The sequence below is a fragment of the Acinetobacter sp. SWBY1 genome, assembly GCF_002946595.1.
GTDB lineage: Bacteria > Pseudomonadota > Gammaproteobacteria > Pseudomonadales > Moraxellaceae > Acinetobacter > Acinetobacter towneri.
In genome coordinates, this window is record NZ_CP026616.1 from 2190245 (window position 1) to 2247915 (window position 57671).

A 57671-nucleotide genomic window follows, 5' to 3' on the forward strand; every position below is an offset into this window, starting at 1 on the left:
CAAGCGTGGCAGCAATTAGCCAAGCAAACCAAGGCTTGTGTATTAAATGCACGAAAATGATGCGTTTTTTAAGCAAAATTGAAATATGACAATTCCGAGACAAACATGCAAAAAAACACGACTAAGGTCGGGAAACGATTGCATGTTCAGGGGGCTAACTCTATAATGCCTGCGATAAAAAACGATCATCAGTTGAACTTGTCAAGCATTAATGCTGTGAGTGGATAAAAAAATGAGCCGAACTAGTCGCTTGATTGACCGACGATTAGCTAAAGCTTTGGTCTTCTTACAAGCATTCATGATTCCAGTTTCAGCCCTGATAGCGTGGGTCTTGAAAGACTCAACGGCTGCCTTAAGCGCTGCACTTGGTGCTAGTGTTTGTTGGTTGGCAAGTTGTTATTTTTCATGGCAGTCGTTTCGAGCAGCAGGTGCACGAGCGTCCAGACAGGTTCTTTCGAACATGTATAGAGGAATGCTCGGTAAGTTTGCAATCGTGATCGTAGGATTCATTTTAATTTTAAGCAATGTACAGCCGTTATCCCCGGTGGCATTGTTTTGTGGTTTTATGCTCGTTCAAAGCATGTCGTGGGTTGCGCCATTTTGGGTGTCACGATTACAAAAACGAGTCTAAACGCAGCAAAAATTGAAAAGTTTTTCAGGAATAGGCGAGATATCAAGCAGCACGCGATGTTCGTTTGTTCTATTAGTTTTTTTACATTGACCAGGTGTGATTTATGGCTGCTGAAGAACATGCCCTTACTTCGACCGAGTATATCAAGCATCACTTGACCAATATGACCTATGGCAAAATGCCAGACGGTTCATGGAAGTTGGCTGAGTCTGCTGAAGAAGCTCAACAGATGGGGTTCACTGCTATTCACTTGGATTCAATGGGTTGGTCTATCGGACTTGGTCTGATCTTCTGTTTATTGTTCTGGATTGTTGCGAAAGCTGCAAATTCAGGCGTGCCTGGTAAATTCCAGTCAGTAATTGAAGTGATTATCGAGTTTGTGGATTCAAGTGTACGTGATACCTTCCATGGGAAGTCTCGATTAATTGCACCCTTAGCATTAACCATTTTCGTGTGGATTTTCCTCATGAACTTGATGGATTTAATCCCTGTTGACTTTATTCCTTATGTAGCTCAACAGGCGATTGCATCTATGCTGGGTGTGGACCCTCATCAGGTTTACTTTAAAATTGTTCCGACTACAGATCCAAACATTACCTTAGGTATGTCTATTTCTGTATTCTTCTTAATTATTTTCTATAGTATTCGTGAGAAAGGTGTTGGCGGCTTCGTTGGTGAGTTGGCACTTAACCCATTCAACCCAAGTAATCCAGTTGCTAAAGTGCTTTTAATTCCATTCAACTTATTGTTGGAATTGACTACTTTCTTGGCGCGACCAGTTTCATTGGCTCTACGACTGTTCGGTAACATGTATGCGGGTGAGTTAATCTTCATTCTTATCGCGTTATTACCGTTCTGGATCCAGTGGGCATTGTCTGTGCCTTGGGCGATTTTCCACATTTTGATTATTACGCTACAAGCATTCATTTTCATGATGTTGACTATCGTGTACATGAGCATGGCAAGCGAAAAGCATTAATGGTATGGCCTAACTGTCATCGGGCGGTTGGGCACACAATTTTTTAACTTAATTTGGTATAAAACCTAACCTCTGAGGAATTATCATGGAACTCACTTTAGGTCTAGTTGCAATTGCATCTGCTATCTTGATCGCTTTCGGTGCTTTAGGTACTGCGATTGGTTTTGGTCTTTTAGGCGGTCGCTTCCTTGAAGCTGTTGCTCGTCAACCAGAATTGGCTCCACAACTTCAAACTCGTATGTTCTTAATCGCAGGTCTTCTTGATGCTGTGCCTATGATCGGTGTTGGTATTGGCTTGTTCTTCATCTTCGCTAATCCATTTGTAGGTTAATCAGCTTAATTCCGAAATTCACTATTTGAGGAATTTGCAATGAATATCAACCTCACATTGTTTGGCCAAGCGATTGCATTTGCGATTTTCGTCGCATTCTGCATGAAGTTTGTATGGCCACCACTAATCAATGCGATTAGTGAGCGTCAGCGTCGTATTGCTGACGGCTTAAATGCAGCTGAAAAAGCAAAAGCTGATCTTGCCGATGCGCAAGCTCAAGTGAAAGCTGAATTAGATGCAGCTAAAGCACAAGCGGCTCAATTGATCGAACAAGCGAATCGTCGTGCAGCACAATTGGTAGAAGAAGCGCGTACCCAAGCATCTGCTGAAGGTGAGCGTATTCGTCAACAAGCGAAAGAAGCTGTTGATACAGAAATCAATTCTGCTCGCGAAGAATTACGTCAACAAGTGGCTGCACTTGCAGTAACTGGTGCTGAGAAAATTCTTAGCCAGCAAGTTGACGCAGAAGCTCACAATGCCATGCTGACTCAGCTGGCTGCTAAACTTTAAGAGAGGCAGATTATGGCTGAACTCTTGACGTTGGCACGCCCATACGCTAAAGCAGCATTTGCTTACGCTTCTGAGCAAGGTGCAACTGACACTTGGTCAACAGCACTTAACTTGCTCAGTGCTGCGGTGCAAGACGAAGCATTTTCAGCTTACTTAAATCGCCCTGAGCTTACGCCTGCTGAGCAGGTGAGTATTTTTGCCAAAGTTTTAGGTGAAGACCAAACTGCAGCAGTGTCAAACTTTTTGACATTGCTTGCTGAAAACAACCGTTTGGCTTTGCTTCCTGAAATTCAAGCAGAATACGAACAGCTCAAATCACAGAATAACAATACTGTGGATGTTGTGATTGAATCAGCATTCCCATTGACTTCTGTACAAGAACAAATTCTTGCTCAAGCGTTAGAAAAACGTTTCGCTGCGGCAGTAAATGTTTCTGTAGAAGTGAACCCAGCGTTAATTGCGGGTGTGGTTATTCGTGCAGGCGACCAAGTGATAGATGATTCTGCGCTTAACAAGCTTGAAAAAATGCGGACACGTCTTTTAGCTTAATTGCGAAGACTGAACTAATAAAAGATTGAGGTATAGCGCAATGCAACAACTGAATCCATCCGAGATCAGTGCGCTCATTAAACAGCGTATCGGCGATCTGGACACCAGCGCGACCGCTAAAAACGAAGGTACCATTGTTATGGTATCCGACGGTATTGTGCGCATTCACGGCCTTGCTGATGCAATGTACGGTGAAATGATCGAATTCGACGGCGGCTTATTTGGTATGGCACTGAACCTAGAACAGGATTCAGTGGGCGTCGTTGTTTTAGGTAACTACTTAAGCCTTCAAGAAGGTCAAAAAGCACGTTGCACAGGTCGTGTATTAGAAGTTCCGGTTGGTCCAGAACTTTTAGGCCGTGTAGTAGATGCTTTGGGTAACCCAATTGATGGTAAAGGCCCTATTGATGCAAAATTAACTGATGCTGTAGAAAAAGTAGCACCAGGCGTAATTTGGCGTCAATCAGTGGATCAACCTGTTCAAACTGGTTATAAATCAGTTGATACCATGATCCCTGTAGGCCGTGGTCAACGTGAGTTGATCATTGGTGACCGTCAAACTGGTAAAACAGCAATGGCGATCGATGCGATCATCGCTCAGAAAAACTCTGGCATTAAGTGTGTATACGTAGCAATTGGTCAAAAACAATCGACTATCGCAAACGTAGTACGCAAGCTAGAAGAAACTGGCGCTATGGCGTATACAACTGTTGTTGCAGCAGCAGCGGCAGATCCAGCAGCAATGTTGTATCTTGCTCCGTACTCTGGCTGTACAATGGGTGAATACTTCCGTGACCGTGGTGAAGACGCGCTTATCATTTATGATGACTTGTCTAAGCAAGCTGTTGCGTATCGTCAAATTTCATTGCTTTTACGTCGTCCACCAGGTCGTGAAGCGTATCCAGGTGACGTGTTCTATCTACACTCGCGTCTACTTGAGCGTGCTTCTCGTGTATCTGCTGACTATGTTGAGAAATTCACTAACGGTGAAGTTAAAGGTCAAACTGGTTCTTTAACTGCATTGCCGATTATTGAAACTCAAGCAGGTGACGTATCTGCATTCGTACCAACCAACGTAATTTCGATTACAGATGGTCAGATCTTCTTAGAAACATCATTATTCAACGCGGGTATTCGTCCTGCTGTGAACGCGGGTATTTCTGTATCGCGTGTTGGTGGTTCTGCTCAAACTAAGATCATCAAAAAATTGTCTGGTGGTATCCGTACCGCTTTGGCGCAATACCGTGAATTGGCAGCGTTTGCTCAGTTCGCTTCTGACCTTGACGAAGCAACTCGTAAGCAACTTGAACATGGTCAACGTGTAACTGAGTTAATGAAGCAGAAACAATATGCACCATACTCAATTGCTGACCAAGCTGTTTCAGTTTATGCATCTAACGAAGGCTACATGGCTGACGTAGAAGTGAAGAAAATCGTAGACTTTGATGCTGCGTTAATTTCTTACTTCCGTTCAGAAAATGCTGCGTTAATGCAACAAATCGATGAAACTGGTGATTTCAACAAAGACATCGAAGCTGCAATCAAAGCAGGTATTGAAAGCTTTAAAGCGACTCAAACTTACTAATTTAGCATTGGCTAGTTAGGGGTTTGGTTCACGGAATCAACCTTCGGAAGCCTGAAAGGGCTTTCGAATACTAGGTTAAGCGTATGGCAAATTTAAAAGAAATTCGCGCCAAAGTTGCTAGTATCAAGAGCACGCAAAAGATTACTCGCGCGATGCAAATGGTTGCTGCTTCTAAGATGCGTCGTGCGCAAGAGCGCATGGCTCAAGGCCGTCCGTATGCCGAAAATATGCACCGTGTAATTGCTCATTTGGTACAGGCGAACCCTGAATACAAACACCGTTATATGATCGAACGCCCTGTAAAACGCGTGGGTTATATCATTGTTTCTTCAGATCGTGGTTTGGCAGGTGGCTTGAACATTAACTTGTTCAAGAAAGTTGTAAAGCATGTACAGCAACAACAAGAGCAGTCAATTGAAGTTCAGTTTGCTTTAATTGGTCAAAAAGCGGTTTCGTTTTTTAAAAACTACGGCGGTAAAGTGCTTGGTGCAACTACAAACGTAGGTGACGCGCCAAGTCTTGAACAGTTATCTGGCTCTGTGCAAGTGATGTTAGATGCGTACGATAAAGGCGAGTTAGATCGCATTTACCTCGTGTCAAACGGCTTTGTCAATGCCATGACTCAAGATCAGAAAATCGAACAACTTGTTCCTTTAGCATCTGCTGAAGAAAACAAGACTCTTAACCGTCAATACGGTTGGGATTATATCTATGAACCAGAAGCTGAAGAGCTGTTAAATGGTTTATTGGTTCGTTACATCGAGTCTATGGTTTATCAAGGTGTGATTGAAAACATCGCATGTGAACAGTCTGCGCGTATGGTTGCAATGAAAGCTGCAACAGATAACGCAGGTGAACTGATCAAGAGCCTACAACTTATTTATAACAAGCTGCGTCAAGCCGCGATTACTCAGGAAATTTCTGAAATCGTTGGTGGTGCCGCTGCCGTTTAACATTATTAGTTTGAATTGAGGAGACAGCAATGAGTGGCGGTCGTATCATTCAGATCATCGGCGCGGTTATCGACGTCGAGTTTGAACGCAACAGCGTTCCTAAGATCTATGACGCTCTCCAAGTTGACGGTACTGAAACTACATTAGAAGTTCAGCAACAACTTGGTGATGGCGTAGTTCGTACTATTGCAATGGGTTCTACTGAAGGCCTTAAGCGTGGTTTGAACGTAACTAACACTAACGCTCCAATCTCTGTACCTGTAGGTACAGCGACTCTTGGTCGTATCATGGACGTTCTTGGTCGCCCTATCGACGAAGCTGGTCCAGTTGCAACTGAAGAGCGTTTACCAATTCACCGTCAAGCGCCTTCTTATGCAGAACAAGCGGCTTCTACTGACCTTCTAGAAACAGGTATTAAAGTCATTGACTTACTTTGCCCGTTCGCAAAAGGTGGTAAAGTTGGTCTGTTCGGTGGTGCGGGTGTTGGTAAAACCGTAAACATGATGGAGTTGATCAACAACATCGCTAAAGCGCACTCAGGTTTATCTGTATTCGCTGGTGTTGGTGAGCGTACTCGTGAAGGTAACGACTTCTATCACGAAATGAAAGACTCTAACGTTCTTGACAAAGTAGCAATGGTCTACGGTCAGATGAACGAGCCGCCTGGTAACCGTTTACGCGTAGCGTTAACTGGTTTGACTATGGCTGAGTACTTCCGTGATCAAAAAGATGAGAACGGTAAAGGTCGTGACGTATTATTGTTCGTAGACAACATCTACCGTTATACACTAGCAGGTACTGAAGTATCAGCACTTCTAGGTCGTATGCCATCTGCAGTAGGTTATCAGCCTACACTTGCAGAAGAGATGGGTGTTCTTCAAGAACGTATTACTTCAACTAAGTCTGGTTCGATTACATCTATTCAAGCTGTATACGTACCTGCCGATGACTTGACTGACCCATCACCTGCTACAACGTTCGCGCACTTAGACGCAACTGTAGTATTGAGCCGTGATATTGCATCTCAAGGTATTTACCCTGCGATCGATCCACTAGACTCAACTTCACGTCAGTTAGATCCATTAGTTGTTGGTACTGAGCATTACGAAATTGCTCGTTCAGTTCAAAACGTTCTTCAACGTTATAAAGAATTGAAAGACATTATCGCAATTCTTGGTATGGACGAATTGTCAGAAGAAGACAAACTTACTGTATACCGTGCACGTAAGATCCAACGTTTCTTCTCTCAACCGTTCCACGTAGCTGAAGTATTTACTGGCGCGCCTGGTAAACTTGTACCGCTTAAAGATACAATTCGTGGCTTTAAAGGTCTTCTAGCTGGTGAATACGATCATATCCCAGAACAAGCGTTCTATATGGTTGGTGGTATTGACGAAGTGATTGCTAAAGCCGAGAAACTTTAATTAGCAGCTCTAATTTAGGAGATTCTCATGGCGACTATGCAATGTGATGTTGTAAGTGTAAAAGAGTCTTTGTACTCGGGCACTGTGACTATGCTAATTGCAAAAGGTGCTGGCGGTGAACTCGGTATTATGCCGGGTCACGCACCACTGGTAACTTTGCTTCAGCCGGGTGCAATCCGCGTTCTGCTGGAAAATGGTACAGAAGAATTAATCTATGTATCTGGTGGCGTTCTAGAAGTTCAACCGCATGTTGTTACGATTCTTGCAGATACTGCAGTTCGTGCAGAAAACTTAGATGAAGCGGCAATTATTGAAGCGCGTAAACACGCTGAACAATTGTTGGCAAATCAAAAGAGCGATTTGGACTCTGCTGCTGCTTTGGCTGCTTTGGCAGAAACTGCTGCACAGTTGGAAACCATCCGCAAAATCAAAAACCGCGCACTTTAATTGTCGGTTTAAGATTGAAAGAAGCCATTCGAAAGAGTGGCTTTTTTTATACTGTTTATAATTGAAGTCTTATCTTTGCTTAGGATGCCATATTGGTGGTATCAGTAGGTTGATTCGATTCGCCCTGTAAAATCATCCCCGCCAGCTTTAGCATTTCAGCTTGAATACTCCCCATTTGCTGTTCCAGTTTTTTAAAGTCCACTTTGCTTAAATCGATTTGTCCATTTAAAAATGGTGAAGCCAAAACTTGCTGATTGGCAGCCAATAAGTTTTGACGGATGGTATCAATTTCCTGTGTTTTTAAGTCTAGGCTGCTTAGTGTTTGATTGAAGCCTTGTAACTGCTGTTGTAATTGAGTCGCTGCAATTTGTAATTGTTGTGGATCTTGCGCATCTACAGCGGTTTGCAATTCAGACTTGGTTTGATTCAGTTGTTCGACATATTGACCTGCTTTGAGCTGTAGATCAGCCACATCGCGCACAATATAGAACATATTGCCACTGCTTAATGGAGCGTTGGTTGGGTTTGTATTGCTGTTGGATGATGCGCTGGAATCATCTTGATTAGTTGTTTGCGTTTGCGGCGTGTTCATTTGATCACAGGCGCTGAGTAGCAAGGCAGAACTCAATAGTGCAAACGGAAGTAGTGTCTTCGAAGATACATTTTTCATATTCATGTGATTTTTGGTACTCATTGAGAATGAATATAAAACGAAAATATGAATAAAAAACAGATTGTTGCAAAGCAATAACAAATCTTAATTTTTTTGTCTAAATCAAAAAAAATAGGAGTTTTAAAGAAACTCCTATGAATTACACTTCTTTCATAAAAGAAAAATGATCATAAGTAATGCGTCGAATTGATGTCGAATTGATATTGATAGTCCCTTCTCTTGCGCCATATATGGCTCAGGATGAGGAATATATTCCGCAAGAGGATGGGGGAGCTGAATTATTGATTTAAAGAGAATTTATGAAAGAACTCTTTAACTTGCTGAATAAAAAATTATTTAGCCAATTCAGCCTCAATCGCTTCTACAATGCGCGGGTCATCTGCGGTTAAATCTGGGGCAAAACGCGCCACCACTTCACCTTGTTTATTCACCAAAAACTTTTCAAAGTTCCACAATACTTCAGGTGGTTCATTTGGGGTTAAGCCGTAATCAACCAAATCTTTCCACCATGGGCCTTCACCAATACGTTCAGGAATTGCTTGCGTTAAAGCCGTGTAGAGAGGATGTTTTTCTGCACCCACGACTGGAATTTTAGCAAACAATGGAAAACTCACCTGATAATTCAGTGAGCAAAATTCCTGAATTTCTGTATCGCTGCCCGGTTCTTGTGCCAAGAAATCATTCGATGGAAAGGCTAAAATTTCTAAGCCTTGTGCCTGTTTTGCTGCGTAGAGTTGCTGTAAGCCTTCGTATTGCGGGGTTAAGCCACATTTTGATGCCACGTTCACGATCAACAACACTTTTCCTGCATATTGATTTAATGTGGTTTCCGTACCCTGATTGGTTTTTACTGCAATGTCATAAACTGAAGTGCGCATAGTTGCTTCCTAGAATCTGTATTTTACCGCTACTGTTGTAACTGTAATTTTTGGGTACAGCAAGTTTTATAGCAAAGAAATTTACGACACTGATGGAATCCCGCATAGCCGTGATATTGCGCAGAAAAATGTAATTCGTATCTGCATTTTATTTTATTGATGGATAAATCGAGCGAAAAGTGCCATAAATAGACACTGGGTTTTTAGCACTTTGCATCACAAGTCAGTTATAGAAAAGGGTTTCACAGCAGGTATGCTGTTTGGTACAACAAGGATGATGAATACATGATACGGTCAGATAAAGGCGTATTTTGGGCAATTTTATTGCCATTGATTGCGGTATTGATTTGGTCTTTAAATATTGCAGTAACGAGGTATGTGGCGGAGTATATTTCACCCGTCAGTATCAGTTTTTATCGTTGGTTGATTGCTTTTCTGATTTTGACACCATGGATATTGCCAAGAGTTTGGCAGCAGCGTGAGTTGATTCGCCCACATTTGAAACAGTTGGCAGTGCTCAGTGCATTTGGTTTGGTGCTGTATCAAGGTCTCAGCTATACCGCAGCCAATTACACCACTGCAACCAATATGGGCATTATTAATGCGTTTATTCCCATGTTTACGGTCTTGGTTTCGTTGCTGATCTTAAAAGAGATTCCCACACGATTTGCTGTTTTAGGCTGCATGATTTCATTTTTGGGCTTGTTGTATGTAATTGCACAAGGAGATTTACGTCAACTCAGTCAACTGACAGGGCATGCGGGTGATATGCTCATGGTTTTGGCGGTATTTTTTTACGCCTTTTATGGGGTGTTTTTAAAGAAATGGAATTTAAAATTGCCGCTCATGCTGAGTCTTTATGTGCAAATTATATTCGCCTTACTTTACCATCTGCCATTTATTTTGTGGTTCGGCTTGGATCATTTAAATAGCCAAAATGGTTTAAGTGTGCTGTATGCAGGTATATTTCCTTCAATTATTGCACCTTTGGTATGGATGTTGGCCGTTCAATATTTAGGGCCAAATCGCACCAGTATTTTTATGAATTTGATGCCTGTTTTCACGGCTATCATTGCATATTTTTGGTTGGCAGAAGTGTGGGGGAGTTATCACAGTATCGGTGGATTGATTATTTTAACGGGTATTGTGTTGGCACAAATGAAAGCACGCGTACACATTCAAGCAAAAAGTTGAGTTTAATTGGTGTTTTTTTGATCACATAAAGATGTATTTAAAATGCCTTTTATTCAAAATTTATACAGTATTGAGTGTTATGAATTATGACAGTTTTTTTAATTTTTCTAAAATAATTGTAAAAATAGTAAGATAATTTAAATTGTTAAGAAAAAAAGATGAATCTTTCATTGAATATTTGTCTTGGATTAATAGGAAAAATCTATTTGTATAGTCGACTAAATTACTCCATAATTCACGTACTGAAAATGATCCACAGTATTCAATAATCAGTGAAATATCATTTGCAGCAAAATTTTCAAACCCTCTGGATGTGCTTTTATACACATCCTTTTTATGCTCAACCATCCCTATATGGTTGAGCTTTTTTTTATCCACTGGAGCGTAAAACCTCGTGGTTCAGCATGAGGATATAAGCGACTGGAGTAAACCATATGAACGACACGAAATGTCGTTTTAAATACTTGTAATATAGTCACTATTAAGAAAAATACTGTTAAAATAATTGGATGAAGACACTCAAATTACGCATAAAAGACAAACATTGCAAGGTGCTAAATCAGTTAGCATCCGAAGTAAATTTTGTCTGGAATTATGTCAATGATTTGTGTTTTAAGCATCTGCAACGTAAACAACAATTCTTTTCAGCATACGACCTTGCAAAATACACGAAAGGCACATCGAAAGAATGCAACTTGCACAGTCAAACTATTCAGGCAGTGACAGAAGAATTGGTCACAAGACGCAAGCAGTTCAAAAAAGCAAAACTAAAATGGCGTGTCAGTAATAAAAAATCAGCTATACGTTCACTGGGTTGGATACCGTTTAAAAAGGTTGCAATCAAATATGCTGATGGCTATGTTGAATATGGCAAGCATCAATTTAAACTATGGGATAGTTACGGATTAAGTCAATACAATATCAAAACAGGCACATTCGTAGAAGATAGTCGTGGACGTTGGTATGTTTGTCTTGTAGTTGATGCAGTCAAAATAGAAAAAACAACGCTAAAACCTCAATTGGCATAGATTTAGGTTTAAAAGATTTAGCGACTTGTTCAGATGGCGTAAAACTTAAAGCACCTCAAATCTATCGGCAATATGAACAAAAACTTGGTATTGCTCAACGTGCAAAAAATAAGAAACGTGTCAAAGCCATCCATGCCAAGATTAAAAATGTAAGACAAAACATGCTGCATCAATTCAGCCGAAAACTGGTGAATGAACATGCAGCCATCTTCGTTGGCAATGTGAATGCCAAAGCATTAGCACAAACCAGATTGGCTAAATCAGTGCTAGATGCCAGTTGGACAACACTAAGAACCATGCTCAAGTATAAATGCGAGAACGCAGGGGTATGTTATGAAGAAGTCAATGAAGCCTATACCACCCAAATTTGTTCGTGCTGTGGCTCACGCTATAGTAGTCCGAAAGGTAGAGCAGGACTTGGAATAAGAGAGTGGCAGTGTGTGGAGTGCGGTACGCTCCATGATCGGGATGTAAATTCCGCACTGAATATTCTTGCGCTCGGACATGAGCGTCTAGCAGTAGGAATCTCCGTCCTTTAGGTCGGGGAGGATGTCAACTAAAATTTGTCTAAAGCTAGGCGCGAATCACTGCCCCACTCTCTGCATCTAAAATACGGCTAGGTTGCTGGCTTAAACCCAAATCACCATTTAAGTAGTGCAATTGTTGATGGAAATATTGCGTTGTCTCTTGCAAAGAGCGTGCAGGGGCAAGTCCCGCAGGATTGGCACTGGTCGATACAATAAAGCCATCAAAGGCATGGCATAACGCCATACATAAAGGATGATTGGTTACGCGCACCGCTACTTTGGGGTGTTGACCTGTAATCCACTCTGGAATTGCGGCTGTGCTGGGTAATAGCCAGGTGGTTGCTCGATCTGTGGGATAAGTATTCGTCCATGACGCAATTACGCGATCTCGCATTTCGGGGTTTAAATCCTGCAGCAAATGCTCTACTTGTGACAGATGTCCTGCCAGTAAAATCACACCTTTTTCAATCGGACGCTGTTTCAGACGCAAAATTTCCAAAAATGCCTGTTGATTATATGGATCACATCCCAATCCCCAAACCGCCTCTGTAGGATAGGCCAGTACCTGTCCTTGTTGTAGACATGCAGCGGCTTCGGTGACAGAAGTTGTAATCATGGGAGTTTTACCTAAACAGAAACGTGAAATAGGCGCTTATTGTGAACCTTATTTGAGTGGACGACAACGCAGATATAAACCTGATTGTTGTAAACAGAAGCCCATGAGTTCCAGTTCCATTAATGCGCTGGTGAGTGTGGCAATATCTAAATTCAGTTGCTGTGCCAAGTGATCGATGCTTTGTCCGACCCAATCCAGTTGTTGATACAGTGCCAATAAATGCTCGGGAATATGCGGTGTACTTGTATCTGCTGTTTTTGTTGTGGTGGTTTGAAGTATTGCTTCAGTCGGTGGTGTAGATAATTTTGCTTTTGTTGAAGCTGCTGTAGTCTGATTTTGGCTTGATGCTATTTGGTTTTGTTGATATTGCCATTGGGTGGGTAGGGCTAAATCTTCAATCACTTGTTCAGGATGATCCACTAAAATTGCACCTTCACGAATCAATTGGTGGCAACCTTGATGAAATTCACTGTAAATATGTCCTGGAATGGCAAAAATTAATTTGCCTTGCTCTGCTGCCAGTTTCGCGGTAATCAGCGAGCCACTATTTAAACTGGCTTCAGCAACAATCACGCCTAAACTTAGTCCACTGACAATACGGTTACGTCGTGGAAAATGTTGCTGTAAGGGCTTAGTCTGTGGTAAAAACTCCGTAATCACGGCACCACCACATTCCACAATCTGTTGGCGCAGGCTGTGATGTGCACTTGGATAAGTGCTGTCCAAACCTGTGCCCATGACTGCAATGGTACGTTGATGTTGCAAAGCACCTTGATGTGCGGCTTCATCAATACCTTGTGCCAAACCACTATTGATAAAGAACCCTTGTTCACTTAAATAATAAGCAAAATCATAAGCCACTTGCCGACCATGCGGGCTGGCTTTGCGACTGCCGACAATCGCAATTTGCGCTTGCAACAAAGCCTGTGCATTGCCTTGCCCAAATAAAATGGGTGGCTTGTTGGAATAGGGTCGTAACTGATTGGGATAGTCCGCATCGTCCAAAGTTAGAATAAAATCGCACTGCTGTTGCAGTTGATTCAGACATTGTTCAAAGGCGAGTTGCCCTGTTGGGCTGAGATATTCTTTGGCGCGTTGTAGATGGTTGGCATGAATGCGCACATCTGACCATGTGAGGAGGTGTTCGGGCTGCACTGCGGCAGCCACGGAACCATAATGTTGTACGAGTTTGGAAAAACTAGACAGTGAATGTTGAACCAAATACCACAACAAAATGTAGTTGATTTGCTGTGGGCTGAATGAATTCAACATCACCATCTTAAACCGTTTTAGTCGTCCATTCGTGGTGCTTGTAAGCTCGCACCGACTTTAATTGGTAATTCACTGTCTAAAACATAGGCATAGCTAATGTGGTCAAAGCTCTTGAAGACCATGATATTGCCAATACGTTCGCCCGGAAGCTGAACACGTTCTTTGGTTTTCGGGTCGGTGACCACTTCGCCTTTTTGCGCTACGCTAAACACATGACCAGATTGCACGCCATGTAATGTACCGCGATCAATTGCCACAACACTGTGTTTTGCTGCAGTACCAATCGAACCCATCACACGTAGCACCTGACCACCTGTGCTGACATTTTCAGCATGCGTTGGGTAGAACAAGGTTGGCAGCATTGGGTCATAAATTGGTAAGACGCGATCACCACGACGCACTTCGGCATTGTAGGTATCGGTCAATTCAAGTGTGGTGATGTCATTTTCACCACGTACTGCAATACCTGCAGCAACTTGAGTGAGTTCAATGCCTGCATTGAATTTTTGACCATTGGCATCGGTCAGCATGTACGGTTCGCCTTCACGATATACACCGTAGCGTTGACCTACTTCCAGACCTGCACCACGTGCATACACACTTTGACCTTTAGCAGCTAAAACACGTTGATCAGAAGTACCTAAAATATATGGTGTGCCTTGTAACGCATCTGCGGCAATAATGCTGCTGCGCTCTAACCAGTGTTTGATGTAGTCAAGTGGAATCACAGGAATGGTATTATTTAAAGACTCCACGCGAATTTGCGGCTGTAAATTGGTGCTCTTGCCTGCATAACGACGAATAATGCCTTCACAGCCATCGCCTTCATCTTTACCAATAATAGGGCGACCTTCGTAGGTACACATCAACAAACGGTCACCTGGGAAAATCCAGTGTGGATTTTTTACGTGACGGTTACTTGCCCAAATTTCAGGCCAACGTAATGGGTTGTTCAGGAATTTTTTGGAAATATCCCATAAGGTATCGCCTTTTTTTACCACATACACATTTGGTGCGCTGGCTTTTAAGGCAGGCGGATTGATGTTTCGTGCAGGTGCTGCTTCAGCCACACTGATCGCACCAAGTCCCACTGTGAGACATACCGCGAGTGCTAAAACTTGCTTTTTAAACCCCAAGACACGAAAAGAGGATGTGTCTGTCAAAACCTTTTTCATTATCATAATTCCTAAAATTATGTATGTAGTTGCGTTATAATAACGATCTTACACACATTTTTTTGATGAAGCATTCCTTCATTCGGTTTTTTGATCAATGGCATATCAGTGAGGACGTCCTATGGCCTTATTACCTATTTTAAGTTTCCCGGATCCCCGTTTGCGTACCATTGCCAAACCCGTCGAAGAAGTCACCGACGAAATTCGTCAGCTGGCTGCAGATATGTTTGAAACGATGTATGCCGCACCCGGAATTGGTCTGGCAGCCACACAGGTCGATCATCATATTCAGCTCATTGTCATGGATTTATCTGAAAATAAAGATCAACCCATGGTCTTCATTAACCCCAAAGTTACCGCATTGACTGAAGAGACCCAACCGTATGAAGAAGGGTGTTTGTCAGTGCCTCAAATATACGACAAAGTTGAGCGTCCGTCACGTGTAAAAATTGAAGCGATTAACCTTGAGGGCCAATCCTTTGCGCTAGAAGCGGATGAACTTCTCGCTGTTTGTATCCAACATGAAATGGATCACTTAAATGGCAAATTATTTGTCGATTATTTATCGCCGCTCAAGCGTCAGCGTGCCCGTGAAAAAGTCGAAAAAGTAGTGCGCCAGCGTCAGAAAGAAAAAGTCGCGGTCAAGCGTTAAGACGTAGAACAATCAAGAAGACTAGACGCGCAAGTTTAGACCAAAGCCTAAAAATCAGCCCAATTTCGATTGGGCTTTGTTATACTTGTGCCACACAAATTCAGGATAGATGTTTTTGTTGTTGCGTAGTGGTTTACTGCTTTCATTTATCGCAGTTTTTTTACAGATTGCTGTTTTTTTACAGCCTTTGCTGCCTGAGCAATATCAAGTTGCGCCAGTCTGTGAAACCATCACGCGTGCACTTTTATTGCCACACAAAACAATGACTGCTGTGGGGCATGATGTGCACAGCTCACATCTACATGCAGATCAACAACAAGTTACGACACAAAACGAACATCATCATCACGATGCTTCACATCAATGTCAGTACTGTACGGTATATGGCAATTTAGTCCTACCACCTGAATTAGAGCTGAAAGAAGTGCTTGATCGTATTCAAGTGCGCCTTTTGGCATTCCAAAAACGTTTCCAACACGTTTGGTTTGCACTTCAGCAACTCTTTTTACTTCCGCAAGGACGTGCTCCGCCTCACTTTGCATAAATTCAAGATTTTTTCGGGTCTATTTTGACCCTAACTGTATTTATGTTTTAAGTGAGAAATAAAATGGCTCAGCCTAAATTTTTATTACAGCCTGTTGCGGCTGCCGTTTGTGTTGCCTGCTATTCTGCAAGTGCGTTTGCTGATCAAACCGTTTTGACTGCCAATGCGCACAGTCTTGCCCCAATTGTTGCGACTGCACAGCAGGGTAATGATGCCAACGGTCTGGTGGTACGTGCCAATCCTAAACAACCTATTCAGCCTATTCCAGCTACAGATGGTGCAGATTATTTACAAAGTATTGTCGGTTTTAGTGCAGTGAACAGTGGCGCGGGTACCAATGGTGATGTGACCTTCCGTGGCATGTTTGGTTCGCGTATTAAAATTTTAACCGATGGTTCTGAAAACTTGGGCGCATGTCCGAGTCGTATGGATTCGCCAACTTCTTATATTTCACCAGAAAGTTTTGATGAAATTACCGTGATTAAAGGCCCGCAAACGGTGCAATATGCCAACACGGGTTCGGCAGCAACGGTGTTGTTTGAGCGTAAGCCTGAACAATTTGGTGAAGGTCAAAACTATCGTGGACAAGCCAGTGTTTTGATGGGTTCATTTGGTCGTTTGGATCATAATGTTGAAGCGGCTGCGGGTGATGAGCATAAATACATCCGTTTAAACGCCAACCGTTCTGTGGCAGACAGCTATAAAGATGGCAATGGTACAACTGTTCCTTCAGATTGGGAGCGTTGGAATGCCGATGTGGCTTTAGGTTGGACACCCGATGAAAATACTTGGCTTGAGCTGACAGGTGGTCGTGGTGATGCCGAAGTGGTTTATGCAGGCCGCATGATGGATGGTTCTGAATTTGACCGCGAAAGTTTGGGTTTACGTGTAGAAAAGAAAAATATCACCGATGTGATTAAGAAAATTGAAGCACAGGTGAACTATAGTTTTAATGATCATGTGATGGACAATTATAGTCTGCGTAAAGTGGGAATGGCAGAACACCACATGACTAAAGAACTTGTGGAAGCTAAATCTGCCATGAATGTGACTCGCCGTACTTTAAATGCGCGTATGGCGGTGACACATGAGTGGGATAAATTGCAGTTTATTACAGGTATTGATAGTCAACAGAATAAGCATGGTAAAGGCATGTATTCAGCCACAATGCCGAAAATGAATTTCCCTGTAACAACCGATATGGAATTTCAATCCTATGGTGGTTTTGGTGAGCTGAGTTATGAACTGAATGATCATAATAAGTTGGTTACAGGTATACGTGTTGATCAGATCGAAGTAGACGCAGTACAAACAGCTCAACAACGTAAAGAAACTTTGCCAAGTGGCTTTATCCGTTTGGAAAATCAGCATCCACACCATGATGCAAAAACGTATGTCGGTTTGGGTTATGTAGAGCGTATGCCTGATTATTGGGAATTATTTACACCAAAATCAGGAAATGGTAATCCAAATACATTTAAAAATATTGATACTGAAAAAACACTTCAACTGGATTTTGGCTATCAACATGAGCATGGTGCATTTAGTTCTTGGGCATCGGCTTATGCGGGTTTGATTAATGACTATATTCTAACTAAATATACGAGTATGACAGATGCGCATACGCGCAATGTGGATGCAACCATTGCTGGGGCAGAAGTTGGTATGGGTTATCAATTTACCGATGCTTTGCAAGCTGATGTGAGTGCCATGTATGCGTGGGGTGAAAACACCACAGACAATACGCCGTTGCCACAAATTTCACCTTTGGAAGGGCGTTTAAACCTGCGCTATGTTCAGGATAAATATATTTTAGGTGCATTATTACGTGTTGTTGATGGTCAAAGTCGTATAAGTAAAGATGAAGGTAATATCGTAGGTTACGACCTCAAAGAGAGCAGTGGCTTTGGCGTGTTGTCTTTAAATGGCAGCTATAACCTCAATAAAAGTGTTGATGTGTCTGTGGGTGTTGATAACGTTTTGGATAAAACGTATAGCGAACATTTAAATAAACTAGGTTTAAATGGGACTGGTAGTGCAGCAAAAGTTCAGTTTAACAATAGTGGTCGTAACTATTGGGCGCGTATCAGTATGAAGTTCTAATTTGAACTTTATTTAAACCAAAAGCAGGGTTTAGGCTCTGCTTTTTACTTTTTTATTAGAACAATTTCATATAAAACAATAGATTAAATCTTGTGATTGTATTTTGAAGAATTGCACAGATTTTTATTAAAATAAATTTATGAGATAAAACAGTATCTTATCTATTTTTGGGTTTATAAAATAAACACTCGAAATATTTCTTTTACAAAAAGCCTTGCATGGCAAAATATTTGGCCTATAATGCACATCCATCGGCGGCGATGTTGATAAAAACTTGTTGAAAAACAATAGCTTGGTTGATTGGTTTAAGATTAATTGAGTTTGTTTTGAGTAGATAGGTTTGAAAATAAAATCAACATTGCATGTTGACTTTCTGGAAATAGAGAGTAGTATAGCCGACCTAGCTTGATGCTGACGAAGCATCGAGAAGATCGTTAAGAGATTATGAAGAACAACTTGTGTGGATTTTTACTGATTGATTGATCGAAAATATTTCATTGATTGATTGGTTTAAATTACTCGAAGTTTATTTGAGCGAAATTTAAGTCAGAAAATTGATGAGCCAGATTTGGAAGTTTAGATTAAAACTTCAAAATGATTTTAACTGAAGAGTTTGATCATGGCTCAGATTGAACGCTGGCGGCAGGCTTAACACATGCAAGTCGAGCGGGCGAGGTTGCTTCGGTAACTGAGCTAGCGGCGGACGGGTGAGTAATGCTTAGGAATCTGCCTATTAGTGGGGGACAACATTCCGAAAGGGATGCTAATACCGCATACGTCCTACGGGAGAAAGCAGGGGCTCTTTATGACCTTGCGCTAATAGATGAGCCTAAGTCGGATTAGCTAGTTGGTGGGGTAAAGGCCTACCAAGGCGACGATCTGTAGCGGGTCTGAGAGGATGATCCGCCACACTGGGACTGAGACACGGCCCAGACTCCTACGGGAGGCAGCAGTGGGGAATATTGGACAATGGGGGGAACCCTGATCCAGCCATGCCGCGTGTGTGAAGAAGGCCTTTTGGTTGTAAAGCACTTTAAGTGGGGAGGAGGCTTACCTGGTTAATACCTGGGCTAAGTGGACGTTACCCACAGAATAAGCACCGGCTAACTCTGTGCCAGCAGCCGCGGTAATACAGAGGGTGCGAGCGTTAATCGGATTTACTGGGCGTAAAGCGCGCGTAGGTGGTTAATTAAGTCAAATGTGAAATCCCCGAGCTTAACTTGGGAATTGCATTCGATACTGGTTAGCTAGAGTATGGGAGAGGATGGTAGAATTCCAGGTGTAGCGGTGAAATGCGTAGAGATCTGGAGGAATACCGATGGCGAAGGCAGCCATCTGGCCTAATACTGACACTGAGGTGCGAAAGCATGGGGAGCAAACAGGATTAGATACCCTGGTAGTCCATGCCGTAAACGATGTCTACTAGCCGTTGGGGGATTTGATCCTTTAGTGGCGCAGCTAACGCGATAAGTAGACCGCCTGGGGAGTACGGTCGCAAGACTAAAACTCAAATGAATTGACGGGGGCCCGCACAAGCGGTGGAGCATGTGGTTTAATTCGATGCAACGCGAAGAACCTTACCTGGCCTTGACATAGTAGAAACTTTCCAGAGATGGAAAGGTGCCTTCGGGAATCTACATACAGGTGCTGCATGGCTGTCGTCAGCTCGTGTCGTGAGATGTTGGGTTAAGTCCCGCAACGAGCGCAACCCTTTTCCTTACTTGCCAGCATTTCGGATGGGAACTTTAAGGATACTGCCAGTGACAAACTGGAGGAAGGCGGGGACGACGTCAAGTCATCATGGCCCTTACGGCCAGGGCTACACACGTGCTACAATGGTCGGTACAAAGGGTTGCTACACAGCGATGTGATGCTAATCTCAAAAAGCCGATCGTAGTCCGGATCGCAGTCTGCAACTCGACTGCGTGAAGTCGGAATCGCTAGTAATCGCGGATCAGAATGCCGCGGTGAATACGTTCCCGGGCCTTGTACACACCGCCCGTCACACCATGGGAGTTTGTTGCACCAGAAGTAGGTAGTCTAACCGCAAGGAGGACGCTTACCACGGTGTGGCCGATGACTGGGGTGAAGTCGTAACAAGGTAGCCGTAGGGGAACCTGCGGCTGGATCACCTCCTTAACGAAAGATTGACGATTGGTAAGAATCCACAACAAGTTGTTCTTCATTGATGTATCTGAGGGTCTGTAGCTCAGTTGGTTAGAGCACACGCTTGATAAGCGTGGGGTCACAAGTTCAAGTCTTGTCAGACCCACCACTACTGACGACGCAAGAGATTGCAGAGTAAACGGAAATCAGAAACATTGACTTATTGATAAGCTGGGGACTTAGCTTAGTTGGTAGAGCGCCTGCTTTGCACGCAGGAGGTCAGGAGTTCGACTCTCCTAGTCTCCACCACGTACTTTTTAAGTACGGGATAAGCTAAAGATTACAGAATTTAGTAAATAGGTTAAATCGTAAAGATTTAATGATTTATTAAATTCTGTGATTTATCACAGTGAACTACTCGCTGACGAGGCGGTAGGAAATCATTAACAGATTGGCAAAATTGAGTCTGAAATAAATTGTTCAACTCATTTAATTCAAGATTGACAGTAATACTTCGGTGTTACATTTTAATTACGAATTGAAATGAGAACTAGCAAATTAACTGAATCAAGCGTTTTGGTATATGAATCTAATTGAAGCTGTACAGTGCTTAAGTGCACAAGACGTCAAACTGTGAATTAAATAAATATTTTATATTTATTTAATTGTCTTAACCCTACTTGTAGGGGTTAACGACTGTTTGGGGTTGTATAGTCAAGTAATTAAGTGCATGTGGTGGATGCCTTGGCAGTCAGAGGCGAAGAAAGACGTGATAGCCTGCGAAAAGCTCCGGGGAGGCGGCAAATATCCTTTGATCCGGAGATTTCTGAATGGGGAAACCCACCTACCTTAAGGTAGGTATCGTATGATGAATACATAGTCATACGAAGCGAACGCGGGGAAGTGAAACATCTCAGTACCCGTAGGAAAAGAAATCAATTGAGATTCCCTCAGTAGCGGCGAGCGAAAGGGGAAAAGCCCATTAAGTTATGTGTGTTTTAGTGGAATGCTCTGGGAAGTGCAACCATAGTGGGTGATAGTCCTGTACACGAAAGGGCACACATAATGATGACGAGTAGGGCGAGGCACGTGAAACCTTGTCTGAATATGGGGGGACCATCCTCCAAGGCTAAATACTCCTGACTGACCGATAGTGAACCAGTACCGTGAGGGAAAGGCGAAAAGAACCCCTGTGAGGGGAGTGAAATAGATCCTGAAACCGCATGCATACAAGCAGTGGGAGCCAACTTGTTTGGTGACTGCGTACCTTTTGTATAATGGGTCAGCGACTTATATTCAGTAGCGAGGTTAACCGAATAGGGGAGCCGTAGAGAAATCGAGTCTTAATAGGGCGTATAGTTGCTGGGTATAGACCCGAAACCGGGTGATCTATCCATGAGCAGGTTGAAGGTTGGGTAACACTAACTGGAGGACCGAACCCACTGTCGTTGAAAAGCCAGGGGATGACTTGTGGATAGGGGTGAAAGGCTAATCAAACTCGGTGATAGCTGGTTCTCCCCGAAAGCTATTTAGGTAGCGCCTCGGACGAATACCATTGGGGGTAGAGCACTGTTTCGGCTAGGGGGTCATCCCGACTTACCAAACCGATGCAAACTCCGAATACCAATGAGTACTATCCGGGAGACAGACTGCGGGTGCTAACGTCCGTAGTCAAGAGGAAAACAATCCAGACCGCCAGCTAAGGCCCCAAAATCATAGTTAAGTGGGAAACGATGTGGGAAGGCATAGACAGCTAGGAGGTTGGCTTAGAAGCAGCCACCCTTTAAAGAAAGCGTAATAGCTCACTAGTCGAGTCGGCCTGCGCGGAAGATGTAACGGGGCTAAAACTATGTGCCGAAGCTGCGGATGCATAATTTATTATGCGTGGTAGGGGAGCGTTCTGTAAGCCGAAGAAGGTGGATTGAGAAGTCTGCTGGAGGTATCAGAAGTGCGAATGCTGACGTGAGTAACGACAAAACGGGTGAAAAACCCGTTCGCTGAAAGACCAAGGGTTCCAGTCCAACGTTAATCGGGGCTGGGTGAGTCGACCCCTAAGGCGAGGCCGAGAGGCGTAGTCGATGGGAAATTGGTTAATATTCCAATACTTCAGTGTAATGCGATGAGAGGACGGAGAAGGTTAAGTCAGCCTGGCGTTGGTTGTCCAGGTGAAAGGAAGTAGGCATGCATCTTAGGCAAATCCGGGGTGCTCTATGCTGAGATCTGATAGCAAGCTGTACTTGTACAGTGAAGTGGCTGATACCCTGCTTCCAGGAAAAGTCTCTAAGCTTCAGTTACACTGGAATCGTACCCGAAACCGACACAGGTGGTCAGGTCGAGTAGACCAAAGCGCTTGAGAGAACTCTGCTGAAGGAACTAGGCAAAATGGTACCGTAACTTCGGGAGAAGGTACGCTGTTGATGGTGATAGGACTCGCTCCTTGAGCTGTCGACAGCCTCAGAAACCAGGCCGCTGCAACTGTTTATTAAAAACATAGCACTCTGCAAACACGAAAGTGGACGTATAGGGTGTGATGCCTGCCCGGTGCTGGAAGGTTAATTGATGGGGTTAGCGTAAGCGAAGCTCTTGATCGAAGCCCCAGTAAACGGCGGCCGTAACTATAACGGTCCTAAGGTAGCGAAATTCCTTGTCGGGTAAGTTCCGACCTGCACGAATGGCATAATGATGGCGGCGCTGTCTCCAGCAGAGGCTCAGTGAAATCGAATTCGCCGTGAAGATGCGGTGTACCCGCGGCTAGACGGAAAGACCCCGTGAACCTTTACTGCAGCTTGACATTGAACTTTGACCTTACTTGTGTAGGATAGGTGGGAGGCTTTGAAACTCGGACGCTAGTTCGAGTGGAGCCGTCCTTGAAATACCACCCTGGTAATGTTGAGGTTCTAACTCTGTCCCGTTATCCGGGACGAGGACCATGTCTGGTGGGTAGTTTGACTGGGGCGGTCTCCTCCTAAAGAGTAACGGAGGAGTACGAAGGTGCGCTCAGCGTGGTCGGAAATCACGCGTAGAGTATAAAGGCAAAAGCGCGCTTAACTGCGAGACCCACAAGTCGAGCAGGTACGAAAGTAGGTCTTAGTGATCCGGTGGTTCTGTATGGAAGGGCCATCGCTCAACGGATAAAAGGTACTCTGGGGATAACAGGCTGATACCGCCCAAGAGTTCATATCGACGGCGGTGTTTGGCACCTCGATGTCGGCTCATCTCATCCTGGGGCTGAAGCAGGTCCCAAGGGTATGGCTGTTCGCCATTTAAAGAGGTACGCGAGCTGGGTTTAGAACGTCGTGAGACAGTTCGGTCCCTATCTACCGTGGGCGCTGGAAATTTGAGAGGATCTGCTCCTAGTACGAGAGGACCAGAGTGGACGAACCTCTGGTGTACCGGTTGTGACGCCAGTCGCATCGCCGGGTAGCTATGTTCGGAAGGGATAACCGCTGAAAGCATCTAAGCGGGAAGCCTACCTCAAGATAAGATTTCCCCGAGGCTTTATGCCTCCTAAAGAGCCGTTGAAGACTACGACGTTGATAGGTTGGATGTGGAAGCATAGCGATATGTGAAGCTGACCAATACTAATTGCTCGTGAGGCTTGACTATACAACACCCAAACAGTTGGGGTTGTATGCTCAATCGATTCAAATCCAATCAGTCAATTCAGACTGATCTTGATTTAGTTAACGCTAAACAATAAAATTCAGACCCAATACAGCCCAATCTGTTACAGATTCGGAAAACGCAGTGCATCACCATCGTGAATAAGACCAATGCAAGTCTCCGTAAACAGTTGTGCTGGCGACCATAGCAAGAGTGAACCACCTGATCCCTTCCCGAACTCAGAAGTGAAACCTCTTCGCGCTGATGGTAGTGTGGGGTTACCCATGTGAGAGTAAGTCATCGCCAGCTCATTATTCTAAACACCCTCAACTAGCGTTGAGGGTGTTTTTTTATGGGAGAAAGAAAATATTAAGAAGAATAATCACATTTTATTGTGTTTAAAATAACAATAAACCCATAATTAATAAAATGTTTTAGACTAATGTTGAATTTTTATTTTTTGTGTTTTGTGTGAAAGTTACACAATCTACTTGAATAGCAAAAGTGGACATGGATGACTGATAAAAATGAAAGTCTTCACTGTAAAAATTGCTATTCAAGCTTACTGAAACACAAACTCACAGGAGGTGAGGAATGGCACATCAAGCAATTAACGTGAATGATGTCATCGATCACGCAAAATTCAAACCATTTCATTTCAATGTCGTGGCATGGTGTCTACTGATCATTTTATTTGATGGCTATGACTTGGCAATTAATGGGGTCGTTTTACCCTTATTGATGGATGAGTGGGGCTTGAGTGCTGTTCAGGCGGGGATGCTCGCGAGTACTGCATTGGCAGGTATGATGTTTGGCGCGATGATTTTTGGTTCTTTAGCCGATAAAATTGGTCGTAAGAAAGTCATCATGATCTGTATCGTTCTGTTTAGTGGTTTAACCTTTGCAGGTGGCTTCGCCTCTAATCCAACTGAGTTTGCGATTTTACGTTTCTTGGCGGGTTTAGGCATTGGTGGTGTAATGCCAAACCTTGTGGCCTTAACTTCTGAATATGCACCTAAAACCATGCGTAGCACCTTAGTGACTACTATGTTTAGTGGTTATGCTGTAGGTGGTGTAATGGCAGCCTTACTTGGCTCATGGTTTACCCCAAGTTTTGGCTGGGAAATCATGTTCTTTATTGCAGGTATCCCATTGTTTTTATTGCCTGTGATTTGGAAATTCTTGCCAGAATCTTTAACTTTTATTGTCAAAGAAAATAAGCAAGATCAAGCCCGTCCAATCGTAGCGCGTTTAGCACCAGATTTAAAAATTACCGAAGACACCACTTTTGAATTGTATCAGGTTGGTGTGCCTGAAGCTGCTAACGTGGTGAGCTTGTTCAAACGCGGTCGTGCAGTGAATACTTTATTGTTCTGGTTAGCGTTCTTTACTTGTCTATTAACCATGTATGCACTCAGCAGCTGGTTGCCAAAACTGATGATGGCGGCAGGCTATTCTATGGACAACAGCTTAATGTTCATGATGGTGATGAACGTAGGTGCAGTCGTTGGTATCGTGGGTGGTGGTATTTTAGCAGACCGTTTCCACTTAAAACCTGTATTGATGTTCTTGGGAATCATGGGTGCATTGGTGATGAGCCTCATGGGCTTCCAATCTAATCAATTCTTACTTTACATCTTAGTATTCTTGGCGGGTGCAGCATCTATTGGTTCACAAATGTTGTTGTATAGCTATGTGGCACAATATTACCCACTTGCGGTACGCTCAACAGGTATTGGCTGGTCATCTGCCATTGGTCGTATGGGTGCGATTGTGGGTCCAATTTTAATTGGCGGCTTATTGGGTATGAATTTACCTGCACACTTCAACTTTATGGCAGTAGGTTTGCCAGTGTTGATCACTGCAATTGCGGTTGCCTTGATTATGAGTGAAGATGAAGCTGAGCAAATTAAAGCAGGCAAAGCAGTTGCTGCCAAAGCTTAAACTTGTAATGTGCTAAGTTCAAAAGTCCTCAACCTTGTTTGGGGACTTTTTGATTATGGGGTGTGTAAATAGAAAGTGATGATAGATAAAGTTATATACTCAAGACACAGATAAAAAGAAACCCCATCATCCTGACGGGGTTTCTTTGTATTTCGTGTTTAGGTATAACTCCTGTCGTACCTCACGATCCTGGTGCTCAAACCTATTATTGTTGTTTTCTGTTTGGGAAACATCCTGTCTCCTTATGCTTCAAAGAATACCGTAAGCTCAAAATACTGCCTAGCCTCATTTTGCTTCAGTGCATGTAAGCAAAAACTGACAAAGTGATGAATGATACTGACGCTGTTTTTGAGCAAACGATAAAATACCGAGCTTATTTTTGTCCATAAACAGGCGTATACTGATCGCGTGATTGGAGTAAATATGTCTGATTTAGCTGTAGCATCTCATGTTCAGTATGGTACCAAGCCATTTAAAGCCATTCTTTTTTCGTTGTTTCTAGCGGGTTTTGCTTCTTTTTCGACTTTGTACTGTGTGCAACCGATGATGCCTATTTTGGCCGATTTTTTTACGGTTACACCAACCCAAAGTAGTTTCCCGCTGTCATTTTCTACTGTGGCTTTGGCGATAGGTTTGCTTTTCACAGGCTTTATTTCAGATCGTTTTGGGCGTAAACCTATTATGGTTTTGGCTTTATTTTTAGCTGCCATTTTATTAATTCTGAGTGCCTTACTTCCAATCTGGTCATTCTTTTTAACCACACGAATTTTTATTGGCATTGCTGTGAGCGGTGTTGCTGCGGTCGCCATGACCTATATTGGTGAAGAAATTCGACAGCAAGACATTGGTTTTGCTATGGGGCTGTATATTTCGGGTACGGCCATTGGTGGCATGGGTGGACGTTTAATTGCTGGGGTCTTGGTCGATTTTATATCTTGGCAAGCGGCAACCCTAATTATTGGTGGTTTGAATTTACTAATTGCAATCACCTTTTATATGTTACTTCCTGCATCGAAAAATTTTACAGCGTATCCGATTCGCTTCTCGCGGTTTAGAGACGCTTTTGTTGCTAATTTAGCAGACCGTAAATTAAGAATCCTGTTTTTGCAGGGCTTTTTGCTGATGGGTTGTTTCGTTAGTATTTTCAATTACATCAGCTATTATTTATTGGCTAAACCATTTGAGCTTTCTCAAGTCTGGATTGGGGTGATTTCAATTGCCTATTTGGCGGGTATTTATAGTTCGCCGCGTGCAGCAAGCTGGGGCAATCGTATGGGGCGTGAACGTGTGTTGCCTATGGTGATTGTCCTAATGTTGATTGCATTGTGGTTGATGTCGATTGCACATTTAGCTGTTGTATTGGCTGCCTTAGTGTTATTTACCTTTGCCTTTTTTGCTGCACATTCTACTGCCAGTAGTTGGGTGTCGATTCAAGCCCTGCAGTATCGTGCAGTGGGATCATCATTATATTTATTTAGCTACTACATGGGTTCAAGTTTGCTCGGCAGTGGTAGCGGATTGATTTGGGAACAATGGGGATGGTCTGGTCTGACATGGGTGATGACTGCGGTCTTGGGTGTGGCGCTTTATGGCGCGTGGCGCTTAAAGCTCAAACCAGTGGAGATACGATAAGCGTTCAGGATTATTGCTTTCAGCGGATCCGTTTATGCTTTTCTTATTAAGATACAAAAGTATTTAAGGCATAAAAATAGCTTAGGGTCTGATGCCATTTCATAAATGGCTTGCGCTGTCGGCTAAAACTGAGCAGATCAGGCATGAAACGCAGGGAATAGTGGGTCTATTTCCAAGTTTCATAACGCAATCTGAGAAAGTTTTAGCCACAGCCTTTCAGGACAAGCATATTTTTTGCTGCTATTGCGTTATGAGTCAGTCATTTAGAATGACTAAATTTTCTGCCTCATGCCTTATATCAGCTAAAAAATATGCGTTGTCGCAAACATAGATGAAGTGTCAACAGACCCTATTGATTTTGTGTGTTTTTTAATCAAGCAAGATGAATGGAATTCATGCTAAAATAGTCGGCTTTCATCTTTGATCGACTTTTGATCTTCCACTTCCCAGCCGAGAATTGCAAGCCATGTCTACTGCTTATACTGCTCAGACCGCACCCAAAGCGTTGTTTGATTATGACAAATATTGGGCGTCATGTTTTGAGCCTGCGCCATTTTTGCCGATGTCACGCGAAGAAATGGATCAGCTCGGTTGGGATGCCTGTGATTTTATTCTAGTTTGTGGTGATGCTTATATTGATCATCCCTCTTTTGTATCGGGCGTGATTGGTCGTGTGCTTGAGGCGCAGGGCTTTCGTGTCGGGATCATCGCCCAGCCAGACTGGACCAATGTGGAATCTTTTCGGGTTTTAGGGAGGCCGACCATCGCTTGGGGCGTCACCGCAGGCAATATGGACTCGATGATCAACCGCTATACTGCAGACCGTAAAATCCGTTCTGATGATGCTTATTCACCAGACAATCAGCCGAATAAACGTCCTGACCGTGCGGCTACGGTATATTGTCAGCGTTGTCGTGAAGCCTTTCCAGATGTGCCTGTTTTACTTGGCGGGATTGAAGGCTCGTTGCGTCGTATTGCACATTATGACTATTGGTCTGACAAAGTTCGTCGCTCAATTTTAATGGATTCTAAAGCCGACTTATTGATGTACGGCAATGGTGAGCGTTCGATTATTGAAGTGATGCACCGTTTGGCCAAAGGTGAAAAAATCCACGAAATTACAGATGTACGTGGTACAGCATTTATTATTAATAAACATAACCGCGCGTCTAAATCCAAATTTGTTGAAATTGCATCTAATGATGTAGACAGCGTGGGCCGTGTCGATCCAATCATCAACCCTTATGTGATGACCGAAGATTTAGACGGTTGTGAGATTGAAAAAGACAAGGGCAACAACCTCGCGCAATATCAAAATTTCCAGAAAGATGTGGTCAGCAATCCAATTGTGCGTGAAGGTGATCAGCTAGATGCGGATACCCAGATTGTGCAATTGCAGCCTGCTTCAAAAGCAATTAAACACAAATTACCCCCACGTGAATTGGCAGTGATTCGTTTGCCTTCTTTTGAGGAAGTGGCGAATGATCCTGTGCTGTATGCGCATGCTAACCGTATTTTGCATTTAGAAACTAACCCGGGCAATGCGCGTGCTTTGGTGCAAAAGCATGGTGAACGTGATGTGTGGTTGAATGCACCGCCTATTCCGTTGACTACGGAAGAAATGGACTATGTATTCGATTTACCGTATGCACGTTTGCCGCATCCATCTTATGGCAATGCACGTTTCCCTGCTTTTGACATGATCAAGTTTTCGGTCAATATCATGCGTGGTTGTTTTGGTGGTTGTACTTTCTGTTCAATTACCGAACACGAAGGACGAATTATCCAAAACCGTTCTGAAGAATCCATTTTGCGTGAAGTGGAAAAAATTCGGGATACTGCACCTGGCTTTACCGGCATTATTTCAGACTTGGGCGGTCCGACTGCAAATATGTACCGTTTGCATTGCAAAGACCCTGAAATTGAAAAGAACTGTCGTAAACCTTCCTGTGTATTCCCAGGCGTATGTCAAAACTTGCATACCGATCATGCACCTTTAACTCAGCTATATCGTAAAGCGCGTGAACTGAAAGGTATTAAAAAAATTCTGATTGGTTCAGGTTTACGTTATGACTTGGCAGTGTTGAACCCTGAATATGTACGTGAATTGGTGACGCATCATGTGGGCGGTTATTTAAAAATTGCACCTGAGCATACCGAAAAAGGCCCATTATCTAAGATGATGAAACCAGGTATTGGTACGTATGACCGTTTTAAACAAATGTTTGATCGTTTCAGTAAAGAGGCGGGCAAAGAGCAATATCTGATTCCGTACTTTATTGCTGCGCACCCAGGAACGACCGATTACGACATGATGAATTTGGCGTTGTGGCTGAAAAAGAATGGTTTCCGTGCCGATCAGGTACAGACTTTCTATCCATCGCCAATGGCGACCGCTTCGACCATGTATTACACAGGTAAAAACCCACTGGCCAAAGTGGCGCGTTATACCGAAAATGTGGATATTGTCAAAGGCGAAAAACGTCGTCGTTTGCATAAAGCTTTCTTACGTTACCATGATCTAAACAACTGGCCGTTGTTGCGTGAAGCCTTAAAAGAAATGGGACGTGCAGATTTAATCGGGAACTCTAAACAGCACCTGATTCCAACCTATCAGCCGCAAGGCACAGATGGACAGTATCAAACGGCACGTAAGAAAAACTCGACTGTCGCGGGTGATTCACAAAAACGTACGGGGCAAAGTGGTAATCGTGCTCAGAACAGTAATCGTCCGAAGAAAGGGCAGATATTGACTCAGCACACAGGTTTGCCGCCACGTGAAACAGGTGAAAAACGTCCATTTTCACACAAAAAATCTAAGCCAAAATCGAAAGCTTAGTACTTGAAGTTAAGATCCATCAAAAGGCGCTGCAGCGCCTTTTTTGTTTGCTTTTCATTTCATCGGAATTGTCCGACAATCGAATCTGTTAAGCATTGCTTTGTTATTTTTTTGCATGCTATACAGTATTCGTATCTAATGATAAAAACACGCTTAGATGCTACAGCACTTAGACAAAAGGCTGGCTTGTGAAACAAAATTTCTGTTTCTATGATGGTTTTGTCAATGTTTCATGTAGTTTCTTAAATGGAACGTTTAAATATAAAAGCGTGTTATATACTGATTTGATGAAAAAATCGGCATGAAGCCGAAACAACTATAAAAATGATTTTAAGGATTGAATAATGACCATTTATATTTTGATTGGGGTTTTGATACTGATTTTCTTTCTCTTGATGGCGGTTAAGGGCTTGGAAAATAGAGAAAAACCTCAGGACAGTGCACTAAAGCAACGTGCAATTTTTAACTTAAATGAACAGCTGACGTATACACGTTTGCAGGAAATTTTACCTCAACATATCATCTTGGCGCATGTGTCTTTTGATGCCTTGCTGACCACGAAATTTTCACGTACTCGACATAAATACCGCAATATGATGGCCGATTTTGTGGTGTTGGATGCCAATCATCAAGTTGTTGCAATTGTAGCCTTAGATGATTTGTTGATGCTGAAACGTAGCCGCAATGCGCAATACCAAGATGAATTGTTGCGTTTGGCGGGTTATAAAGTGCTGCGTTATGAAGATGTGCCTGAATATCACGAATTACGCGAAGCTTTTGGGCAATCATCGTCATCTTATGCAGATTTAGAAGATTTGGATACTGCCTTAAAAAAGTATGATTTTTTAGCGCATTCTGTACGCCATAAAGTGAAGGTATTGGGCTAAACGCTTGCCGCTAAAGTCACTAGATAGACAACATGAATCAGCATGTCGCCATGACATGCTGATTTTTTTGGGTATGTTCCTGATCCAATCACATCTGTTATACGTTGGGTTGCTCTTCAGGTTTGACTGCAACCACAGTCATCTCAACTAAAACGTCAGGATGATATAACTTGGCTTCTACGCAGGTACGCGGTAAAGTTTGTATATCTGCCACCCAAGCATCCCAAACTTGATTCATTGCGGCATAATCGCGCTCAATGTCTTTTAGAAAAATCATTACCGACATGATGTGGCTTTTATCTGTACCCGCATCTGCCAATAAACGATCAATCAGGGCAAGTGTTTGTTGGGTTTGCCCCTCAATATCTTGTTGTGTGTCTTCTGCCAGTTGCCCTGCCAAATGGACTAAATTTCCCGAAATTGCAATTTCAGAATAACGTTTTTGGATATGTAGACGTTGAACAGCCATTGGGTGTGATCCTCGCGCCAAGCGATTGGGTATAAAAAGCGTGAGGTATTATAGAGGCAGGCAAGCACGTGGAAAATATGCAGGCAGCAGTCTACTTAAAATAAAAAGTAGTTGAATGGAAAATACGAGGAAAAGAGAGACGGTGTATCAAAGCGGCGAAGTGCCAAGCGCAGAGTTGTCCTGTAATCTTCGGATTTGATCGTCACGCCAATCACAGGACAAGTATGCCAAAAGTAATGGTGATTTTTGACATCTCAGCGTATGTACGGATAAATACATCGCGCGCATAGATTACTCTAAAAAGCACAACTGTGAAGGGTAAATTGTCTTATTTTTATTCTTTTGGCTGAAATTTATACAAAAATAGCTTTAGTATTCATCGGTAAGCATTGCTTTGGCAGGCTGTCATGCCGTGCTGCGAGTTTATAGCTTTAATATCTGTGATATTTACGAGTCGTGATATTTACAGTAAAGACAGTTGTGCTTGTTCATCGGCAGAGCTGAGTTGATACAGACCGACCCCAATTAAACGGAATTGATCCTGTGCGGGAATATGCATTTCGTGAAGCAAAAGTTGCAGGACTTTTTCAAGATCGTTTTTGCTCTCAAGTGGCTGTTTAAAACTTTTGCTATGTTGTAAGACCTGAAAATTTTTGAGTTTCAATTTGGCCGATACGCCACGTGCAACATATTGTTTTTTCACTAAACTATGCCAAACCTGATCAATCAAGCTAGACCAGTAAGCTGCACATTCGGCTAAGTTTAAGTCATCATCAAAGGTGATTTCTTTGGAAATTTGCTGGCGCTCACGTTCTGCTTGTATAGGACGTTCATCTATACCTTGTGCAAACAAAAACAGACGCTGACCGTATTTGCCAAAATGATGAATCAGAATATTTTCTTCAATGTGTTGCAAATCGCCTAAGGTATTTAAATTCAAGCTTTTTAATTTTTCCTGCGTGACTTTACCTACGCCTGGAATTTTCTTTAAGGGTAAGTCCTGAATAAACTGCTGCACTTGACTGGGTTTAATCACGCAAATGCCATTGGGTTTATGCCAGTCCGAAGCAATTTTGGCTAAAAATTTATTCGGTGCGACACCTGCCGAGGCCGTTAAACCTGTACTTTGAAAAATATCTGCCCGAATCCGCATTGCGACTTCAGTTGCACTTGGAATACCTTGTAAATTTTCGGTGACATCTAAATAAGCTTCATCTAAAGACAAGGGTTCAATAAGTGGTGTATAACGCTGAAAAATCTGATGAATTTGTGTGGAAACCTCACGATAGAGTGCAAAATTAGGCTCGAGTACCACCACCTGCGGGCAGCGTTTGCGGGCTTGTGCCATCGACATGGCAGAACGTAAACCAAACTCACGCGCAGGGTAAGATGCCGCGGCAATCACAGCACGAGGATGATGCGAAGCAATCACCACAGGTAAATGCTGCAATTCAGGACGACTGCGCAGCTCAACAGAGGCATAAAAGGCATCCATATCAATATGAATGATTTTCCGCATGGCACAAACTAGATGAAGCGTTTAGATTTCAACAGTATCGCATGTTTAGGAAGTCGGTTGTAGCATCGGAGCAAGCGGATAAGGCGTGTTGCTATTCAGCAAAATCACCTGTGTCGATTGCTGTTCTGCATAGTCGATCAAACGCTGTAAACTCCGTGGGCTATGGTCGGCAATGCGGGGCAAAAACTCTAAAGGGCGCGCTAAAGGCTGGAAAAAATTATCCCAATGAATTGGAATCACGACACGAGGGCGCAACGTTCCCACAGTTTCATCTAAATAATGCTGTTGAAAAGCAACCGATTGTTTAGAGAGCTGTGCAATCCCTAAAAATAAAGTATCTACCTGCAAGTGTTGTAATTGTTTAGAAATCGCGCCTGTACTGGCTTTGACTAAAATGTTCTGTTCAGGATGCTGAATGTAATAATCAAAACTGCCGCCTTCTTTAAATTCATAAAAACGGGCAGGTAAGGACAATGGTTGTTGAATTTGTTCACCTAAATCATTATTCACAGTGGTGGCAGGGGTATGCTGTGATGGAATAGCCGTAATCTTAAACTTTCCAATCTGTATTGGTTGGGCAGGATTGACAAGGCTTAATCGAGATTCAGGAATTGCGGCACCACGGGCAATGTTCAAACTACTTTCTGAACCGATGATTTGACTGTGTTTGAGTTGCTGCGCCAAAAATGGCAAATCTAGCGTGTGATCATAATGCGAATGGGTGATCAAAATCGCACGTGTGCGTTGTAATTGATGCTGTTGAATCAACTTGTGCAATAAGGCTGGTTGGCTGTCTAACTTGTTCCACATGACTTGTGCAAGAGAGGGGCGACTAAAAAATCCATCAATCAGAATTTGGTTTTCACCATCATCAAACAACAGGGTAGATACGCCAAAATAATGTACTTTTAAGTTGGCATTTGTGGTTTTTACTGGATATTGCCATGCGGAAAATTGTTCTAGTTTGCCTGCGGGGTGTAATAGGTAAAACAGTGCGAATCCTGCACAAATGCTGAGCGTAAGCGCAGCCCAAAGCAGTCCTTTAATAATTTTCATGACGGTACTTTTTTATTGTGATGCGGCTATCTTGTTATTTTTTCTGGCTCAGTTCAAGTCTTGCGGGTTGAATCGCGTTGTCTGTTAAAAAACGCTGCCATTGTTTGCTATTGCCATAAAAAACATTCAGGTCAACAGGGCTGTGAATACCTTTTATTTGACCCTGATTGGTATGTTGCCAAAATAACCATTTTGGCTGACCTGCCAGTTGTGGTTTACCCTGATATTCTCTGACCCAAAGTGGTGTTTGCTTAAAGCTTTCAGTCAATACCATATTGTAAAAGGCTTTGGATACATAAAAAATCGGTTGTTTTTCATAATGTTGATATAGCGCATCATGCATGATTTGAATTTGGTGCAGTAACTGTTCTTTGCTATAGGTATTAATGCAGTTGCTGTCATACTCCAAGTCAATCACGGGGGGCAAACTGTCGGTTTTTTTGGGAACAGTTGCAATAAAGTTTTCTGCCTGAATTGTGCCATCACGGCATAAGCGATAAAAATGATAGGCACCGACCAAAAAACCACGCTCACGGGCTTTGAGCCAGTTGTGCTGAAATTTTCGGTCTTTAAAGTCACCGCCTTCGGTGGCTTTTAAATAGACAAAGGCATATTTTTGTGGCGAGATTTTATGCCACTGTATTTCCCCTTGATGATGGGATACATCAAAACCCTGAATAGGATAGTCCTGTGCAGCAGCAGGGGGCTGTCGCAGAATACCAAAATATATGAATACCGCCAAAATTGCACTACCTATTACGCCAATTGCAATGCGATAGTGCGGCGTAAACTTGGAGCTTGTGTGTTGACGAGACGGTTTACGCATATTCAGATTTAGGCTGAGTAAAGTTCTATCATAACCCGCAGGATGGCTCCGTACTATGTGATTTCGATAGCTAATCAGATTTTCTATCTAGGTAGAAAATCTGACTTTAGTGTTTATTTAGATAGATATTCTTTAAAAATAGGAGTTAATAATTTATTCCCGTATTCACTTAAATGATCTCCGTCACGATAGATAGGTCTGTCGTTATAAGTGGATATACACTGATTAGCAGGACATAATATTTTTGCTGGATCTATTGTCGTTACTCTACATACTTTTGCACTATTTTGAATAATATCTCTTACTTTAGATGAGCGTTTTAAGTAACTTTCATAAGACATAGTTAAAGTGATAGGCCTGTTAAAAAATGCATTTTTAGTAATAGTTTTAGGTATACTCATAGGGAATTCTGGAACGGGATAAGTAATATATGTTGGATTACTCTTAGAAATCTTGCATAATGTTTCTGTTAAATCTTTAGAAATTAATTTATAAAGTGTATCCTTTGACATTTTTTTATCATTAGAAAAATATATAGAAGGATTATTTCCTTCATTTTTTACACGTTCAACATCATTTTGACCTTCAATATATGCAGGGAGTCTAGATATTAAAATGATTGGAATATTTTCATATCTTTTAGATTCAATTAATTGGAGGCGTTTAATATTAATGCTATGACAATCATCATTATTTTTGTGATCTTGTATATTTGCATTCAGAAAAAATGGGCAACTTGAAGCTGCGATAGAAATTACTCCTTCATTTTTTAAGTCAAATGCTGAAGCAACAGCAGTGGTTAGTGCATCAGCATGACTATCCCCAATAATTACAGCTTTTATATTATTCGTATTACCAATTTTACACTCTTCTACATCACGATTTCTTAAGCTTGAATCACATTTGTAAGGGTTTGAATTACTAATTTCATTCTCAGCGATTTTCGCAACTACAGGAAGTCTTGAAATCACACCATTTGTTTCTTTTATAGCGTAGCCACAAACTAAAATGACTAAAAATATATAAAAAGGTTTAACCTTATATATCTCTTTCCAAGATGAATATCGTGGGAAGTTGATAGTTTCAATAAATTGATAACTTAAGAATCCAAGTAGTATTGAAAGTGGGATACCGTAAATCCACCAATTTTCAAATGTAAAATAAAATCCAAAAACAACTAAAGGCCAGTGCCAGACGTAGATAGAGTAAGACCACTTACCAATATGGCTAAAAATAGGATTATTAATGATTAAATTATTTTGATAATTGCTTACAATAATTAAATATGCACCAAACACAGGGATTAGAGCCATATAACCTGGCCATAATGTATCTTTTGACATTAAGAAGTAAGCTGTAATAATAAGAACAATACCTATTGATTGAACGCTAATTTTTTTGATTTGACTTTGGAGTGACCAAGGATATAAAAATGCTAATCCACCGAGTAGCATCTCCCATGCTCGACTTGTCAGTAGGAAATATGCAGTTTTACTATCTTTGTACGTTGCATATACACAGTAAATTAAACTTGCTAGAAAGAGACTCATCACAACAAGTTTTAGCTTTTTGAAGCTGAAGAATTTCTTAAGAATAATTATGAGTATAGGGAAGAAGATATAAAATTGCCATTCAATAGATAAAGACCATGTATGTAGCAACCATTTTGTATGCTCTGCTGTATCGAAGTAACCACCACCTTTTGCAAATAAAAGGTTGGAGATAAATAAAGAACTTTTCTCAACTTGTCGTCCTAGATCACGATAGTCACTTGGAATTAAATAGAACCACCCAAATATGAGTAAAACAGCAGACATTACAGCTAATACAGGTATTATTCGATTTGCACGAGCATTATAGAATTTGAAGATATTAAAGTTATTTTTTTCTACACCATTAAAAATAATCGATGTCATTAAAAAGCCAGAAATTACAAAAAAAACATCAACCCCAGCAAATCCACCCGGTAGCCATTGTGGATTAAAATGAAAAAAAACTACAGCAAGCACAGCAATTGCACGTAGTCCGTTTATATCGTATCTAAATTGCATAAGAATTTTATAGTAAATCAGAAAATTGGCATATTCTATAACTGAACGTAATATAAATCATTATTATCAGTTAATTTAAAGTTTTCTAAAATTAATAAAATATAGCTTATAAGTAACATTATTTAAAATTTATTTTAATTCAATTGGTTATGTAATTCTGCCTGTGCAAAATTATTCTTTTTTGGATTCTTTAAGTGCTGTGACTTTTTAGTATTTGAGAGTAATCTAATGATGTCAGTAAGGCTCTTCAAACCGCAGTATGTCTCGGAATTTTCCAAAACACTAAAAATGCCAAAATATTTAATACACCCAAACAAATTAAAGTGGCATGAAAAGCACTGACTAACTGTCCTGCGCCGTAATAGGCACTAAACATATTCACCAAAGTACCTGCCAATGCCACGCCAATACTCATCGACAGCATCATAATCATGGATAAAAAACTATTGCCGCTGCTGGCATCTTGTTGAGGTAAATCTTTGAGTGTAAAGGTATTCATACCCACAAACTGCAATGAATTAAGCACCCCAAATATAAAAAAATGCAAGGCACGTAACCAAGTCGCAGTTTCAGCAGTGGTCAGCGCAAAACTAGCAATACACGCCCCGACCAATAACGTATTGGTCAGTAAAAACTGCCGATAGCCAAAACGTTGAATTAAAGGCCGAATAATTGGTTTAGATACCAAAGAACCGAGCACAGTCGGAATCATCATCAAACCCGTGAGAAACGGTTCAAAACCAAAAGCCACCTGTAGCATGATTGGCATGATAAAAGGCATGGCATTGCCCCCGAAGCGGGCAAAAAAGTTACCTAAAATACCAATGGCATATAAGCGATTTTTAAATAAATCGCTGCGAAATAAGGCATTTTGATGAGTATGGGCATGGCGGGCATAGCATGCTGCGGCAATACCGCCAGCCAAGATTAACGCTAAATTCCAAAGCAGATTATGTTGTGGGTTGGCAAAATTTTCGATGCCTAAAGATAAGCCCGCCATCGCCACAACTAATAGGATAAACCCGAGAAAATCAAAGTTTTTAACTTCAGTTTCAGTCACATTCGGCATGGCTTTAATACAAATCCAACAGCCCAAGATGCCCATAGGAATGTTGATCAGAAAAATCCAGTGCCACGTGGCGACTTCGACCAACCAGCCACCCAGAGTTGGGCCAATTAAGGGGCCAATCAACCCTGCCAGACTCATCAGGCTCATGGCAGATAAAAACTGGGTACGTGGAATGATTTTTAACATCGCCAAGCGCCCGACAGGCAAGAGCAATGCGCCACCAATACCTTGAATCACCCGATAAAACAGTAATTCATTCAGACTCGCTGCTGCAGCACAACCCAAAGAGGCAAGGGTAAAAATGATAATCGCTGCAAAATAGGTATTGCGTACCCCAAAACGATCTGCCAACCATCCACTTAATGGAATACACGCTGCCACCGAGAGCACATACGCCACTACCACACTGTGCATCCGTAGCGGGTCTTCCTGCAGGCTATGTGCCATTGCAGGGATTGCTGTATTCACAATGGTGGTGTCGAGCGCCTGCATAAAAAAGCCAATTGAAACCAGAAATACCAAAAGACGGTATTCAGGATGCAGGGCTTGATGGGTCGGTGTTTGGTTCATAACTCGGCAAAATGGACATTTGGTCTAGTTTAAACCATTTTGCAATCTAGCGGACTGCATCTGCAAAAGTATGAAAAGTGTTTGAAAATTCAAGTAAATGCCATGAAATTGTCATCTATTTGTCACCGATTATTCACTTTGAGTTTGTAAGTTGGGTGCATTTAGAAAAATGATGAGTAATTTATGAAAACGAAAATTTCTGCATTAATGTTGACTTTGTTGTCTGTGGGGATGGTGGGCTGTAATGATAATAATGATCCTATTCCTGTAAAAGAAGAAGTTGTTGAAGCAACACCTACAACAATTAGTTTGGAGCGTTTAGGGGAATACGATGCACAAGTTTTTGGTGCGAGTGCTGCGGAAATTCCTGCTTATGATGCTGAAAGCAAACGTTTATTTGTAGTCAATGCGAAAAATGGCGTGGTCGATGTACTGGATTTAAGCAACCCAAGTGCACCTGTTAAGCTGAACAGCTTGGATGCCAAGACTCATTTAGCGAATTCTGAAGTCAATAGTGTTGCGGTACATCAAGGTATTGTCGCTTTAGCTGTTCAGGCAACACCTAAAACTGATAAAGGCATCGTGGCATTTTTTAAAGCCAAAGACCTGAGCTTTATCAGCAAAGTTGAAGTCGGTGCATTGCCTGATATGTTGACTTTTACCCCAGATGGTAAAAAAGTTTTGGTTGCCAATGAAGGTGAGCCAAATGAAGGCTATGCGATTGATCCAGAAGGTTCGATCAGTATTATTAATCTGAGTGATATTAACAAGCCTACTGTAAAAACTGCAGATTTTCAGGCATGGAATGAACGTAAACAGGAATTGTTAGATGCGGGCGTGCGTATTTTTGGGCCAAATGCGACTGTCGCACAAGATTTAGAGCCTGAATATATTGCGGTGAGTGACGATGGTAAAACCGCTTGGGCAAGTCTACAAGAAAACAACGCCATTGCTGTGATTGATTTGACTCAAGACCAAGTGGTCGATATTTTCCCATTGGGTTATAAAGACTTTGGCTTGACTGAAAATGCTTTAGATGCTGGTGATCGTGATTGTGTTGTGGGTAAACAAGACTATAACGGTAAAACGATTACAGCCTGTGCTAAAGATGAGGGGATGATCAATATTCAAGCTTGGCCTGGTTTATACGGCATGTATATGCCAGATGCAATTGCGCAATATCAAGCCAATGGACAAAGCTATTTGGTTACTGCCAATGAAGGCGATGCGCGTGAATGGTTGGTTGATGAAGACTTATATTTTGGTACAGATGATTTAACTCAAGGTTATGCAGAAGAAATTCGTGTTAAACACTTATTTAATAATAAAGGCTTCCGTAGCAATGGCGATTATGCTGCGCATTTACGTCGATTAAAGTCAGGGATTAAAGGCGCAAAACTTGATTCAAGCGTATTTAAAGCATGTACCACTACCGATGCCAATGAAGTCTGCGCAGATAATTTAATTAAAGATTCACAATTGGGTCGTTTAACGATTACTTGGACGCAAGGTTATAAAAAAGATGCAAATGGTGAGCCTGTACTAGATAGCGATGGTTTAATGACCTATGACAAACTTTATGCCTATGGTGGTCGTTCATTTAGTATTGTAGATCCTAAAACCAAACAAATTGTTTGGGACTCGAAAAATGACTTTGAGCACATAACTGCTGAATTATTTCCAGAATACTTTAATACTAATCATGATGAATTAAAAGTCGATGATCGTAGTGACAATAAAGGACCTGAACCTGAAGGTATTACTTTAGGTAAAATTGGTCAAAAAACCTTTGCCTTCATTGGGTTGGAGCGTATGGGTGGCATTATGGTGTATGACATTACCCAACCAACCCAGCCTTTCTTTGTTGAATATTTTAATGATCGTAAGTTTGGTGAAACCCGTACATCGTTCGATGCAGAAGGTAATGCGGTTAAAGTTGAAAATTCAAATCTCGGCCCTGAAGGTTTAATCTTTATTGCAGCCAAAGACTCACCTAACGGCAAGCCACTTTTGGTTGTGGGTAATGAAGTCAGCGGAACTACTGCTGTGTACCAAATCAAGCTTAACTAACAGTATTTCAAATACTGGAAGTGTATGAAAGTTAAAAACGTATGACCCATTAAAGAGAGCACTTCGGTGCTCTTTTTTTATGCTGTAAAACCAATGAACAGTAAATAAAAAAAGCGAGTCACCGACTCGCTTTCTCTGCTATTTTCTATTGCTATTTCATGTACCTAAAAAGTTTAACCCACAAAATGAGGTGGAGCATCCAAATTCTTTAAAGCATTAATAATTTTATGGGAGTGGTTACACACAATTAATTTAGCCCGGTGTTGCGGTGGTAAAAAACCTTCGTGCACTGCATGGTCTAACTGCTGAATCAGCGAATCATAAAAGCCATTTACATTATATAAAATCATGGGTTTTTGGTGCTGATTTAATTGACCCCAAGTGGCTATCTCCAAAATCTCTTCAAACGTGCCCAAACCACCTGGTAAAGCGACAAAGGCGCTAGCACGTTCTGCCATCATCGCTTTACGTTCATGCATACTTTTGACTACGTGTAATTCGGTTAAATTACTGTGGGCAATTTCATAATCGAGCATAAATTCAGGTATCACTCCTACAGCTTGACCACCGTGTTGCACCATGGTGTCGGCAACCAAACCCATTAAACCAATACTCGCACCACCGTAAACCATGCCAAAGCCTTGTTCAGCTAGTTTTCTTGCCAGTTGTACTGCTTTTTCCTGATAAATCGGGTTATTGCCAGCACGCGAACCACAGTACAGTGCTACCAAAGGTTGGGTGGTAAGGGGAGAGGGATGATTAATAGAAGTTGATTGAGTCATTCTTGATACGCTATTCATTTATTTTGTTCACCATAGCATGTTCTTTTTGTTGGCTCTAGCTTAGTGCCCAAATATGACAAACCCGTCAATATGCAGTGTTCAATTTGCAAAGATTTGTGAAAGTGCTGCATTGGCGTGGACGATGTCGCAAAAAGGGGATGAATCTGAGCGCAAACTTTCCTATACTCAAGGCTTGTCTTACAACTATAGAATCGTCATGGACAGTGGCAGTTGTCGCACCGAACGAATATTTTTTAATGTGATGTCAAACCTGCAAGGGCCAGCCAAGTTGGTTTTAATACAGGATATGTTTTTTGCGTATTCCGCTTTAGATATTCAGGAGAAGAACAGATGATCTTTGAATGGATGTCTGACCCTGCAGCTTGGGTGGGGCTATTAACGCTGATCGTGCTTGAAATTGTACTGGGCATTGATAACTTGGTGTTTATTGCCATTTTGGCAGAAAAACTACCGCCAGAACAACGCAATACTGCACGGGTCGTGGGCTTGATTCTTGCCTTAGGCATGCGCCTGATATTACTCGCTTCTATTGCGTGGGTGGTCACCCTGACCCAACCACTGTTCCATATTTTTGAACATCCTTTCTCTGGACGTGACCTAATTTTACTGTTTGGTGGTGTATTCCTATTGTTTAAAGGCACGATGGAACTGCGCGAACGTATTGAAGGAAAACCTGCACTAAAAGAAGAAAACCCTGTGCACGCGACTTTCTGGATGGTGATTGTGCAGATTGTGGTGCTAGATGCGGTGTTCTCACTCGACAGCGTGATTACCGCTGTGGGCATGGTGCAGCATTTATCGGTCATGATGATTGCGGTGATTATCGCCATTGGCATTATGTTGTGGGCCTCTAAAGCGCTCATGGACTTTGTCAATAAGCATCCGACTGTCGTGATTTTATGCTTGTGCTTCCTGATGATGATTGGTTTCTCATTGGTGGTGGAAGGCTTTGGCTATCACATTCCAAAAGGCTATTTATATGCCGCCATCGGCTTCTCGGTGATGATTGAATTCCTGAACCAAACCATCCGCAGAAATCAGGAAAAAACCGTGACCACCACCGATTTACGCTACCGTACTGCTTCGGCTGTGATGCGGATGTTAGGTGGCAAAAGTCAAAATACGACAGAAAGCAGTCATATCAACGAAGATGTTTTGGCTACCCGCGCCTTTGCTGATGAAGTCTTTGACGAAGAAAATGGGGTCTATCACAGTGTGATGGTGCAAGGGGTATTGGGTTTATCTGAACGTCCTGTAAAGTCGGTCATGACGCCACGCCCTGAACTCGAATGGATTGATTTAGACGAAGATGAAGCCTCAATTCGTAGCCAGTTATTAAGCATGACCCATTCACGGGTGATTGTGGCGCGCGGTGAACTGGATAATATTTCAGGTATTGTCTTAACCCACAAAGTTATGAATCAATACATTGAAACAGGGGTGCTGGATTTTGAAACACATTTGCGTGAACCCGTGATTGTGCATGAAAATGCCCAAGTCTTGATGGTGATGGAGCAATTGCGTCAAGCACCGCTGCAAATGGCAATTGTGTTGAACGAATACGGCTCGATTGAAGGCGTTGCCACACCTATTGATATTTTGGAAGCAATTGCGGGCGAATTTCCAGATGAAGATGCACTCGAAGCCAGTGCTGAAAGTTTGGAAGATGGCACATTATTGCTAGATGGTTCCACCGATATTCGCCACGTATCTTTATTATTGGGTCGTGATTTGGTGGATGAAAGCGAGCAATATTCAACCTTATCTGGTTATATTTTATTCCATTTGGGACGTTTGCCTGAAAACGGTGAGAAGCTACTTTCGGATGGGTATATTTTTGAAATTGTGACCATGGATGGACATAAAATTGAAAAAGTGCATTTGATTCAACAGGAATCTTCAAGCGCATCATAAACTGAATGCTAGACTGTATTTCAGTCTTGTGCTTCCGCTAAAATAGCCTGCGTTGTCAGGCTGTTTTTTATTATTGATTGGAACTTTCTATGCATCACTTGGCATGTCCGTGCGGGCAGGGCGATTATCAACACTGCTGCCAACCTTTACACGTAGGGCAGGCACATGCGGAAACTGCAAGCCAACTCATGCGTTCACGCTATAGTGCTTTTGCCTTACAACAAATTGATTATATTGTGCAAACCACTGCGCTAGGACAACAGGCAAGTCTGGATGTTGGCGCAATTGCAGATTGGAGCAAGTCGAATCAATGGTTAAAGCTCGAAGTGCTGAATAGCAATGAAAAGTTAGATAAAAGCCATGCCCAAGTTGAATTTAAAGCCCATTACCATGATGCTAAGCAGGCGCAAATTCACCATGAAATTTCCCATTTTGTGCAACATCAGGCACGCTGGTATTTTCTAGATCCGACCACAGGGCAACAGCCGACCATGAAACAGCCGTGTATTTGTGGTTCGGGTAAAAAATTTAAGCAATGTTGTGCGCAATTTTTATAACTTTATCTTGGTTTTTCGCTTATGATAACGCACATCTATTGGCCTAGTGAAAGAAGGGCAAGTCCATGTTGTTGTTGGTCATTTACTTAATCGCGATTACCGCAGAAGCGATGACAGGCGCATTGTCTGCAGGGCGTCGCAGCATGGACTGGTTTGGTGTCACCTTAATTGCCTGTGTCACCGCATTGGGCGGTGGTTCGGTGCGAGATGTATTGTTGGGGCATTATCCGCTGACTTGGGTCAAACATCCTGAATATTTGGTGCTGACCTGTATTGCAGCTTTTATCACCATTTTAATTGCCAAATGGATGCGTCATTTACGTTCCATTTTCTTGGTGCTCGATGCTTTAGGCTTAATTGGTTTCACTATTATTGGTTGTCAAATTGCTTTGGAAATGGGGCATGGCTTTGTGGTGTCTGCCGTTGCAGGCGTCTTAACAGGTGTGTCAGGCGGGATTCTGCGTGATATTCTGTGTAATGATGTGCCTTTGGTGTTCCGCCGTGAGCTATATGCCAGTATTTCTTTTGTGTCCGTGATTTGCTATTGGTTGTGTATCAAAATCGGTTTATCACTTGAATTAACTGTGATCACAACACTTATTTTTGGTTTTACCTTGCGTTTGATTGCGATTTATTTTGGCTTAGAAATGCCTAAATTTATTTATCAGGACGATGATGAACATTCAGCATCCTCTAAAGATGAAACCTAATTGGTTATAAGAATTGTATTGAATATCTAAATAGAAGCGAACCGATCACTAGATCGGTTTTTTAATGCTATCCACATCCTGTCAATTCATAGTATAAAAATACAACAGCAGTTGTGTTTTAGCCCATATCCTTTTAGCCAACTTAAAGAGTGTGTTATGGATTTAGTTTCGCGTGTGCAACGTCTACCCATTGGAAAATTCCACTATAGCCTACTGGTGGTGATTGGTTTGGGCTGGATGTTTGATGCCATGGATACAGGACTGATCTCCTTTATTTTGGCAAAAATGGCAGAAGACTGGAGCATGACCCCTGCCGAAAAAGGCATGGTGGTGTCAATTGGCTTTGTCGGAATGGCCATTGGGGCAGTCTTTTCAGGTGGTCTGGCCGATAAAATTGGACGTAAAACTGTATTTGCCACCACCTTGGTGATTTACAGTCTAGCTACTGCCGCTTGTGCCTTTGCGCCGAATTTAACTTGGTTACTGGTCTTTCGCTTTATTGTCGGTTTAGGTTTGGGCGGGCAGCTTCCCGTAGCGGTGACTTTGGTCAGTGAATACATTCCTGCGCATGTGCGTGGGCGTTTTATTGTATTGCTGGAAAGTTTTTGGGGCTTGGGGTGGTTATGTGCGGCATTGGTTTCTTATTTTGTGATTCCAAAATTTGATTGGCATACAGCATTTTTAATCGGTGGTTTGCCTGCCTTATATGCCTTGGTTATCTGGAAAAAAGTCCCTGAATCTATCCCATATCTGATCAATCGTGGTCGTATTGCCGAAGCACATGCACTGGTACAAAAGTTTGAGCGTCAATGTGGGGTAGAAGTCATTGAACAGATTGAAGTTCAGCCTGTTGCCGCTAAACAGCATATCTCTTTTACCCAACTGTGGTCGGGGCCATTTGCACGCCGTAGTTTAATGCTGTGGCTGATTTGGTTTGGCATTGTCTATTCCTATTATGGCATTTTCACTTGGTTGCCTAGTCTGTTGGTGCAGCAAGGCTACAGCATCGTACAGTCATTTGAATATGTGTTGGGCATGATTTTGGCGCAATTGCCCGGTTATATTGCAGCTGCTTGGCTGGTCGAAAAATTAGGGCGCAAAGCCACACTAGCTGGTTTTATTGGCATGTGTGCCGTATCGGCTTATTTCTTTGGTCAGGCCGACAGTGTAGCGATGATCATGTTCTGGGGTTGTTTGATGTCGTTCTTCAACTTGGGCGCATGGGGTGTGCTATACACTTATACTCCTGAACAATATCCAACCAATATTCGTGCTTTTGGTTCAGGTTGGGCCTCGGCGATTGGGCGTATGGGCGGTATTATCGCCCCAATGGTGGTCACACACATGATGGTCATGCAAAATGGCTTTAGTTATGTCTTTATGATGTTTACAGCGGTTTTATTGGCCGTTGCTTTGGTGATTGTAGTGTTGGGTGAAGAAACCAAAGGCAGAACTTTAGAGTCGATAGGTTTGTAAAATAACCACCAGCCATCGTATATTTTGCATTGCTGTTTTTTATAAAATGAATATTTTTACGGCATAAGACACAAATTGTCGCAGAGCATCCTTACTAGCCCTTGTGCAGGATGCTGCTGCGGCATAGCATAAGCCGATTGATACAAAAACAAATGATTTAGGACGACAGGTTTTATGACAAGCCTTGCGCATCATGCAACAGAAAACCGTTCCGTAGCAGAATTTACTGAACGTGCATACCTTAACTATGCCATGTACGTGATTATGGATCGTGCATTACCCCATATCAGCGATGGTTTGAAACCTGTACAACGCCGTATTGTGTACGCCATGAGTGAGCTTGGACTCAAGCACAGCGGCAAACCGAAAAAATCGGCCCGTACCGTAGGGGATGTATTGGGTAAATACCATCCACATGGTGATTATGCTTGTTATGAAGCTATGGTGTTGATGGCGCAGCCGTTCAGTTATCGTTACCCATTTATTGAAGGGCAGGGCAACTGGGGGTCACCCGATGATCCTAAATCCTTTGCCGCCATGCGTTATACCGAAGCCAAACTATCGCAATATAGTGAAGTACTTTTGGCGGAATTGGGGCAAGGTACTTGTGATTGGCAAGATAACTTTGATGGCTCATTAAAAGAACCTGTCAATTTGCCTGCGCGTGTACCGAATATTTTGCTTAACGGCACCACAGGTATTGCCGTGGGGATGGCGACCGATATTCCACCGCATAACTTGCGTGAAGTGGTGAAAGGCACAATTGCCCTGATTCGCAACCCAAATTTAACCGATGAAAAAGTTGCAGAATATATTCCTGCACCAGATTTACCGACTAAAGCTGAAATTATTACCCCACCTGAAGAATTGCTGAAAATGCAAAGTACAGGTCGTGGTAGTTACCGTATGCGTGCGGTGTACAGCATCGAAAAAAATGAAATCGTGATTACCGAATTGCCGTATCAGGTTTCGGGTTCAAAAATCATTACCCAAATTGCCGATCAAATGCAGGCGAAAAAACTGCCGTTGGTGAGCGATGTGCGTGATGAATCTGACCATCAAAACCCAACCCGTTTGGTGATTGTACTCCGTTCCAACCGTATTGATGCCGAAGCGGTGATGAGTCACTTGTTTGCCACGACCGATTTAGAATCGAGCTATCGTGTCAATATGAACATGATTGGCGCAGATGGTCGTCCACAGGTGAAATCGATTCGTCGTATTTTGCTGGAATGGATTGAGATTCGTAAAAATACCGTCACACGTCGTTTGCAATATCATCTTAATAAAATCGAAAAGCGACTGCACATTTTGGCAGGTTTGCTGATTGCCTATTTAGATATTGATACCGTGATTCGGATTATTCGTGAAGAAGATCATCCTAAAGCCGAGTTGATGGCGCATTTTGGTATTGATGAAATTCAGGCCGAAGCCATTTTGGAGTTAAAGCTACGCCATTTAGCCAAGCTTGAAGAAATGGAAATTCGCCGTGAACAAGAAGAATTAGAAGCACGTGCTGCCATTATTCGTGAACAATTGGCGAATCCTGAATCATTGAAAAACTTAATTATCAGTGAGTTGAAAGAAGACGCGAAAAAATTTGGTGATGATCGTCGTTCACCGATTGTATTGCGTGCCGAAGCGACTGCAATTAATGAACAAGATATGCTACCTGCCGACCCTGTGACGGTGGTGTTGTCTGAAGCAGGCTGGATTCGTTGTGCCAAAGGGCATGAGGTCGATGCGGAAAATCTAAATTTCCGTGCGGGTGATCAATATCTCAGTCATGCACAAGGCAAATCCAATCAGCGCGTCTATATTTTAGATGATACGGGACGCAGTTATGCGTTGCCAATTAATAGCCTGCCTTCGGCACGTGGCTTGGGCGAACCATTAAGTTCAAAACTTGCTCCTGCCAGTGGTGTTGGCTTTAAACAATTGCTGATTGCCGATGATGAGACTGAAATTCTAGCAGCCAGCAGCAAAGGTTACGGCTTTAAAACGCAGGCCAAACAGTTAGATACCAGTGCCAAAGCAGGTAAAGCATTCCTGTCTTTGCCTGAACAATCGACAGTGATGAACTTGCAAATGATTGAACACGCGAGTCATGTTGCACTGCTCAGTTCAGCAGGGCGTTTACTGGTGATTGAGCTGTCAGAATTGCCAATTTTGAATAAAGGTAAAGGTAATAAATTGATACAACTTGAAGAAAAAGATCAGTTGGTGTCTATGTTACCTTTAAATTTAGATGAAGCAATTCAAGTATTTGCAGGACAGCAACAACTCAAACTCAAAGGCGACGATTTGCTGAAGTATGTGGCGAAGCGCGGCACGAAAGGTCATCTCTTACCACGCGGTTACCAAAAAGCAAATAAACTGTTAATTCAAAGATAATACTAGCGTTTTTTAAGCAAAATACGTTATATATGGTTTGTATTCGTGAAAATGGATGCAATACGGGACATAAACAAGCAAAGAACGACGTCCTGTATTGAGAAAAACAGTTTAAAACTAAGGATTATTGATTGGAGAAATTGGCATTATGGAAAAGATTTGGTTTGCTGAATACCAAAAGACAGGGATTCCAGAAACTGTAGAACTGCCTGCAGAAAATACGTCACTCGTAGACATTTTTGAACGTAATTTCCAAAAATTTGGTTCACGTGATGCCTTTATCTTTATGGATAAGGTTTTAAGCTTTAGTGAACTAGAAGAAGCTAGCCGTAAATTTGCAACTTATTTACAAAGTTTAGGTTTGGCACCTGGCTCGCGTGTTGCGGTGATGATGCCGAACGTACTTCAATATCCTGTGGTTGCACTGGGGGTGTTCCGCGCAGGTTTAGTTTTGGTGAACGTGAATCCACTTTATACTTCGCGTGAGTTAGAGCATCAATTAAATGACTCTGGTTCTGAAGTTTTAGTGATTATCGAAAACTTTGCATCGGTTTATCAGGCAATTATTGGTAAAACTCCTGTGAAGCATGTGGTTGTTGCTTCTGTGGGCGATATGTTAGGTGCATTAAAAGGTACCTTGGTGAATTTTGTTTTACGTTCAGTGCGTAAGCAGATTCCAGCATGGAACATTCCGGGTCACATTAAATTTAATGCGGCAATATCTAAAGTGAGCCCAAGCAACTACAAACGTCCTAACTTAACTTTAAGTGATACTGCTGTGTTGCAATACACAGGTGGTACAACAGGTGTATCTAAAGGTGCAGAATTAACGCATCGCAACCTTGTGGCAAACATGCTGCAATGTGATGGTATTTTCCAAAGTAAATTCGGTGCGAAAGATGGTCAGCCAGATGACCGTATTTTCTGTGCATTGCCGCTGTATCACATCTTTGCATTCATGGTGTGTGCGCTTTACGGCATGTACAAAGGTCAGGCAAACGTCTTAATTCCAAACCCGCGTGACTTACCTGCGGTGATGAAAGAATTACGCAAATATCAACCAACTTTCTTCCCTGCGGTGAATACTTTATTCAATGCGCTTGTGAACAATGAAGAGTTTAAACAGCTTGATCACAGCAAATTGAAAATGGCGATGGGCGGGGGTATGGCCGTATTACCATCGACTGCTGAAGCATGGAAAAAAGTGACAGGCACTAACATCATTGAAGGTTATGGCTTGTCTGAAACTTCGCCAGTTGCAACGGCAAACCCGCCTGCATCTGAAGAATTCACTGGCACAATTGGTATTCCATTACCATTAACTGAAGTGGCTATTTTGGATGATGACGGCAATGAAGTTGCACTGGGTGAGCAAGGTGAAATTTCAATCCGTGGTCCACAAGTCATGAAAGGCTATTGGAACCGTCCAGATGAAACCGATAAAGTGATGATTAATGGTTTCTTCCGTACAGGTGACATTGGTGTCATGGATTCACGTGGCTATGTGAAAATTGTAGACCGTAAAAAAGACATGATTTTGGTATCAGGCTTTAACGTGTATCCATCTGAAATTGAAGAAGTGATTGCGAAGCATCCGAAAGTATTGGAAGTGGCAGCCATTGGTGTACCAGATGAAAAATCAGGTGAAGTGCCAAAACTGTTTGTGGTGAAAAAAGATCCATCATTAACCACAGAAGAAGTATTAGCATTCGCTAAAGAGAACTTAACTGGCTATAAACGCCCGCGTTATGTGGAGTTTATGGATGAATTGCCAAAATCGAACGTAGGCAAAATCTTGCGTAAAGATTTGCGTAAAACTGCGTAATTCATTCTGCTTTGAAATAAAAACGCCCCCGAAAATTCAGGGGCGTTTTTTTATATGCTTAGAAAATTGATTGCTTCTTGTTCAATACAGACGAAGTGTCACCAGACCTTATTCTTTCATCAACCAACGGTCAAAGTAGCGACGCCCAACACCCACAATACCCAAGAAAATAAACATCGCACCAAATTGGCGACTAAAACCTGATTGATTAAAACTGCCATAACTTAAAATATTATCAATTAAGCAGTACACCACAATCACGATAATCCAGTGCCATAACGGTAAACGCTTAATCCCCACCGCATAAAACGCCACCCAAAGCACAACAAAACTAAAAATGGTCGACCATACGTTCATGTTGGCACAAATTACCGTCAATAAAAATGCCACAATAGGCAACACAATTTTTAAAACACGATCCACTCGCAGTTGATGTTGGCGTTGCTTTTCAAGTACATCTAGCATTTCCTTTTGATCTGGGCTGACCATAATGGATCCTTTATACAATTGCTTAAAACATGCTATTTAACAAAATTTATTCAAGAAATGCCATGTTATGATAAGTTCTCAATACAGTTTATGAGAAAAAATTGATGCAAAGCATAAGTGGAATTGTTTATCTAATTATAATTGCTTGCTTATTGCCGTATGTCTTTGCTGTTGTCGCAAAAATGGCAGGCGGCTTTAAACGCGAAGATAACCAAAATCCACGTGAATTTTTAGCCAAAACCACAGGTTTGGCTGCACGTGCTAACGCCGTACAGCAAAACAGTTTTGAAAGCCTGCCTTTATTTATTGCTGCAGTGCTCATGGCGGAATATATGGTCATCCCACAAGTGGTGGTGATGATGTTTGGTATTGCTTATATTGTGCTGCGCATTATTTATGGAATTTGTTATTTAGCCAATTGGGCGACGCTGCGTTCAATTGTTTGGATGCTGTCTTTACTTTGTCCAATTTGTATTTTGCTGATGGTGATTAAACTGACCTGATCAAGTCATGTCTGAAAATATGTATTTTTGCCTTGCAGATGTATAATCGCGCAGTAATTCAGGACAGAAAACCGTTATAATTGACGCGGTTTTAAAAAGATTTAACTTGTTTAAGAGTGATGCTATGAGCTACAGCAATATCCCTGCGGGTAAAGATGCACCAAATGACATCTATGTGATCATTGAAATTCCTGCCAATGCAGCGCCAATCAAATACGAAATTGACAAAGATTCTGATGCATTATTTGTAGACCGTTTCATGGGTACAGCAATGTTCTACCCAGCGAACTACGGTTATGTACCAAATACACTTTCATTGGATGGTGATCCGCTAGACGTATTGGTTGTGACTCCACACCCAGTAGAGCCAGGTTCTGTGATTCGTTGCCGCCCAGTGGGTAAATTGAACATGGAAGATGATGGTGGTATTGATGCGAAATTGGTTGCCGTTCCGCACGAAAAATTAACCCCAATTTATAAAGATGTTCAAGAATATACGGATCTTCCACCATTATTGATCAGCCAAATTGAACACTTCTTCCAGCACTATAAAGACTTAGAGCCAGGCAAATGGGTTAAGTTAAGCGGTTGGGAAGGTGCTGATGTTGCGAAACAAGAAGTACTGGACTCAATTGCTGCATATGCAGAAGCAAACAAATAATTGCTTTGCGTTAGTTTAAGATTTTAAATTTTTAAAGCTTAAATTGAAAAAACCTGCACATTGTGCAGGTTTTTTTATGGCTTGAACTTCGAGTGAATTAGAATAATTTCACAGGAATGTCTAACCAGATACGCCATTCGTTGGTATCACCAATATAACCGGCTTGATAGTCATCACTTGCACGGTAGTATGAATGACGTAGACGTAAGCTTGCATCTTTTGCAAAACCTGATTGAACGGTGTATTTCACCTGGTTAAAGAATTCACGTTCTTGAGCATCATTCGTTGCTAAGATTGAGCGATTACCTTTGTAGTCAGCAGGAACGTCAATATCCCAACCATAAACAAAAGCAGTTGTCCAAGTTAGGCCTGGAATATTCATTGCGCCAAAATCATAGGTATATTGAATTTGTGCAGACTTCTCATCATTACCAATAAAATCAGATAAATATGAGTTAGGCATATAAACAGTTTGATGACCGTCACCGACACCTTTGCCTAAACCATAGTCATAACCAGTGTTACCAGTATTTTGTTGGTATGCCACCATAAGGTTGTGTGGACCAGTGTTATATGTAGCGGAAAGTGCCCAAATACTGTTACTTAAATTATCAAAATCATTTGATGTATGTGAGTAAGTATAAGCACTACCATCTGCAGCTGCATCCCACTTAGTGTGATAGCCGCTGAAATCGTATGTTAAAGCACTATTGTTCGCAAGCGCTTGCTTAAAGTTAGCATTTACATAGTGGCGCTCTAAACGGTCTTTGATGTCTGTACCATAATAAGCAGTATTGATTGCATCATTGACTTTATATTTTGCACCCCAGACAACAGCACGATCTAATTGATTACCATCTGAGTTAATTTGATCAGAATATTGATTTTTAGTGAATTTACCAGCAGTTAACTCTAGACCATCAATTTCACGGCTAGTCACTAAAACACCTTCGAAATATTCAGGCACTAAACGGGCAGTGTTGCTAGCCAGTACAGGTAAATCTAAAACTTGTGTACCGTAAGTTGCTGTAGTATTCGAGATACGTGCTTTGACATAAGCACCACCACGCGCCCAATGGTCATAAGCATCTTTCGTACGATCTGCATTATTCTTGCTATGCGTTGGAATCATACCATTGCCCGTATGACCATTTTCACCTAGCTTGAATGAAGCATCACCAATCACGCCCACGCCAAAACCGACTACACCTTTGGTAAAGCCAGAATCTAATTTGACAATTGCAGTTTGCGCAAATGAACTTGTATCTGTACCAGGTTTTACATCTTTATAATCACGAGTTAAATAACCTGTACGGAATAAAACCGAACCGTTTGCGTCTTCTACAAAGCCTTTAGATTCACTTTGTTCGCTAGCAAATGCAGTTGAAACAAGCGCTGCGTTGATCAATAACGCAAGTGTTAATTTTTTAGATTGCAGCATTGGGAGAGAGCCTCATGCAGTAAATGTGTAGTTGAAACGTAGCCGAATTGTATCGCTATTTATGCGCGAAAATATCACTTTTAAAGCACTTATGACACTAAAGTTAAGCATTTTTTCGATAAACTGTGGGGTCATTAAAAATATCGACTTTTCAAAAGTTGAATAAATATTTTATTTTTTAGTAAAAACATAAACATATTTAAAACTTACTGAGTCACTGAAACATAGCCAAATACAGCGCATCTGCAACTTGTACATTAAAAATACAGTTTATTCAATTTTTCAACAGCTTGGTGTGTGATCAAAGCGCATAAGGCACAGCATAAATTTTAAAATAGGGTGAAGTTTTTCCTGTGAAATGGTTATCTATGAAGTCGAATTTTGGGCAAGAGATAAGTGGGGAAATAAATTTATGAATCTTTATTTGAATTAAGAGTATAAAAATTACATTTTATTTAAGCTTTGAGTAATAGCTTTTGGCTATTACGGATTTCATGTGAAACATCGGTGTTTAGTTTTGGCATTACGATGAAAACAGAACTGTTTAAGCAGATATTTTATACATAACTTTTATATGGTCGTTGGCTTGCGAAAATTAAAATTGATCTATCGTTTTGGTCATTGAATTATTTTTGATGTGAAGATTGAAGTGTCGCGTCGTATATTGATGTCAAATTTTGGTGCAGAAATCTAGTGCAGTTTAGGACAGGATTTCTGTCTGTTCACTGAGTTTTGATAGTTGATGGCGTAAGGATGAACAGAGGATAGGCATGACTTTCTATTTTTTGATCAGGATAGGCTTGTGATTCTTGACTGCACTTTTTTAGGTATGTGATTTAGCTTTATTGCTATGCAAGGATGCAAAAAATAATCATAGCACTGTGTAAATTCATGTTTAAAGTGCAGTGGTTATAAGACGAGTATTGATGCAAATCAAAATTCATTCCAATCAAAACAAAAAACACACTAAAAATAATTGATGTATAACAATAGTTTAAATTTATATCTATTGCTTTTAAACGTAAAATTGCTGTTCTGAATTTCATCGTTGGCATAGAGTTTGCAATTCCTTCATTGAGTCAAAAAAAATAGACAAAGGCATCTCATCCGATGCAGGGGGAATCTAAAATGAAATTCGTACTTCAAACACTTTCTTTGGCGATGTTCGCAGCCACATCAAGTCTCAGCTTTGCTGCAGAAAATGCGACAGGCATGTCGTTTAGCGGGACAGCAGCCTTAACCAGTGATTATCGCTATCGTGGTTTAACTCAAACCTTTAATGATCCCGCAGTGCAAGCAGGTTTTGCTCTCAGCCATGATTCTGGCGTGTATGCAGGCGTGTGGGGTTCCAATGTCGATTTTGGTGGTACGGCACATTTAGAGCTTGACCCTTATATGGGCTATACCACAAGCCTAGATTATTTTGCCAGCAAACCCATTTTGGATGTGGGTTTTTGGTATTACGCCTACCCAAGTGAGAGCGATTTAAACTGGCTCGAAGCTTATGCAAAATTAGGTTTTAGTGATGTTTTGTTTAAAGATGCCAGCTTATTAACAGCCATTAACTACAGTAATGATTTCTTAGGTGGTGACACCGATGCTTGGTATTTCAATGCCACTTATACCGCACCCATTGGAAGTACCGGCTTTTCTGGGGTTGCTGGATTAGGTTACACCCAAGCAGATGACTTTGATTTTGGCGGTGGAAAAGACAGCTATGTAGATTGGAAAGTCGGTGTAAGCTATAACTTTGCTTCAGTTGAAGGTTTATCTGCTGAATTGGCTGCTGTAGGAACTGATATTGATACCGATGGTTTTTCGCATGCGGCAAAGCGTGGCGTTGAAACAGGAGCTGTATTTACTTTAACTAAAGCCTTCTAAAGATACGGCTACGACGATAAATAAAAGCTCCAGTTAGGAGTGAAACTTAAAACAATAAAAACAACTCGCCCATTGTACAGGCATGGCAATGGGCTATTTTCATCTCTTAGACTTTTAATCAGATTCTTAATCGAACTCTTAATTAGACTTTCAATCAGGCTTCATGGGCACGATAAGACAGTGCTTCACTCAAATGTGGACTTTGAATCTGTTCACTTTGGGCTAAATCTGCAATGGTGCGTGCCACTCGTAACACCCGATGATACGCACGCGCCGATAAGTTCAAACGCTGCTGCGCAATGGCTAAAATATTTTGGGCAGTATTATCTAAGTGTGCAAATAGTTCTAATTGTTTGGGACTGAGCGCCATGTTTAAACACTCTTGGCGTTGCAATTGTCGTGTATATGCTTGAATGACACGGCTTCGCACGGTTTCAGAATTTTCCACTGGTCGGGTATCCTGTAATTCATGTGCTTGCAGAGGTGGTACATCAATGTGTAAGTCGATACGATCCAACAACGGTCCTGAAATACGGTTTTGATAGCGTTTAATACTTTCTGCAGAACACTGACAGCGCACATCTTGATTAAAAGCATAACCACAAGGGCAGGGATTCATGGCAGCAATCAGTTGAAAGTTGGCTGGAAAGGTAATTTGCCGAGAGGCGCGGGAAATCACAATTTCTTTGGACTCTAAAGGTTGGCGCAGCACTTCTAACACTTTTTTATCAAATTCAGGCAATTCATCTAAAAATAAAACGCCTAAATGCGCCAAGGTAATTTCACCGGGTTTGGGATATGAGCCTCCACCGACCAAGGCCACAGCAGAAGCGGTATGATGTGGGGCGCGAAAAGGACGCTGTCCAAACGTATGCGGGCTATTGGCCACTGAATAGATACTGGCAACCTCTAAATTTTCCTGCATATTCAATGGCGGTAAAATACTGGAAAGCCTAGATGCCAATAAGGTTTTGCCTGTACCAGGTGGGCCTTTGAATAGCAATGAATGTCCACCTGCAGCCGCAATTTCCAAAGCACGTCGTGGGCGCAACTGTCCTTTAACATCGACTAAATCAAAGGCGGAATGTGATAACTGTGGTTGGGCAGTCGCGGTGACTTTATCTAAAGGCTGGCTTTGTGCCAAATGTTCGCAAACTTGTTTTAAATGTGTGGCGGCAAAGACTTCAAAGTCAGGCAATTGAGCAGCTTCTTGTGCATTTTGTTCAGGTAAAACCAAACAATGCTGTGCCTGTTGGCAGGCAATCGCAATACTGAGTGTGCCTGTGGTGGGGCGCAATTGACCATCTAAAGCCAATTCTCCAATAAACTCTAAACCTTCAGTGCTTTGTTCGGGCAACTGTCCCGAAGCAATTAAAATGCCTAAAGCAATGGCTAAGTCCAAACGCGAACCATCTTTGGGCAAGTCGGCAGGTGCTAAATTAATGGTCAGACGTTTGGTCGGAAATTGAAAACCACTATTAATAATGGCAGAGCGTACCCGATCTTTACTTTCACGCACGGCAGCTTCGGCTAGACCGACAATGGTTAAAGAAGGTAAACCTTGACTCAGATGGACTTCAACTTCAATTGCAGGGGCGTGCAAGCCGAGCAGCCCCCGCGTATACACTTTGGCAAAAGACATTTTTATGATGATCCGTTTTGGTGCGTTATTTTTATAATGTTTGTTTTTTGTTTTTATGCACTCAATTGGTGCTTATTTTTTGAGTTGAATTTTCTGTTCCAGTGCTTCAACCTGTTTTAACAATTCATTTAAACGTAAGTTGGCATTATTGAGCGCAGTACGTTGGCGGTCTAGCTCATCTTGCGAGACCAAATCCATTTTGGTGACCGCTTCATTGAGCAAAGCACGTAAATTATGTTCTAAATCTTTTTTAGGTTGTTCAACTTGTTCCAAAATGGCTTGTAATAAAGTTTCAATCATTGTTGTTTCCACAAAGATGGAGAAAATGGAGGCAGTGTAGCACTGGTCTTGAATAGACTATAGCATTTCAGACGAAATATGGATTTATTCGATGAGTAAAATCGTAAATCTTCTAGTAAATATGTCTATTTTTTGAAGATCACAACCATATAAATGTATAAAATAAGGTATAAAGAAAACTCATGTCACGGTTTCTAATTTCCCCCGACCTTAGAACTTTGGCATGGAATTTGAACATAAAACCTTACTGGTGAATTAAGCCGAAGGAAAACACACATGAAGCTCGTAACTGCAATTGTAAAACCCTTTAAATTAGATGATGTGCGTGAAGCATTATCTGAAATTGGTGTTCAAGGGATCACC

General features: G+C 41.9%; 46 protein-coding genes, 2 tRNA genes, 3 rRNA genes and 1 pseudogene (2 of these 52 running past the window's edge). 35 read left to right on the forward strand and 17 right to left on the reverse strand.

Translation table 11 applies throughout. The annotated features are described in order from the left end of the window. The 10 genes from C3Y93_RS10550 to C3Y93_RS10595 form a co-directional block, all read left to right on the forward strand. Positions 1 to 60 carry the 3' portion of a metal ABC transporter solute-binding protein, Zn/Mn family gene (locus tag C3Y93_RS10550; protein WP_104852883.1) on the forward strand. The gene continues 780 nt to the left of window position 1, outside the view, so 60 of the gene's 840 nt are visible here — the last part of the coding sequence; its start codon lies beyond the left edge, outside the window; it ends in the stop codon at positions 58 to 60. A 172-nt stretch (positions 61 to 232) separates the two neighbouring features. Next, entirely contained in the window at positions 233 to 631 is a 399-nt protein-coding gene (locus C3Y93_RS10555) for an ATP synthase subunit I (protein ID WP_004970147.1), read from the forward strand. A gap of 103 nt (positions 632 to 734) precedes the next feature. Then, the gene (atpB, locus tag C3Y93_RS10560; protein WP_004970145.1) at positions 735 to 1610 is read left to right on the forward strand and encodes a F0F1 ATP synthase subunit A; all 876 of its coding nucleotides are present in this window, start codon (positions 735 to 737) and stop codon (positions 1608 to 1610) included. An 85-nt stretch (positions 1611 to 1695) separates the two neighbouring features. Then, a complete protein-coding gene (gene atpE / locus C3Y93_RS10565) occupies positions 1696 to 1941 on the forward strand; it encodes a F0F1 ATP synthase subunit C (RefSeq protein ID WP_000424060.1) in 246 nt (81 codons plus the stop codon). 39 nt (positions 1942 to 1980) lie between these two features. Then, positions 1981 to 2451: a F0F1 ATP synthase subunit B gene (locus tag C3Y93_RS10570; protein WP_004970142.1), complete on the forward strand. Its 471-nt coding sequence runs from the start codon at positions 1981 to 1983 to the stop codon at positions 2449 to 2451. Between the two features lie 12 nt (positions 2452 to 2463). Next, on the forward strand, positions 2464 to 3000 hold the full coding sequence (locus C3Y93_RS10575) for a F0F1 ATP synthase subunit delta (RefSeq protein WP_019837171.1): 537 nt from the start codon (positions 2464 to 2466) through the stop codon (positions 2998 to 3000). A gap of 40 nt (positions 3001 to 3040) precedes the next feature. Then, entirely contained in the window at positions 3041 to 4585 is a 1545-nt protein-coding gene (gene atpA / locus C3Y93_RS10580) for a F0F1 ATP synthase subunit alpha (protein WP_104852884.1), read from the forward strand. An 83-nt stretch (positions 4586 to 4668) separates the two neighbouring features. Beyond that, complete coding sequence (gene atpG, locus C3Y93_RS10585) at positions 4669 to 5538, forward strand: F0F1 ATP synthase subunit gamma (protein ID WP_004970136.1); 870 nt, start codon at positions 4669 to 4671, stop codon at positions 5536 to 5538. A 29-nt stretch (positions 5539 to 5567) separates the two neighbouring features. Further along, on the forward strand, positions 5568 to 6962 hold the full coding sequence (gene atpD, locus C3Y93_RS10590) for a F0F1 ATP synthase subunit beta (protein ID WP_004970134.1): 1395 nt from the start codon (positions 5568 to 5570) through the stop codon (positions 6960 to 6962). A 27-nt stretch (positions 6963 to 6989) separates the two neighbouring features. After that, positions 6990 to 7409, forward strand: coding sequence for a F0F1 ATP synthase subunit epsilon (locus C3Y93_RS10595; RefSeq protein WP_004970132.1), 420 nt, complete (start codon positions 6990 to 6992; stop codon positions 7407 to 7409). Between the two features lie 79 nt (positions 7410 to 7488). Here C3Y93_RS10595 and C3Y93_RS10600 read toward each other — a convergent pair whose 3' ends face one another. Further along, a complete protein-coding gene (locus tag C3Y93_RS10600; protein WP_104853273.1) occupies positions 7489 to 8079 on the reverse strand; it encodes a hypothetical protein in 591 nt (196 codons plus the stop codon). Between the two features lie 335 nt (positions 8080 to 8414). After that, complete coding sequence (locus tag C3Y93_RS10605; RefSeq protein WP_004970127.1) at positions 8415 to 8960, reverse strand: glutathione peroxidase; 546 nt, start codon at positions 8958 to 8960, stop codon at positions 8415 to 8417. Between the two features lie 285 nt (positions 8961 to 9245). Here C3Y93_RS10605 and C3Y93_RS10610 point away from each other — a divergent pair, with 285 nt between their 5' ends. After that, a complete protein-coding gene (locus tag C3Y93_RS10610) occupies positions 9246 to 10154 on the forward strand; it encodes a DMT family transporter (RefSeq protein WP_104852885.1) in 909 nt (302 codons plus the stop codon). An 84-nt stretch (positions 10155 to 10238) separates the two neighbouring features. Here C3Y93_RS10610 and C3Y93_RS10615 read toward each other — a convergent pair whose 3' ends face one another. Beyond that, positions 10239 to 10532 carry a hypothetical protein gene (locus C3Y93_RS10615; protein WP_228153765.1) on the reverse strand — a complete coding sequence of 98 codons (294 nt, stop codon included), beginning with the start codon at positions 10530 to 10532 and terminating at the stop codon, positions 10239 to 10241. Between the two features lie 131 nt (positions 10533 to 10663). Between C3Y93_RS10615 and C3Y93_RS10620 the strand changes: the two are divergent. Then, positions 10664 to 11721 (forward strand): annotated as a pseudogene (locus C3Y93_RS10620) (RNA-guided endonuclease InsQ/TnpB family protein). Between the two features lie 34 nt (positions 11722 to 11755). On the opposite strand, the gene C3Y93_RS10625 reads toward C3Y93_RS10620, so the two are convergent. The 3 genes from C3Y93_RS10625 to C3Y93_RS10635 are packed head-to-tail and all read right to left on the reverse strand — an operon-like array spanning position 11756 to position 14772. Then, the gene (locus tag C3Y93_RS10625) at positions 11756 to 12325 is read right to left on the reverse strand and encodes an L-threonylcarbamoyladenylate synthase (protein ID WP_004970120.1); all 570 of its coding nucleotides are present in this window, start codon (positions 12323 to 12325) and stop codon (positions 11756 to 11758) included. 48 nt (positions 12326 to 12373) lie between these two features. Continuing rightward, positions 12374 to 13597, reverse strand: coding sequence for a DNA-processing protein DprA (gene dprA, locus C3Y93_RS10630; protein WP_104853275.1), 1224 nt, complete (start codon positions 13595 to 13597; stop codon positions 12374 to 12376). Positions 13598 to 13614: 17 nt separating this feature from the next. After that, positions 13615 to 14772, reverse strand: a complete 1158-nt coding sequence (locus C3Y93_RS10635) for a LysM peptidoglycan-binding domain-containing protein (RefSeq protein WP_070155503.1) — start codon at positions 14770 to 14772, stop codon at positions 13615 to 13617. 121 nt (positions 14773 to 14893) lie between these two features. On the opposite strand from C3Y93_RS10635, the gene def reads away from it, so the two are divergent. The 12 genes from def (at position 14894) to C3Y93_RS10695 (ending at position 31082) form a co-directional block, all read left to right on the forward strand. Next, the gene (gene def, locus C3Y93_RS10640; RefSeq protein ID WP_004970115.1) at positions 14894 to 15424 is read left to right on the forward strand and encodes a peptide deformylase; all 531 of its coding nucleotides are present in this window, start codon (positions 14894 to 14896) and stop codon (positions 15422 to 15424) included. A 115-nt stretch (positions 15425 to 15539) separates the two neighbouring features. Further along, positions 15540 to 15968, forward strand: coding sequence for a DUF2946 family protein (locus tag C3Y93_RS10645; protein WP_104853276.1), 429 nt, complete (start codon positions 15540 to 15542; stop codon positions 15966 to 15968). A 63-nt stretch (positions 15969 to 16031) separates the two neighbouring features. After that, positions 16032 to 18071 carry a TonB-dependent copper receptor gene (locus C3Y93_RS10650; RefSeq protein ID WP_104852886.1) on the forward strand — a complete coding sequence of 680 codons (2040 nt, stop codon included), beginning with the start codon at positions 16032 to 16034 and terminating at the stop codon, positions 18069 to 18071. A gap of 601 nt (positions 18072 to 18672) precedes the next feature. After that, a 16S ribosomal RNA gene (locus C3Y93_RS10655) occupies positions 18673 to 20210 on the forward strand. A 59-nt stretch (positions 20211 to 20269) separates the two neighbouring features. Further along, positions 20270 to 20346: transfer RNA gene (locus C3Y93_RS10660), tRNA-Ile, on the forward strand. Positions 20347 to 20410: 64 nt separating this feature from the next. Then, positions 20411 to 20486: transfer RNA gene (locus C3Y93_RS10665), tRNA-Ala, on the forward strand. A 403-nt stretch (positions 20487 to 20889) separates the two neighbouring features. Beyond that, positions 20890 to 23783 (forward strand): 23S ribosomal RNA (locus C3Y93_RS10670). Positions 23784 to 23974: 191 nt separating this feature from the next. Continuing rightward, positions 23975 to 24089: ribosomal RNA gene (gene rrf / locus C3Y93_RS10675) — 5S ribosomal RNA — on the forward strand. Together the 16S, 23S and 5S rRNA genes with 2 tRNA genes alongside form the textbook arrangement of a ribosomal RNA operon. 285 nt (positions 24090 to 24374) lie before the next feature. Beyond that, positions 24375 to 25724 (forward strand): MFS transporter, encoded by a 1350-nt coding sequence (locus C3Y93_RS10680; RefSeq protein WP_096902259.1) that lies wholly within the window; start codon positions 24375 to 24377, stop codon positions 25722 to 25724. A gap of 423 nt (positions 25725 to 26147) precedes the next feature. Then, a complete protein-coding gene (locus tag C3Y93_RS10685; protein ID WP_104852887.1) occupies positions 26148 to 27356 on the forward strand; it encodes an MFS transporter in 1209 nt (402 codons plus the stop codon). Positions 27357 to 27822: 466 nt separating this feature from the next. After that, positions 27823 to 30195, forward strand: coding sequence for a YgiQ family radical SAM protein (locus C3Y93_RS10690; RefSeq protein ID WP_104852888.1), 2373 nt, complete (start codon positions 27823 to 27825; stop codon positions 30193 to 30195). A gap of 344 nt (positions 30196 to 30539) precedes the next feature. Next, entirely contained in the window at positions 30540 to 31082 is a 543-nt protein-coding gene (locus tag C3Y93_RS10695; protein ID WP_104852889.1) for a DUF2726 domain-containing protein, read from the forward strand. A gap of 97 nt (positions 31083 to 31179) precedes the next feature. On the opposite strand, the gene C3Y93_RS10700 is transcribed toward C3Y93_RS10695, so the two are convergent. From C3Y93_RS10700 to mdtD, 6 genes are all read right to left on the reverse strand, one after another. Beyond that, complete coding sequence (locus tag C3Y93_RS10700; protein WP_104852890.1) at positions 31180 to 31551, reverse strand: RidA family protein; 372 nt, start codon at positions 31549 to 31551, stop codon at positions 31180 to 31182. A 463-nt stretch (positions 31552 to 32014) separates the two neighbouring features. Further along, positions 32015 to 33070, reverse strand: a complete 1056-nt coding sequence (gene dinB / locus C3Y93_RS10705) for a DNA polymerase IV (protein WP_104852891.1) — start codon at positions 33068 to 33070, stop codon at positions 32015 to 32017. A 45-nt stretch (positions 33071 to 33115) separates the two neighbouring features. Next, positions 33116 to 34126, reverse strand: coding sequence for an MBL fold metallo-hydrolase (locus tag C3Y93_RS10710; RefSeq protein WP_104852892.1), 1011 nt, complete (start codon positions 34124 to 34126; stop codon positions 33116 to 33118). Between the two features lie 34 nt (positions 34127 to 34160). Continuing rightward, positions 34161 to 34952, reverse strand: a complete 792-nt coding sequence (locus C3Y93_RS10715) for a GH25 family lysozyme (RefSeq protein ID WP_104852893.1) — start codon at positions 34950 to 34952, stop codon at positions 34161 to 34163. A gap of 113 nt (positions 34953 to 35065) precedes the next feature. After that, on the reverse strand, positions 35066 to 37003 hold the full coding sequence (locus C3Y93_RS10720) for an acyltransferase family protein (RefSeq protein WP_104852894.1): 1938 nt from the start codon (positions 37001 to 37003) through the stop codon (positions 35066 to 35068). Between the two features lie 247 nt (positions 37004 to 37250). Then, a complete protein-coding gene (gene mdtD, locus C3Y93_RS10725; RefSeq protein WP_104852895.1) occupies positions 37251 to 38642 on the reverse strand; it encodes a multidrug transporter subunit MdtD in 1392 nt (463 codons plus the stop codon). Between the two features lie 183 nt (positions 38643 to 38825). On the opposite strand from mdtD, the gene C3Y93_RS10730 reads away from it, so the two are divergent. Next, complete coding sequence (locus C3Y93_RS10730) at positions 38826 to 40712, forward strand: choice-of-anchor I family protein (RefSeq protein WP_104852896.1); 1887 nt, start codon at positions 38826 to 38828, stop codon at positions 40710 to 40712. A gap of 173 nt (positions 40713 to 40885) precedes the next feature. Here the strand turns inward: C3Y93_RS10730 and C3Y93_RS10735 are convergent, their stop codons facing one another. Continuing rightward, the gene (locus tag C3Y93_RS10735; RefSeq protein WP_104852897.1) at positions 40886 to 41512 is read right to left on the reverse strand and encodes a TIGR00730 family Rossman fold protein; all 627 of its coding nucleotides are present in this window, start codon (positions 41510 to 41512) and stop codon (positions 40886 to 40888) included. Between the two features lie 333 nt (positions 41513 to 41845). Here C3Y93_RS10735 and C3Y93_RS10745 point away from each other — a divergent pair, with 333 nt between their 5' ends. The 6 genes from C3Y93_RS10745 (at position 41846) to C3Y93_RS10770 (ending at position 50391) form a co-directional block, all read left to right on the forward strand. Continuing rightward, entirely contained in the window at positions 41846 to 43429 is a 1584-nt protein-coding gene (locus C3Y93_RS10745) for a TerC family protein (protein WP_104852899.1), read from the forward strand. A gap of 89 nt (positions 43430 to 43518) precedes the next feature. Next, complete coding sequence (locus C3Y93_RS10750; RefSeq protein ID WP_104852900.1) at positions 43519 to 43986, forward strand: YchJ family protein; 468 nt, start codon at positions 43519 to 43521, stop codon at positions 43984 to 43986. Between the two features lie 65 nt (positions 43987 to 44051). Next, a complete protein-coding gene (locus C3Y93_RS10755; protein ID WP_104852901.1) occupies positions 44052 to 44696 on the forward strand; it encodes a trimeric intracellular cation channel family protein in 645 nt (214 codons plus the stop codon). 156 nt (positions 44697 to 44852) lie between these two features. After that, the gene (locus C3Y93_RS10760; protein WP_104852902.1) at positions 44853 to 46172 is read left to right on the forward strand and encodes an MFS transporter; all 1320 of its coding nucleotides are present in this window, start codon (positions 44853 to 44855) and stop codon (positions 46170 to 46172) included. Positions 46173 to 46346: 174 nt separating this feature from the next. Continuing rightward, positions 46347 to 48566 (forward strand): DNA topoisomerase IV subunit A, encoded by a 2220-nt coding sequence (gene parC / locus C3Y93_RS10765; protein ID WP_104852903.1) that lies wholly within the window; start codon positions 46347 to 46349, stop codon positions 48564 to 48566. A gap of 148 nt (positions 48567 to 48714) precedes the next feature. Next, a complete protein-coding gene (locus C3Y93_RS10770; protein WP_104852904.1) occupies positions 48715 to 50391 on the forward strand; it encodes an AMP-binding protein in 1677 nt (558 codons plus the stop codon). A 108-nt stretch (positions 50392 to 50499) separates the two neighbouring features. On the opposite strand, the gene C3Y93_RS10775 is transcribed toward C3Y93_RS10770, so the two are convergent. Continuing rightward, a complete protein-coding gene (locus C3Y93_RS10775; RefSeq protein ID WP_104852905.1) occupies positions 50500 to 50880 on the reverse strand; it encodes a hypothetical protein in 381 nt (126 codons plus the stop codon). Between the two features lie 104 nt (positions 50881 to 50984). Between C3Y93_RS10775 and C3Y93_RS10780 the strand changes: the two genes are divergently transcribed. Continuing rightward, positions 50985 to 51383 carry an MAPEG family protein gene (locus C3Y93_RS10780; RefSeq protein ID WP_104852906.1) on the forward strand — a complete coding sequence of 133 codons (399 nt, stop codon included), beginning with the start codon at positions 50985 to 50987 and terminating at the stop codon, positions 51381 to 51383. Between the two features lie 124 nt (positions 51384 to 51507). Beyond that, positions 51508 to 52044, forward strand: coding sequence for an inorganic diphosphatase (gene ppa, locus C3Y93_RS10785; protein WP_104852907.1), 537 nt, complete (start codon positions 51508 to 51510; stop codon positions 52042 to 52044). 97 nt (positions 52045 to 52141) lie between these two features. Here the strand turns inward: ppa and C3Y93_RS10790 are convergent, their stop codons facing one another. Beyond that, complete coding sequence (locus tag C3Y93_RS10790; protein WP_104852908.1) at positions 52142 to 53485, reverse strand: OprD family outer membrane porin; 1344 nt, start codon at positions 53483 to 53485, stop codon at positions 52142 to 52144. Between the two features lie 1128 nt (positions 53486 to 54613). Between C3Y93_RS10790 and C3Y93_RS10795 the strand changes: the two genes are divergently transcribed. Continuing rightward, a complete protein-coding gene (locus tag C3Y93_RS10795; RefSeq protein ID WP_026438393.1) occupies positions 54614 to 55366 on the forward strand; it encodes a TorF family putative porin in 753 nt (250 codons plus the stop codon). Between the two features lie 154 nt (positions 55367 to 55520). On the opposite strand, the gene C3Y93_RS10800 is transcribed toward C3Y93_RS10795, so the two are convergent. Next, positions 55521 to 57008 carry a YifB family Mg chelatase-like AAA ATPase gene (locus tag C3Y93_RS10800; RefSeq protein ID WP_096902240.1) on the reverse strand — a complete coding sequence of 496 codons (1488 nt, stop codon included), beginning with the start codon at positions 57006 to 57008 and terminating at the stop codon, positions 55521 to 55523. Positions 57009 to 57080: 72 nt separating this feature from the next. Then, positions 57081 to 57308 carry an accessory factor UbiK family protein gene (locus tag C3Y93_RS10805; RefSeq protein ID WP_096902239.1) on the reverse strand — a complete coding sequence of 76 codons (228 nt, stop codon included), beginning with the start codon at positions 57306 to 57308 and terminating at the stop codon, positions 57081 to 57083. 276 nt (positions 57309 to 57584) lie between these two features. Here C3Y93_RS10805 and glnK point away from each other — a divergent pair, with 276 nt between their 5' ends. Beyond that, positions 57585 to 57671: the beginning of a P-II family nitrogen regulator gene (gene glnK, locus C3Y93_RS10810; RefSeq protein ID WP_004650081.1), read on the forward strand. Its footprint extends 252 nt past the window's final position; only the first 87 of its 339 coding nucleotides appear in the window; its start codon is at positions 57585 to 57587; its stop codon lies off the right edge, out of view.

Excerpts from the sequence above, each read along its gene's own strand:
- C3Y93_RS10555 (WP_004970147.1), top strand. The coding sequence starts at position 233 with ATGAGCCGAACTAGTCGCTTGATTGACCGACGATTAGCTAAAGCTTTG.
- atpB (WP_004970145.1), top strand. The coding sequence starts at position 735 with ATGGCTGCTGAAGAACATGCCCTTACTTCGACCGAGTATATCAAGCAT.
- atpE (WP_000424060.1), top strand. The coding sequence starts at position 1,696 with ATGGAACTCACTTTAGGTCTAGTTGCAATTGCATCTGCTATCTTGATC.
- C3Y93_RS10570 (WP_004970142.1), top strand. The coding sequence starts at position 1,981 with ATGAATATCAACCTCACATTGTTTGGCCAAGCGATTGCATTTGCGATT.
- C3Y93_RS10575 (WP_019837171.1), top strand. The coding sequence starts at position 2,464 with ATGGCTGAACTCTTGACGTTGGCACGCCCATACGCTAAAGCAGCATTT.
- atpA (WP_104852884.1), top strand. The coding sequence starts at position 3,041 with ATGCAACAACTGAATCCATCCGAGATCAGTGCGCTCATTAAACAGCGT.
- atpG (WP_004970136.1), top strand. The coding sequence starts at position 4,669 with ATGGCAAATTTAAAAGAAATTCGCGCCAAAGTTGCTAGTATCAAGAGC.
- atpD (WP_004970134.1), top strand. The coding sequence starts at position 5,568 with ATGAGTGGCGGTCGTATCATTCAGATCATCGGCGCGGTTATCGACGTC.
- C3Y93_RS10595 (WP_004970132.1), top strand. The coding sequence starts at position 6,990 with ATGGCGACTATGCAATGTGATGTTGTAAGTGTAAAAGAGTCTTTGTAC.
- C3Y93_RS10600 (WP_104853273.1), bottom strand. The coding sequence starts at position 8,079 with ATGAAAAATGTATCTTCGAAGACACTACTTCCGTTTGCACTATTGAGT.
- C3Y93_RS10605 (WP_004970127.1), bottom strand. The coding sequence starts at position 8,960 with ATGCGCACTTCAGTTTATGACATTGCAGTAAAAACCAATCAGGGTACG.
- C3Y93_RS10610 (WP_104852885.1), top strand. The coding sequence starts at position 9,246 with ATGATACGGTCAGATAAAGGCGTATTTTGGGCAATTTTATTGCCATTG.
- C3Y93_RS10625 (WP_004970120.1), bottom strand. The coding sequence starts at position 12,325 with ATGATTACAACTTCTGTCACCGAAGCCGCTGCATGTCTACAACAAGGA.
- dprA (WP_104853275.1), bottom strand. The coding sequence starts at position 13,597 with ATGTTGAATTCATTCAGCCCACAGCAAATCAACTACATTTTGTTGTGG.
- C3Y93_RS10635 (WP_070155503.1), bottom strand. The coding sequence starts at position 14,772 with ATGAAAAAGGTTTTGACAGACACATCCTCTTTTCGTGTCTTGGGGTTT.
- def (WP_004970115.1), top strand. The coding sequence starts at position 14,894 with ATGGCCTTATTACCTATTTTAAGTTTCCCGGATCCCCGTTTGCGTACC.
- C3Y93_RS10650 (WP_104852886.1), top strand. The coding sequence starts at position 16,032 with ATGGCTCAGCCTAAATTTTTATTACAGCCTGTTGCGGCTGCCGTTTGT.
- C3Y93_RS10680 (WP_096902259.1), top strand. The coding sequence starts at position 24,375 with ATGGCACATCAAGCAATTAACGTGAATGATGTCATCGATCACGCAAAA.
- C3Y93_RS10685 (WP_104852887.1), top strand. The coding sequence starts at position 26,148 with ATGTCTGATTTAGCTGTAGCATCTCATGTTCAGTATGGTACCAAGCCA.
- C3Y93_RS10690 (WP_104852888.1), top strand. The coding sequence starts at position 27,823 with ATGTCTACTGCTTATACTGCTCAGACCGCACCCAAAGCGTTGTTTGAT.
- C3Y93_RS10695 (WP_104852889.1), top strand. The coding sequence starts at position 30,540 with ATGACCATTTATATTTTGATTGGGGTTTTGATACTGATTTTCTTTCTC.
- C3Y93_RS10700 (WP_104852890.1), bottom strand. The coding sequence starts at position 31,551 with ATGGCTGTTCAACGTCTACATATCCAAAAACGTTATTCTGAAATTGCA.
- dinB (WP_104852891.1), bottom strand. The coding sequence starts at position 33,070 with ATGCGGAAAATCATTCATATTGATATGGATGCCTTTTATGCCTCTGTT.
- C3Y93_RS10710 (WP_104852892.1), bottom strand. The coding sequence starts at position 34,126 with ATGAAAATTATTAAAGGACTGCTTTGGGCTGCGCTTACGCTCAGCATT.
- C3Y93_RS10715 (WP_104852893.1), bottom strand. The coding sequence starts at position 34,952 with ATGCGTAAACCGTCTCGTCAACACACAAGCTCCAAGTTTACGCCGCAC.
- C3Y93_RS10720 (WP_104852894.1), bottom strand. The coding sequence starts at position 37,003 with ATGCAATTTAGATACGATATAAACGGACTACGTGCAATTGCTGTGCTT.
- mdtD (WP_104852895.1), bottom strand. The coding sequence starts at position 38,642 with ATGAACCAAACACCGACCCATCAAGCCCTGCATCCTGAATACCGTCTT.
- C3Y93_RS10730 (WP_104852896.1), top strand. The coding sequence starts at position 38,826 with ATGAAAACGAAAATTTCTGCATTAATGTTGACTTTGTTGTCTGTGGGG.
- C3Y93_RS10735 (WP_104852897.1), bottom strand. The coding sequence starts at position 41,512 with ATGAATAGCGTATCAAGAATGACTCAATCAACTTCTATTAATCATCCC.
- C3Y93_RS10745 (WP_104852899.1), top strand. The coding sequence starts at position 41,846 with ATGATCTTTGAATGGATGTCTGACCCTGCAGCTTGGGTGGGGCTATTA.
- C3Y93_RS10750 (WP_104852900.1), top strand. The coding sequence starts at position 43,519 with ATGCATCACTTGGCATGTCCGTGCGGGCAGGGCGATTATCAACACTGC.
- C3Y93_RS10755 (WP_104852901.1), top strand. The coding sequence starts at position 44,052 with ATGTTGTTGTTGGTCATTTACTTAATCGCGATTACCGCAGAAGCGATG.
- C3Y93_RS10760 (WP_104852902.1), top strand. The coding sequence starts at position 44,853 with ATGGATTTAGTTTCGCGTGTGCAACGTCTACCCATTGGAAAATTCCAC.
- parC (WP_104852903.1), top strand. The coding sequence starts at position 46,347 with ATGACAAGCCTTGCGCATCATGCAACAGAAAACCGTTCCGTAGCAGAA.
- C3Y93_RS10770 (WP_104852904.1), top strand. The coding sequence starts at position 48,715 with ATGGAAAAGATTTGGTTTGCTGAATACCAAAAGACAGGGATTCCAGAA.
- C3Y93_RS10775 (WP_104852905.1), bottom strand. The coding sequence starts at position 50,880 with ATGGTCAGCCCAGATCAAAAGGAAATGCTAGATGTACTTGAAAAGCAA.
- C3Y93_RS10780 (WP_104852906.1), top strand. The coding sequence starts at position 50,985 with ATGCAAAGCATAAGTGGAATTGTTTATCTAATTATAATTGCTTGCTTA.
- ppa (WP_104852907.1), top strand. The coding sequence starts at position 51,508 with ATGAGCTACAGCAATATCCCTGCGGGTAAAGATGCACCAAATGACATC.
- C3Y93_RS10790 (WP_104852908.1), bottom strand. The coding sequence starts at position 53,485 with ATGCTGCAATCTAAAAAATTAACACTTGCGTTATTGATCAACGCAGCG.
- C3Y93_RS10795 (WP_026438393.1), top strand. The coding sequence starts at position 54,614 with ATGAAATTCGTACTTCAAACACTTTCTTTGGCGATGTTCGCAGCCACA.
- C3Y93_RS10800 (WP_096902240.1), bottom strand. The coding sequence starts at position 57,008 with ATGTCTTTTGCCAAAGTGTATACGCGGGGGCTGCTCGGCTTGCACGCC.
- C3Y93_RS10805 (WP_096902239.1), bottom strand. The coding sequence starts at position 57,308 with ATGATTGAAACTTTATTACAAGCCATTTTGGAACAAGTTGAACAACCT.